This window comes from Priestia sp. FW507-14D1A, assembly GCF_058781295.1.
Genome location: NZ_JBYSWQ010000002.1, coordinates 287,082 through 344,752 on the forward strand (window position 1 = coordinate 287,082; position 57,671 = coordinate 344,752).

General features: G+C 38.4%; 56 protein-coding genes and 2 riboswitches (2 of these 58 cut by a window edge). Of the genes, 21 read left to right on the plus strand and 35 right to left on the minus strand.

Annotated elements, in window-relative coordinates; genetic code table 11:
• The 5 genes from lpdA to AC3WJG_RS09940 all read right to left on the minus strand — a co-directional run.
• Nucleotides 1-49, minus strand: partial view of a dihydrolipoyl dehydrogenase gene (lpdA, locus tag AC3WJG_RS09920; protein WP_028407942.1) — the 5' portion only. The gene continues 1,364 nt to the left of window position 1, outside the view; only the first 49 of its 1,413 coding nucleotides appear in the window; the start codon lies at nt 47-49; the stop codon falls past the left edge of the window.
• Between the two features lie 3 nt (nt 50-52).
• A complete protein-coding gene (locus AC3WJG_RS09925; RefSeq protein ID WP_028407941.1) occupies nt 53-1,354 on the minus strand; it encodes a dihydrolipoamide acetyltransferase family protein in 1,302 nt (433 codons plus the stop codon).
• A 102-nt stretch (nt 1,355-1,456) separates the two neighbouring features.
• Nucleotides 1,457-2,434, minus strand: a complete 978-nt coding sequence (locus AC3WJG_RS09930; RefSeq protein WP_013056055.1) for an alpha-ketoacid dehydrogenase subunit beta — start codon at nt 2,432-2,434, stop codon at nt 1,457-1,459.
• Between the two features lie 3 nt (nt 2,435-2,437).
• A complete protein-coding gene (pdhA, locus tag AC3WJG_RS09935) occupies nt 2,438-3,553 on the minus strand; it encodes a pyruvate dehydrogenase (acetyl-transferring) E1 component subunit alpha (protein ID WP_013056054.1) in 1,116 nt (371 codons plus the stop codon).
• Nucleotides 3,554-4,134: 581 nt separating this feature from the next.
• A complete protein-coding gene (locus AC3WJG_RS09940) occupies nt 4,135-4,800 on the minus strand; it encodes a YkyA family protein (protein WP_028407940.1) in 666 nt (221 codons plus the stop codon).
• Between the two features lie 169 nt (nt 4,801-4,969).
• On the opposite strand from AC3WJG_RS09940, the gene AC3WJG_RS09945 reads away from it, so the two are divergent.
• Nucleotides 4,970-5,080 (plus strand): YjcZ family sporulation protein, encoded by a 111-nt coding sequence (locus tag AC3WJG_RS09945; RefSeq protein WP_016763434.1) that lies wholly within the window; start codon nt 4,970-4,972, stop codon nt 5,078-5,080.
• Between the two features lie 174 nt (nt 5,081-5,254).
• Nucleotides 5,255-5,809 carry a peptide deformylase gene (gene def, locus AC3WJG_RS09950; protein ID WP_337133420.1) on the plus strand — a complete coding sequence of 185 codons (555 nt, stop codon included), beginning with the start codon at nt 5,255-5,257 and terminating at the stop codon, nt 5,807-5,809.
• 28 nt (nt 5,810-5,837) lie between these two features.
• Here def and AC3WJG_RS09955 read toward each other — a convergent pair whose 3' ends face one another.
• Complete coding sequence (locus AC3WJG_RS09955) at nt 5,838-6,620, minus strand: Cof-type HAD-IIB family hydrolase (protein WP_221840273.1); 783 nt, start codon at nt 6,618-6,620, stop codon at nt 5,838-5,840.
• 551 nt (nt 6,621-7,171) lie between these two features.
• Between AC3WJG_RS09955 and AC3WJG_RS09960 the strand changes: the two genes are divergently transcribed.
• Nucleotides 7,172-7,381, plus strand: coding sequence for a DNA-dependent RNA polymerase subunit epsilon (locus tag AC3WJG_RS09960; RefSeq protein ID WP_013056049.1), 210 nt, complete (start codon nt 7,172-7,174; stop codon nt 7,379-7,381).
• A 5-nt stretch (nt 7,382-7,386) separates the two neighbouring features.
• Nucleotides 7,387-9,054 (plus strand): ribonuclease J1, encoded by a 1,668-nt coding sequence (rnjA, locus tag AC3WJG_RS09965; RefSeq protein WP_013056048.1) that lies wholly within the window; start codon nt 7,387-7,389, stop codon nt 9,052-9,054.
• Between the two features lie 42 nt (nt 9,055-9,096).
• Here rnjA and AC3WJG_RS09970 read toward each other — a convergent pair whose 3' ends face one another.
• The 6 genes from AC3WJG_RS09970 to AC3WJG_RS09995 form a co-directional block, all read right to left on the minus strand.
• Nucleotides 9,097-9,759, minus strand: a complete 663-nt coding sequence (locus tag AC3WJG_RS09970; RefSeq protein ID WP_013056047.1) for a potassium channel family protein — start codon at nt 9,757-9,759, stop codon at nt 9,097-9,099.
• 152 nt (nt 9,760-9,911) lie between these two features.
• Nucleotides 9,912-11,717 carry an ABC transporter ATP-binding protein gene (locus AC3WJG_RS09975; protein WP_098332287.1) on the minus strand — a complete coding sequence of 602 codons (1,806 nt, stop codon included), beginning with the start codon at nt 11,715-11,717 and terminating at the stop codon, nt 9,912-9,914.
• Nucleotides 11,718-11,732: 15 nt separating this feature from the next.
• The gene (locus tag AC3WJG_RS09980; protein ID WP_102813912.1) at nt 11,733-13,469 is read right to left on the minus strand and encodes an ABC transporter ATP-binding protein; all 1,737 of its coding nucleotides are present in this window, start codon (nt 13,467-13,469) and stop codon (nt 11,733-11,735) included.
• A 380-nt stretch (nt 13,470-13,849) separates the two neighbouring features.
• On the minus strand, nt 13,850-14,746 hold the full coding sequence (gene gnd / locus AC3WJG_RS09985) for a phosphogluconate dehydrogenase (NAD(+)-dependent, decarboxylating) (protein ID WP_014461004.1): 897 nt from the start codon (nt 14,744-14,746) through the stop codon (nt 13,850-13,852).
• Nucleotides 14,747-14,933: 187 nt separating this feature from the next.
• The gene (locus tag AC3WJG_RS09990) at nt 14,934-15,380 is read right to left on the minus strand and encodes a redoxin domain-containing protein (RefSeq protein ID WP_013056043.1); all 447 of its coding nucleotides are present in this window, start codon (nt 15,378-15,380) and stop codon (nt 14,934-14,936) included.
• Nucleotides 15,381-15,482: 102 nt separating this feature from the next.
• Nucleotides 15,483-16,031 (minus strand): peroxiredoxin, encoded by a 549-nt coding sequence (locus AC3WJG_RS09995; protein ID WP_014461006.1) that lies wholly within the window; start codon nt 16,029-16,031, stop codon nt 15,483-15,485.
• A 356-nt stretch (nt 16,032-16,387) separates the two neighbouring features.
• Between AC3WJG_RS09995 and AC3WJG_RS10000 the strand changes: the two genes are divergently transcribed.
• Complete coding sequence (locus tag AC3WJG_RS10000) at nt 16,388-17,251, plus strand: mechanosensitive ion channel family protein (RefSeq protein WP_013082282.1); 864 nt, start codon at nt 16,388-16,390, stop codon at nt 17,249-17,251.
• A 35-nt stretch (nt 17,252-17,286) separates the two neighbouring features.
• On the opposite strand, the gene AC3WJG_RS10005 is transcribed toward AC3WJG_RS10000, so the two are convergent.
• The 6 genes from AC3WJG_RS10005 to AC3WJG_RS10030 all read right to left on the minus strand — a co-directional run bounded on the left by AC3WJG_RS10005 (nt 17,287) and on the right by AC3WJG_RS10030 (nt 21,762).
• Nucleotides 17,287-17,532, minus strand: coding sequence for a YkuS family protein (locus AC3WJG_RS10005; RefSeq protein WP_013056040.1), 246 nt, complete (start codon nt 17,530-17,532; stop codon nt 17,287-17,289).
• Nucleotides 17,533-17,588: 56 nt separating this feature from the next.
• A complete protein-coding gene (locus AC3WJG_RS10010) occupies nt 17,589-18,716 on the minus strand; it encodes an N-acetyldiaminopimelate deacetylase (RefSeq protein ID WP_028407934.1) in 1,128 nt (375 codons plus the stop codon).
• Between the two features lie 144 nt (nt 18,717-18,860).
• Nucleotides 18,861-19,580, minus strand: a complete 720-nt coding sequence (gene dapD, locus AC3WJG_RS10015; protein ID WP_013082280.1) for a 2,3,4,5-tetrahydropyridine-2,6-dicarboxylate N-acetyltransferase — start codon at nt 19,578-19,580, stop codon at nt 18,861-18,863.
• 129 nt (nt 19,581-19,709) lie between these two features.
• Nucleotides 19,710-20,588, minus strand: a complete 879-nt coding sequence (ccpC, locus tag AC3WJG_RS10020) for a transcriptional regulator CcpC (RefSeq protein WP_013056037.1) — start codon at nt 20,586-20,588, stop codon at nt 19,710-19,712.
• 99 nt (nt 20,589-20,687) lie between these two features.
• Nucleotides 20,688-21,143 carry a cyclic-di-AMP-binding protein CbpB gene (cbpB, locus tag AC3WJG_RS10025; RefSeq protein WP_013056036.1) on the minus strand — a complete coding sequence of 152 codons (456 nt, stop codon included), beginning with the start codon at nt 21,141-21,143 and terminating at the stop codon, nt 20,688-20,690.
• Nucleotides 21,144-21,525: 382 nt separating this feature from the next.
• Nucleotides 21,526-21,762: a YkuJ family protein gene (locus AC3WJG_RS10030; RefSeq protein ID WP_013056035.1), complete on the minus strand. Its 237-nt coding sequence runs from the start codon at nt 21,760-21,762 to the stop codon at nt 21,526-21,528.
• A 280-nt stretch (nt 21,763-22,042) separates the two neighbouring features.
• Here AC3WJG_RS10030 and AC3WJG_RS10035 point away from each other — a divergent pair, with 280 nt between their 5' ends.
• Nucleotides 22,043-22,279, plus strand: coding sequence for a glutaredoxin domain-containing protein (locus tag AC3WJG_RS10035; protein ID WP_013056034.1), 237 nt, complete (start codon nt 22,043-22,045; stop codon nt 22,277-22,279).
• A gap of 48 nt (nt 22,280-22,327) precedes the next feature.
• On the opposite strand, the gene AC3WJG_RS10040 is transcribed toward AC3WJG_RS10035, so the two are convergent.
• The 3 genes from AC3WJG_RS10040 to fadH form a co-directional block, all read right to left on the minus strand.
• Nucleotides 22,328-22,795, minus strand: a complete 468-nt coding sequence (locus AC3WJG_RS10040; RefSeq protein ID WP_492588191.1) for a DUF3993 domain-containing protein — start codon at nt 22,793-22,795, stop codon at nt 22,328-22,330.
• A 156-nt stretch (nt 22,796-22,951) separates the two neighbouring features.
• On the minus strand, nt 22,952-24,163 hold the full coding sequence (locus tag AC3WJG_RS10045; protein WP_337133421.1) for an EAL domain-containing protein: 1,212 nt from the start codon (nt 24,161-24,163) through the stop codon (nt 22,952-22,954).
• Nucleotides 24,164-24,268: 105 nt separating this feature from the next.
• On the minus strand, nt 24,269-25,033 hold the full coding sequence (gene fadH, locus AC3WJG_RS10050) for a 2,4-dienoyl-CoA reductase (RefSeq protein WP_098332285.1): 765 nt from the start codon (nt 25,031-25,033) through the stop codon (nt 24,269-24,271).
• Between the two features lie 171 nt (nt 25,034-25,204).
• Between fadH and AC3WJG_RS10055 the strand changes: the two genes are divergently transcribed.
• Nucleotides 25,205-26,071, plus strand: a complete 867-nt coding sequence (locus tag AC3WJG_RS10055) for a metallophosphoesterase (RefSeq protein WP_013082275.1) — start codon at nt 25,205-25,207, stop codon at nt 26,069-26,071.
• A 145-nt stretch (nt 26,072-26,216) separates the two neighbouring features.
• Nucleotides 26,217-26,510 (plus strand): hypothetical protein, encoded by a 294-nt coding sequence (locus tag AC3WJG_RS10060; protein WP_013082274.1) that lies wholly within the window; start codon nt 26,217-26,219, stop codon nt 26,508-26,510.
• A 39-nt stretch (nt 26,511-26,549) separates the two neighbouring features.
• Here AC3WJG_RS10060 and AC3WJG_RS10065 read toward each other — a convergent pair whose 3' ends face one another.
• Together AC3WJG_RS10065 and AC3WJG_RS10070 are read right to left on the minus strand one after the other, a co-directional pair.
• Entirely contained in the window at nt 26,550-28,673 is a 2,124-nt protein-coding gene (locus AC3WJG_RS10065; protein ID WP_098248371.1) for an RNA degradosome polyphosphate kinase, read from the minus strand.
• A 73-nt stretch (nt 28,674-28,746) separates the two neighbouring features.
• The gene (locus AC3WJG_RS10070; RefSeq protein ID WP_337133422.1) at nt 28,747-30,273 is read right to left on the minus strand and encodes a Ppx/GppA phosphatase family protein; all 1,527 of its coding nucleotides are present in this window, start codon (nt 30,271-30,273) and stop codon (nt 28,747-28,749) included.
• Between the two features lie 109 nt (nt 30,274-30,382).
• On the opposite strand from AC3WJG_RS10070, the gene AC3WJG_RS10075 reads away from it, so the two are divergent.
• Nucleotides 30,383-30,895, plus strand: coding sequence for a L,D-transpeptidase family protein (locus AC3WJG_RS10075; RefSeq protein WP_050689400.1), 513 nt, complete (start codon nt 30,383-30,385; stop codon nt 30,893-30,895).
• Between the two features lie 255 nt (nt 30,896-31,150).
• A complete protein-coding gene (locus AC3WJG_RS10080) occupies nt 31,151-31,618 on the plus strand; it encodes a YkyB family protein (protein ID WP_013056025.1) in 468 nt (155 codons plus the stop codon).
• A gap of 50 nt (nt 31,619-31,668) precedes the next feature.
• Here AC3WJG_RS10080 and AC3WJG_RS10085 read toward each other — a convergent pair whose 3' ends face one another.
• Nucleotides 31,669-32,574 carry a chemotaxis protein gene (locus tag AC3WJG_RS10085; RefSeq protein ID WP_098248373.1) on the minus strand — a complete coding sequence of 302 codons (906 nt, stop codon included), beginning with the start codon at nt 32,572-32,574 and terminating at the stop codon, nt 31,669-31,671.
• Between the two features lie 296 nt (nt 32,575-32,870).
• Here AC3WJG_RS10085 and AC3WJG_RS10090 point away from each other — a divergent pair, with 296 nt between their 5' ends.
• From AC3WJG_RS10090 to AC3WJG_RS10110, 5 genes are all read left to right on the plus strand, one after another.
• The gene (locus AC3WJG_RS10090) at nt 32,871-33,470 is read left to right on the plus strand and encodes a TetR/AcrR family transcriptional regulator (RefSeq protein ID WP_013082269.1); all 600 of its coding nucleotides are present in this window, start codon (nt 32,871-32,873) and stop codon (nt 33,468-33,470) included.
• A 113-nt stretch (nt 33,471-33,583) separates the two neighbouring features.
• Nucleotides 33,584-33,778: a hypothetical protein gene (locus AC3WJG_RS10095; RefSeq protein ID WP_013056022.1), complete on the plus strand. Its 195-nt coding sequence runs from the start codon at nt 33,584-33,586 to the stop codon at nt 33,776-33,778.
• Between the two features lie 203 nt (nt 33,779-33,981).
• The gene (locus tag AC3WJG_RS10100; protein WP_028407926.1) at nt 33,982-34,203 is read left to right on the plus strand and encodes an IDEAL domain-containing protein; all 222 of its coding nucleotides are present in this window, start codon (nt 33,982-33,984) and stop codon (nt 34,201-34,203) included.
• A gap of 96 nt (nt 34,204-34,299) precedes the next feature.
• A complete protein-coding gene (locus AC3WJG_RS10105) occupies nt 34,300-35,463 on the plus strand; it encodes an aminotransferase A (protein WP_028407925.1) in 1,164 nt (387 codons plus the stop codon).
• Between the two features lie 152 nt (nt 35,464-35,615).
• Nucleotides 35,616-36,227, plus strand: coding sequence for a nitroreductase family protein (locus AC3WJG_RS10110; protein WP_025749407.1), 612 nt, complete (start codon nt 35,616-35,618; stop codon nt 36,225-36,227).
• A 36-nt stretch (nt 36,228-36,263) separates the two neighbouring features.
• Here AC3WJG_RS10110 and AC3WJG_RS10115 read toward each other — a convergent pair whose 3' ends face one another.
• The gene (locus AC3WJG_RS10115) at nt 36,264-37,049 is read right to left on the minus strand and encodes an SDR family oxidoreductase (protein ID WP_028407924.1); all 786 of its coding nucleotides are present in this window, start codon (nt 37,047-37,049) and stop codon (nt 36,264-36,266) included.
• Between the two features lie 144 nt (nt 37,050-37,193).
• On the opposite strand from AC3WJG_RS10115, the gene AC3WJG_RS10120 reads away from it, so the two are divergent.
• Entirely contained in the window at nt 37,194-37,889 is a 696-nt protein-coding gene (locus tag AC3WJG_RS10120; protein WP_028407923.1) for a GNAT family N-acetyltransferase, read from the plus strand.
• 169 nt (nt 37,890-38,058) lie between these two features.
• Here the strand turns inward: AC3WJG_RS10120 and AC3WJG_RS10125 are convergent, their stop codons facing one another.
• On the minus strand, nt 38,059-38,835 hold the full coding sequence (locus AC3WJG_RS10125; RefSeq protein WP_034275587.1) for a hypothetical protein: 777 nt from the start codon (nt 38,833-38,835) through the stop codon (nt 38,059-38,061).
• A gap of 241 nt (nt 38,836-39,076) precedes the next feature.
• On the opposite strand from AC3WJG_RS10125, the gene AC3WJG_RS10130 reads away from it, so the two are divergent.
• The 3 genes from AC3WJG_RS10130 (at nt 39,077) to AC3WJG_RS10140 (ending at nt 41,501) form a co-directional block, all read left to right on the plus strand.
• Nucleotides 39,077-39,952, plus strand: a complete 876-nt coding sequence (locus AC3WJG_RS10130; protein WP_028407921.1) for a LysR family transcriptional regulator — start codon at nt 39,077-39,079, stop codon at nt 39,950-39,952.
• Between the two features lie 497 nt (nt 39,953-40,449).
• Nucleotides 40,450-40,818, plus strand: coding sequence for a CidA/LrgA family holin-like protein (locus AC3WJG_RS10135; RefSeq protein ID WP_013082263.1), 369 nt, complete (start codon nt 40,450-40,452; stop codon nt 40,816-40,818).
• Nucleotides 40,815-41,501 carry an LrgB family protein gene (locus AC3WJG_RS10140; protein ID WP_013056013.1) on the plus strand — a complete coding sequence of 229 codons (687 nt, stop codon included), beginning with the start codon at nt 40,815-40,817 and terminating at the stop codon, nt 41,499-41,501. The genes AC3WJG_RS10135 and AC3WJG_RS10140 overlap by 4 nt, the downstream gene beginning before the upstream one ends.
• Before the next feature lie 41 nt (nt 41,502-41,542).
• On the opposite strand, the gene ptsP is transcribed toward AC3WJG_RS10140, so the two are convergent.
• From ptsP to AC3WJG_RS10185, 9 genes are all read right to left on the minus strand, one after another.
• Entirely contained in the window at nt 41,543-43,264 is a 1,722-nt protein-coding gene (gene ptsP, locus AC3WJG_RS10145) for a phosphoenolpyruvate--protein phosphotransferase (protein WP_102813905.1), read from the minus strand.
• Nucleotides 43,264-43,530 carry a phosphocarrier protein HPr gene (locus AC3WJG_RS10150; protein ID WP_013056011.1) on the minus strand — a complete coding sequence of 89 codons (267 nt, stop codon included), beginning with the start codon at nt 43,528-43,530 and terminating at the stop codon, nt 43,264-43,266. Before AC3WJG_RS10150 ends, ptsP begins: the two co-directional genes overlap by 1 nt.
• An 18-nt stretch (nt 43,531-43,548) precedes the next feature.
• Nucleotides 43,549-45,603 carry a glucose-specific PTS transporter subunit IIBC gene (gene ptsG, locus AC3WJG_RS10155; protein ID WP_028407920.1) on the minus strand — a complete coding sequence of 685 codons (2,055 nt, stop codon included), beginning with the start codon at nt 45,601-45,603 and terminating at the stop codon, nt 43,549-43,551.
• A 269-nt stretch (nt 45,604-45,872) separates the two neighbouring features.
• The gene (gene glcT / locus AC3WJG_RS10160) at nt 45,873-46,721 is read right to left on the minus strand and encodes a glucose PTS transporter transcription antiterminator GlcT (RefSeq protein ID WP_028407919.1); all 849 of its coding nucleotides are present in this window, start codon (nt 46,719-46,721) and stop codon (nt 45,873-45,875) included.
• Nucleotides 46,722-46,852: 131 nt separating this feature from the next.
• Nucleotides 46,853-47,725 carry a hypothetical protein gene (locus AC3WJG_RS10165; RefSeq protein ID WP_102813904.1) on the minus strand — a complete coding sequence of 291 codons (873 nt, stop codon included), beginning with the start codon at nt 47,723-47,725 and terminating at the stop codon, nt 46,853-46,855.
• A gap of 442 nt (nt 47,726-48,167) precedes the next feature.
• Entirely contained in the window at nt 48,168-48,638 is a 471-nt protein-coding gene (ribH, locus tag AC3WJG_RS10170; RefSeq protein ID WP_013056007.1) for a 6,7-dimethyl-8-ribityllumazine synthase, read from the minus strand.
• A gap of 91 nt (nt 48,639-48,729) precedes the next feature.
• On the minus strand, nt 48,730-49,923 hold the full coding sequence (locus AC3WJG_RS10175; protein WP_337133423.1) for a bifunctional 3,4-dihydroxy-2-butanone-4-phosphate synthase/GTP cyclohydrolase II: 1,194 nt from the start codon (nt 49,921-49,923) through the stop codon (nt 48,730-48,732).
• Nucleotides 49,924-49,939: 16 nt separating this feature from the next.
• Nucleotides 49,940-50,599 carry a riboflavin synthase gene (ribE, locus tag AC3WJG_RS10180; protein WP_013056005.1) on the minus strand — a complete coding sequence of 220 codons (660 nt, stop codon included), beginning with the start codon at nt 50,597-50,599 and terminating at the stop codon, nt 49,940-49,942.
• Nucleotides 50,600-50,877: 278 nt separating this feature from the next.
• Nucleotides 50,878-51,028, minus strand: a riboswitch (FMN riboswitch).
• Between the two features lie 107 nt (nt 51,029-51,135).
• Complete coding sequence (locus AC3WJG_RS10185; protein ID WP_225049647.1) at nt 51,136-52,170, minus strand: YkvI family membrane protein; 1,035 nt, start codon at nt 52,168-52,170, stop codon at nt 51,136-51,138.
• Between the two features lie 344 nt (nt 52,171-52,514).
• Nucleotides 52,515-52,621: riboswitch (SAM riboswitch) on the plus strand.
• Between the two features lie 107 nt (nt 52,622-52,728).
• On the opposite strand from AC3WJG_RS10185, the gene AC3WJG_RS10190 reads away from it, so the two are divergent.
• Nucleotides 52,729-54,567, plus strand: coding sequence for a bifunctional homocysteine S-methyltransferase/methylenetetrahydrofolate reductase (locus AC3WJG_RS10190; protein ID WP_014461038.1), 1,839 nt, complete (start codon nt 52,729-52,731; stop codon nt 54,565-54,567).
• Nucleotides 54,568-57,671: the 5' portion of a methionine synthase gene (gene metH, locus AC3WJG_RS10195; protein ID WP_492588196.1), read on the plus strand. It continues 340 nt past the right edge of the window; the window shows 3,104 of its 3,444 coding nt (coding positions 1-3,104); the start codon lies at nt 54,568-54,570; the stop codon falls past the right edge of the window.

Here is a 57,671-nt window from a genome sequence, read left to right on the forward strand (position 1 = left end):
CACCAATGACAAGAGTATCAGTTTCGATTGGGAAATCTCCTACTACCATTTATTACGCCTCCATTAATAATAATTCTGGATCATTTAATAAACGCTTGATTTGGTTAAGAGCGTTTTGAGCTGTTGCGCCATCGATAATACGGTGGTCAAAGCTTAGTGATAATGCTAATACTGGAGCAATTACAATTTCACCGTCGCGTACAACTGGTTTTTCAGCGATACGTCCGATACCTAGAATTGCAACTTCTGGGTGGTTGATAACTGGAGTAAACCATTGTCCACCAGCAGAACCGATATTTGTGATTGTACAAGAAGCGCCTTTCATTTCAGCAGGAGCTAATTTACCATCACGTGCTTTTCCAGCAAGGTCGTTAATTTGATCAGAAATTTCGAACACAGATTTACGATCAGCATTTTTCACAACTGGTACTAAAAGACCTTTTTCAGTGTCAGCAGCGATACCGATGTTGTAGTAATGTTTTTGAATTACTTCATCTGTAGAGTCATCGATTGAAGTGTTAAGAGCTGGGAACTTCTTAAGTGCTGAAGTTAACGCTTTTACCACGTAAGGTAAGAATGTTAATTTAATACCTTGATCTGCTGCAACTGTTTTGAATTTTTTACGATGAGCAACAAGAGCTGTTACATCGATTTCATCCATTAATGTTACGTGTGGAGCAGTGTGTTTAGAGTTAACCATAGCTTTTGCGATTGCACGGCGGATACCGCTCATTTTCTCGCGAGTTTCTGGTAGGTCGCCTTCAGGAATAGCTTGTGCTGCTGCTGCTTTTGGTTCAGCTGAAGCAGTTTCCTCTTTAGCTGGAGCTTCAGCAGTTGCTGTAGCTGTAGAACCACCAGATAGGAAGCTATCGATGTCATCTTTAACAATACGTCCGTTTTTACCTGAACCAGGAACAGCTTTAATGTCTACACCTTTTTCACGAGCATATTTGCGCACTGAAGGCATAGCAATTACTTTACGGTTAGGATCAACATCAGCTTGTGCTGCAGGAGCTGTTGCTTCTTCAGTCACTTCTTCAGTTGAAGCTTCTTCTTTAGCTTCTTCTGCTGGTGCATCATCATGATCGTCACCTTTGAATTTTAAATCTTCGTATCCAGGAGCATCAAAAGTAACGATAACTTGTCCTACAGTAGCTACTGTACCTTCGTCAACTTTTACTTCTAATACTTTACCTTTTACAGGAGATGGGATTTCAACAACAGCTTTGTCATTTTGTACTTCTGCTAGTACATCATCCTCATCAATTTCATCTCCAGCTTTTACGAACCATTTTACAATTTCACCTTCGTGGATACCTTCACCGATATCCGGCAGTTTAAATTCAAATGCCACGTGTCTTCACCCTCCTAGTTAGTTGCGTTCAATTTGTTAGTGTTTATTTTATCTAAGACAGAAATCAGCACAAAGCTGATTTCTATCACAGTAAAATGCTAATTAAAATTCAAGTACTTTCTTAGCTGTTTCAACGATATCTTTGTGGTCTGGTAACCATACGCCCTCAGCTTGAGAGAATGGGAACACAGTATCCGGTGCTGTTACACGTAATACTGGTGCTTCTAAGCTTAAGATTGCACGATCGTTAATTTCAGCCACAACGTTAGCTGCGATACCAGCTTGTTTTTGAGCTTCTTGAACTACTACTACGCGACCAGTTTTTTCAACTGATGCAAGAATTGTATCGATATCTAAAGGTTGAACTGTACGTAAGTCCACTACTTCAGCAGAGATACCTTCTTTTTCTAGTTCTTCAGCTGCTTTTAATGATGAGTGTACCATTGCACCGTAAGCGATAAGCGTTACGTCTGTACCTTCACGTTTCACATCAGCTGTACCTAAATCAATTGTATATGATTCTTCAGGCACTTCTTGACGGAATGAACGGTAAAGCTTCATGTGCTCTAAGTATACAACCGGATCGTTATCACGAATTGATGAAATTAAAAGACCTTTTGCATCGTATGGAGTTGAAGGAATTACAACTTTTAAACCAGGTTGAGATGCTACGATACCTTCTAAGCTATCAGCGTGAAGTTCTGGTGTATGAACGCCTCCACCAAATGGTGAACGGAATGTGATTGGTGCATTCCAGCGACCGCCAGAACGGTAGCGCATACGTGCAGCTTGACCTGATACAGAATCAAGTACTTCGTATACGAAACCAAAGAATTGAATTTCAGGAACCGGACGGAAACCTTGAGTCGATAGACCTACAGCAAGACCACCGATACCAGATTCAGCTAATGGCGTATCGAATACGCGATCTTCGCCGAATTCTTGTTGAAGACCTTCAGTCGCACGGAATACTCCACCGTTTACGCCAACGTCTTCACCAAAAACTAATACGTTTTCGTCGTTTTTCATTTCTGTGCGTAACGCATCAGTAATCGCTTGAATCATTGTCATTTGCGCCATGGCTTACTTCGACTCCTTCTCTTTGTAGATTTCATATTGCTCTTGTAAGTTTGAAGGCATAGTTTCGTACATGATTTCCATTAAATCTGTAACTTTTTGTTTTGGATAATCGTCAGCCTTCTTAATAGCTTGTTTGATATCTTCTTTAGCTTGCTCGATTACTTTGTTTTCTTCTTCTTCATTCCAGATGCCTTTAGCTTCTAAGAATTTACGGAAGCGAACAAGTGGATCTTTCTTTTCCCACTCAGTGTCAAGCTCAGCTGTACGATAACGAGTTGGATCGTCACCAGCCATTGTATGTGGACCATAACGGTAAGTTAATGTTTCAATTAAAGTTGGACCTTCACCGTTTACTGCACGCTCACGAGCTTCGCTTACTGCAACGTATACTGCTAGTGCATCCATACCGTCTACCTGAACGCCTGGGATACCAACAGCCGCTGCTTTTTGAGCGATTGTACGTGCTGCAGATTGCTTTTCAACTGGTGTTGAAATTGCAAAGCGGTTGTTTTGTACAACAAAGATTGCTGGAGCTTTGAATGCACCTGCGAAGTTCATACCTTCGTAGAAGTCACCTTGTGAAGCTCCGCCGTCACCTGTATAAGTGATCGCTACTGCTTTTTTACCGCGTTTTTTAAGACCTAGTGCCACACCAGCAGTTTGCACGATTTGTGCACCGATGATGATTTGTGGAGAAAGTACGTCTACACCTTCTGGCGCTTGGTTACCGTGGAAATGACCACGAGAGAATAAGAACGCTTGATATAGTGGAAGACCATGCCAAATTAACTGAGGCACATCACGGTACCCAGGTAAAATGAAGTCTTCTTTTTCTAATGCGAAATGTGAAGCGATTTGAGAAGCTTCTTGCCCAGCAGTTGGTGCATAGAAACCTAAACGACCTTGACGGTTCAATGAAATTGAACGTTGATCAAGAATACGAGTGTATACCATGCGAGTCATTAACTCTTTTAATTTTTCGTCAGATAAATCTGGCAACGCTGATTTATTTACTACTTCGCCCTCTTCATTAAGAATTTGGAACGTTTGGTACTGCTCAGCGATTTTATCAAGTTGCTTTGATACATCAATAATAGCCTTTTTAGTTTTAGCAGCCATCTAAGTCACCTCTTCCTTTCATTTAAGCCGTATAAATTCATTTTACTAATCAAACAAACATACACGCTTTTAGAATGTCCCAAATGGACAAGTAAAAGTCATATTTTGTCGAGTAGCTTTTTGAATTCGCTAATCCTTAACATTTCTATGTATTCCCCAGCGAATTCTGTGCAAACATTTACGTAAAAGGAAAGTTTAAGCGAAACGAGCGTTTCGTTAAACTGTATTAATTATTTTGCAAAAATGATTAATACAACACTTACTACGCTACCTAGTTTACAATACACTAAAACAGTTCGTCAATGCATTTACATCAAGAAATTACGCTTTTTTAGTTTGTGAAATAAAACACATAAAAAAGACATGCTGTACTATTACACAGACACAAACTGTATTATATGTTTTATAATAACCTTCTCTTTTTTTACGTCTGCACATCTCCTATCTTGCCACAAATAAACGAATTTTTAAAACAATAACCTTTTGTAATTTTTACTTGAATCATGTCGAAACTCTTTCTTTATTTCAGAAAACCTTCCTTTTCAGCCAAAAAAAAAGACCTGTAAACTTCACAGGCCTTCTTATTTATCCTCGCTATTTTTCACCTTTAACTTTGTTTTATTATAAAAATCCTCTTTGGCTTTGTTATAGTCAGCTGTTAATGTGTTAAACGTTTCTTTTTTCTTTTCAACTTCTTTATAAGTAGCGTTGATCGAAGCGATTTGTGTTTCAAGATTCTCTAATTTCACATTGTCTTTTTCAAAGAGCGTATATAGCTGACGATCTAATTCAATGGAATGAAGATAGGCATCATGTAAGGACTGGTAGGCCTTATAACGCTTCTTCATTAACGAAGATAGTTCAAGCGCCTCTTCTTTTGCTTTGCCATCTTCTAGCTTTTGGATCTTTGGCTCTGTCGCTTCAAACTGTTTTTGCGAAGCGCTGATGCTTTTTTCTTCTTTTTGTAATTTATTTTCACGCTCATCTAATAACTGCTGCGCTTTTTGTGCTTTATTTTTTATTTTCTTTTTATCTTTAATCCCTAGCTCAATAATTTGGTCGTATATCGCATTTTCTTGCTGTTCTAAATCAGCTAACGGTTTTTGCTGATCAGCAAATTGCTTTTCTTGCGCTACCACTTTTTCTAATCCATTGTATACCTCAAGCTCAGGCGATGAGCCCTCTGCACAGCCTGCTAGTGACATAGCAGCAATGCCGATAACTATATATCTTCCGACGCATTTCATATCTGGTAAATCCTCCCTTATTCATGGGTCATTATACAATTTTTGTAGGAAATTAGCAATTTATCTACACCCTTTTACCACCTTTTAATATATTATACTAACCCAATCGTGAAAAAAAGGGAGTTTATTACTTTTTACCTTGGGATTGATAACTACGGGAGGTTACATTATGTTGGGTTATGGTGGATATGGCTGTGGCGGTTCTAATAAAGGTTTTGTGTTATTAATCGTACTGTTCATTTTATTAGTTATTATCGGCTGCAGCTGTGGCGGCTGGTAATTATACAATAAAAGCGGCTAACGGTCGCTTTTATTTTTTCTTATGCATGTTTTTCCATATGTGTGATACATATAATTAGTAGAAACATTTATGTGGTCAAGGTCGAGGTAATGACTTTTTTATACGGATTTGGTACACTTTATACCTATAAAATAGCCTAGGGAGATGTGAAAGTTGATTACAATGAACGATATTATTCAAGACGGACACCCAACGCTGCGAGAAGTAGCAAAAGAAGTACCGTTACCTGCTTCTGAAGAAGATAAAAAGATTTTACATAGCTTATTAGAATATGTAAAAAACAGCCAAGATCCTGAAATTGCTGCTAAATATGGACTGCGATCTGGTATCGGGCTTGCCGCTCCTCAAATTAATGTATCAAAACGAATGATTGGGGTACACGTTACGGATGAAAAAGGCAAGCTATACAGCTATGCATTATTTAATCCTAAGATCATTAGCCACTCAGTAGAAAAGACATACCTTACAGGCGGTGAAGGCTGCTTGTCTGTCGATCAAGATATCCCAGGATTTGTTCCTCGATATGCACGTATCACAGTAAAAGGCACAACGCTTGAAGGCGAAGAAGTGAAAATTCGTTTGAAAGGCCTTCCTGCTGTCGTATTTCAGCACGAAATTGATCATTTAGACGGAATTATGTTTTATGATTACATTAATAAAGAAAATCCATTTCAAGAACCTGAAAATGCTTTTCCATGTGAACGCTAAAAAACGCGAGCTAGAGCTCGCGTTTTTCTTACTTTAATAATCCTACTAGCTCTAATCCGTGAAGAATACCATCTTCTGCTACATCTTTTGTAACAAGATTAGCAACTTCTTTCACGACTTCTTCCGCATTCCCCATCGCTACGCCATTTCCGACAAATTCCAGCATTTCGATATCGTTTAAGCCGTCTCCGAATGCATATACATCTTTTTTGTCAAAGCCAAGCTTTCCAATCATGGTCTCAATTCCTCGTGCTTTTGATCCACCTTTTGGCAGAACATCAGTTGAAAATTCATGCCAGCGAATAAAGTCAAATTTCTTAAATTTTTCTTCATAAGGAGCTTCTTCTCCCGCTGTACAGAATAAGAGGGATTGATAAATTTCACGCCCTTTGAAATAAGTAGGGTCGTGGTGAGGGTGGGTAAATCCAATTTTCAGCGTGCTGATGCTGGATTCGATATAATCATGAAATTCAATGTTTGATTTCATATCTTCATGATCCATGTATACGACAGGGTGATCATGCTCAACAGCAAAAGCTGTTAAATCTTGAAGCTCTTCTTTATTTAACGGGTTTTTGTAAAGAACTTCTCCATTTAAAACAATGTACTGACCATTAAAGCTAATATATGTTTGAATATCCAACTCTTCACGCAGATCTTTAAACATAAAAGGAGCCCTTCCAGTTGCAATTGCCACTTCATGCCCCTGCTCTTTTAACAGCTGGACAGCTTTTTTTGTAGAAGCAGGCAGTTTTTTATCATGATCCAATAACGTTCCATCAATATCAAAAAAAATAATCTTTCGTTCCACGTTTATCACCTTATTTTTTATAATTTTTTATCTCTTTGTTAAGCCTTTCCAATTATATCAAACGAGCACTAGTTTCTCTATAAATGGACGGTCCTATTTACAACTTTTCCATATTTAACCACGAGAAACCTCTCCCTTTTCATCATATAATAAAAGTACAGAGAGAGACAGGCAGGTATCGCAAAAAAAAACAAAGGAGCTGAAAAATCATGTTAAAAGATTTTCGAAAAAGGCTGCTAAAACGCTGGAATGAATTATTGCGTAAAAAAACGATGGCATAATCGATTTTTTTAGGGCTTTCTGTTGTAAAATTTGCAGAGTGTGTGTCTGCATCGTACAATGGAATAGCCCTTATTTTTTATACGCCCGGAAAATATAGTCTTGTATCCGTTTCCTATTAATATTATTCTATAATTAATTGACTTGTTATATTTAGATGACTAAAATGTAGTGAAAGCAAGTTTCTTTAGAAAATACATGAAATACATACACATTTTATAATATAATAAAATAAGTTATTTGAATTTCGGAATTAAGGAGAGATTTTTGTTATGATTTTTAAAGTTTATTTTCAAGAAAAAATGAGTGAAGTAGCTGTACGTGAAAATACAAAAACAGTGTATGTGAACGCAGATTCTGAGCGTGACGTTCGTAAAAAGCTAAAAGCGCGTTCAATTAATATTGAGTTTGTTCAAGCAGTGACTGGAGACTATCTAGAATATGAACAACAGCATGAAGATTTTAAAGTATTGGAGATATGATGAAAATGAAATTTGTAAAAAATAATCAAACGGCAGTTTTCGCCCTGGGTGGACTAGGCGAAATCGGTAAAAATACGTATGCCGTACAGTTTCAAGATGAAATTATTCTTATTGATGCAGGAATTAAATTCCCTGAAGACGAGCTTTTAGGAATTGACTACGTTATTCCTGACTACAGTTATTTAGTAAAAAATGCAGATAAAATCCGTGGCCTTTTCGTTACACATGGTCATGAAGATCACATCGGCGGAATTCCTTACTTATTAAGAGAATTAAACATTCCTATTTATGCAGGGAAATTAGCCCTTGGGCTTCTTCGCAACAAATTAGACGAGCATGGGTTGCTTCGTACAGCTCAGCTTCATGAAATTACTGAAGATGACGTAATTAAATTCCGTAAAACATCGGTAACGTTCTTCCGTACAACTCACAGTATTCCTGATTCTTACGGAATTGTGGTAAAAACACCAAACGGACAAATCGTACATACAGGAGATTTCAAGTTTGATTTTACACCAGTGGGCGAACCGGCTAACTTAACAAAAATGGCTGAAATCGGTAAAGAAGGCGTTCTATGCTTGCTTTCAGACAGTACAAACAGTGAAATTCCTAACTTTACGATGTCTGAGCGACGCGTAGGTGACAGCATTCATGACATTTTCCGTAAAGTAGACGGCCGTATTATTTTTGCAACGTTTGCTTCAAATATTCACCGCTTACAGCAAGTAGTGGAAGCAGCCGTATTGCATAACCGTAAAGTTGCTGTATTTGGACGCAGTATGGAAGCAGCTATTGAGATTGGCCAACAGCTTGGATATATTTCATGTCCAAAAGATACGTTCATTGAGCCTTCTCAAATTAACCGAATTCCAGCTAACCGCGTGACTATTTTATGTACAGGCAGCCAAGGTGAACCGATGGCAGCGCTATCTAGAATTGCAAATGGTACTCACCGCCAAATTCAAATTATCCCTGGAGATACGGTTGTATTCTCATCTTCACCTATTCCAGGAAATACAGTAAGTGTTAGCAAAACAATTGATATGCTATTCCGTGCAGGAGCAGAGGTTATTCATGGTGCTCTAAACGATATCCATACTTCTGGACACGGTGGACAGGAAGAGCAAAAATTAATGCTTCGCCTAATGAAACCAAAATACTTTATGCCAATTCACGGTGAGTATCGCATGCAGAAAATGCACATCAAACTTGCAACAGACTGTGGAGTTCCTGAAGAAAACTGCTTCATTATGGATAATGGAGAGGTGCTAGCTCTAAGCGACAGCGAAGCTTCAGTAGCCGGCAAAATCCCTTCAGGCTCTGTATATATTGACGGAAGCGGAATTGGTGACATTGGAAATATCGTACTTCGTGACCGCCGCATTTTATCTGAAGAAGGTCTTGTTATTGTCGTTGTAAGCATCAATATGAAAGACTTCAAGATCGCTGCTGGTCCAGACATTATCTCTCGTGGTTTTGTTTATATGCGCGAATCTGGTGACTTAATTAATGATGCACAATCTCTTATTACAAAACACTTGAACAAAGTGATGGAACGTCGTACGTCACAATGGTCTGAGATTAAAAATGAAATCACAGACACATTGGCTCCATTCCTTTACGAAAAAACAAAGCGCCGTCCAATGATTTTACCAATCATTATGGAGGTTTAATAAAAGAAAAAGAGCAGATGCAATTGCATCTGCTCTTTTTTATTAAGCACTGGCAAATTTATTTTCGAAGCGGTTGATATCTGCATCTGCTCCAATAACAATCAACACGTCCCCTTCTTGAATCGTTTCGGACGCCTGAGGAGAAACGATGATATCTCGATCACGCTTAATGGCTACAATGTTAATGCCATACTTGGCACGAATGTCTAACTCAATCAGCGTATTGCCAGCCATTCTTTTACTCGCTACTAATTCGACAATACTGTGTTCTTCAGATAGCTCTAGATAATCCAGCACGCTGTTTGAAATCATGTTATTGGCAATTCTTCGTCCCATATCTCGTTCGGGATGCACGATAAAATTGGCGCCAATTTTTGATAATACTTTGGCATGATAATCATTTTGCGCTTTTACCGTTATTTTTTCAACGCCCAGCTCTTTTAAAATAAGGGTCGTCAAAATACTTGCCTGAATATTGTCACCAATAGCTACGATAACGTGATCAAAATTACGAATTCCTAAACTTTTTAGAACCCCTTCATCCATTGAATCGCCTACTACTGCATGCGAAGCAACGTTAGCATACTCATTTACCTTTTCTTCATCAATATCAATCGCCAGAACTTCCATTCCTTGATCGCTTAATGTTTTACAAATACTTCCTCCAAATCTACCTAATCCGATGACTGCAAATTCTTTTTTCATTTGAATTCCTCCATTATGTACAGGAAAAAATCTGAACTACCGTTATTTTACCACAATTCTTTTGCATCAACCTCATTTTCCCTTTAACACTTATACCTCTTTACCATTTCTCACACTCATAGAAAAACAGAAGGATTAGCTCCCTCTGTTTTTTAAGCTGTAGCATGGGTTTGAACAAGGTAATAATATACGCCTTTTTGCTGCATTAGTTCCCCGTGATTCCCTGTTTCAATAATGCTTCCGTGATCTAATACAATGATGTTATCTGCCTCTCGTATAGTAGATAACCGATGAGCAATCATGATGGCAGTTCTGTCTTTTAACAGCGTTTTAAGCGCCTGTTGAATCTTCACTTCTGTTTCCGTATCGATGCTTGCTGTCGCTTCATCTAAAATGATAATACGAGGATCAGCCAACAGCGTTCGAGCAAATGAAATCAGTTGACGCTCTCCCACGGATAAGACGTTTCCTCGTTCTTCTACTTCCGTATCATAGCCTTTTTTCAGACGCTTTATAAAATCTGCAGCTCCTACCGCTTTTGCGGCCTTAATCACTTCATCATCAGTAGCATCCGGTTTTCCAAACCGGATGTTTTCCATAATGGTTCCTGAAAAGATAAAGGTTTCTTGCAGCACAATACTAATTTGCGCCCGTAAACTTGCTAACGTAATATCTTGAATAGGCATATTATCAATTAAAATCTGCCCTTCGTTCACATCATAAAAACGGGTGATTAAATTAGCAATGGACGTTTTTCCAGATCCAGTATGCCCCACTAAAGCAACCGTCTGGCCTTCTTTTATGTCAATTGATACGTTGTTGAGAGCTTTCCGCTTCCCATCATAAGAAAATGAGACGTGCTTGAACTCGACTTTTCCCTTCATACCGTCTAAAGACGTAGCGGTTTCCAAATCTGTGACGAGAGGTTTTTCATCTAGAAATTCAAAAATACGCTCGGATGAAGCCATTCCCATTAATAATTGATTATACACTTGCCCTAAACGAGAAATCGGTTCCCAAAACATTCCAAGATAAAAAGCAAATGATACAAAAATACCAATTGTTAGCCGTTCATCTTGAATAAGTGCGGCACCGAACCAAATTAAAATAGCCGTTCCGACAGCATTTGTGAGTTCTACAAACGGTCGAAACATGGCATTTTTTCGAGTAGCTTGCCTCCAGCTCTCGTAATTTTCACTGTTTATGCGCTCGAAAAACAGCATATTTTCTTGTTCTTGAGCAAATGATTGAGTGACGCGAATGCCTTGAATACTCTCATTTAAATGTGAATTTAATACTGACTGCTTCATACGAACAACTTGCCATGACCGACGAATTCTTCTTCTCAGCTTTGTGGAAATCAAGAACATAATCGGTAAAATGACTAAAACAGCACATGTCAAAGCAGGACTGAGAGAAAATAAGATAACTACAATCCCAACTAACAATAAGAGGTCCATAAACAGGTTAACTACCCCGTTGGTAAATAAATCTTGAAGAGAGTTAATATCATTCATAATCCTTACAAGAATAGAGCCTCCTGAACGCGTATCAAAAAACCGGTGCGACAGCCCTTGAACATGCGTAAATAAATGTTTTCTTAAATCATATATAACGTGCTGCCCGAGTTGGTTCATCCATTTAATTCGAAAAACATTCGAAATATAAGAGAGGACATACAAGCTAAAGATTATGAAAACTAACTGCATGAGCAGCGTGCTATTCTTATCTTTTACAGCGTGATCAAGCGTATAGACACCTATCAAAATAGGAATAGCGAGTCTAATGACCGTCGTGATAATGACCATAAGAAACGAGAAAGGAAGCAAGTTTTTTCGGTATGGATGAAGATAACGAAACAAGCGGGCCATTTGCTTCCAGTTAAACATCTTATCAATGATTTGATCTGTTTGATAATAAAAGCGCTCTCGCACAACTTTATTTTTTTGAGCTTCCATTCTATTCCTCCCTTGTTATACGTTCATTACCGAAGTATTGCTTTCATATTGAATGTCATAAATATTTTTATAAATCCCTTGCTTTTGAATGAGCGTTTCATGGCTTCCTCTCTCTTTTATTTGACCCTCATGTAAAACCAAAATTTCATCGGCATGTCGCAAAGAAGAAAGGCGGTGTGCGATAATAAACGTAGTACGATTTTTCATCACTTCTTTTAAAGCCAATTGAATTTCTCTTTCTGTTTTCATATCAACGGCACTCGTCGCATCATCTAATACTAAGATGCTCGGGTTTAAGATAAGCGCTCGTGCAATCGCAATTCGCTGCTTTTGTCCTCCTGATAACCCCAGTCCTCTCTCTCCCAGCATCGTGTCATACCCATCAGGAAGCTCCATAATAAAGTCGTGTGCCTGCGCTCGTTTTGCAGCATCAACAATGTCTTCTCTAGAAATCCCTGGCACTCCATAGGAAATGTTGGTTCCTATGCTGCTTGAGAACAAAAACGTTTCTTGAAGTACAAAGCCAATTTCTTTCCGAAGAACAGAGAGCGGATACTCTTTAATCGGAAGATGATTAACTAAGATTTGTCCTGAAGTCGGTTCGTAAAACCTCGTAAGCAGCTGTGTTAAGCTTGTTTTTCCTGCTCCAGTTGCTCCGATTAAACCTACTACTTCTCCTTTAGAAGCAGAAAATGATATGTTCTCAAGCGACTTTTTTTCTTCGTTTGGATAGGATAAGCTAACATGTTGAAACTCGACCGTTCCATTAATAGAGAAACTCCCGGCATGCTCATGGACTTTTTCTTCTTCTTCTAAAATTTCTAGCAGCCTTTCACCTGAAGCTTTAGACTGTGAAAACATATTGATAACAAACCCTAGATTCATAATAGGCCACATTAAATAAGAGGTTAAGCTAAAGAAAGCAACAAGCTCCCCCGGACGTACGCTTCCGTTCATAACAAGCGCTCCTCCGTACGCAAGGAGACCAACAATGGATAAGTTTCCTATAAACTCCATTAAAGGGAAATAAGTTGCCCACACATTCGCGGTTTCAATGTTTCGATTTTTATAAACTCCGTTGGAGTCGTTAAATTTAGAGGTTTGAAATTTTTCTCTTGATAGTGACTTGACCGTTTGTATGCCGCTTATATTTTCCTGAACATTTGTATTAAGTTCCCCAAACGATTGGCGAATTAAGCGAAACGCTGGATGAACGCGTTTATCAAAACGATAAACAGCTACTCCCAAAAAAGGCAGCAGGCAGATTGTGACAAGAGTGAGTGAAATAGAGTAGTAGAACATAACGGAAAAGCTGGCAGTAAGTAAAATAACGAAGCGAATTAATTCTGAGAAGCCAAAAGATAGAAAAAAACGAAATCCTTCTACATCAGCTGTCAACCTAGACATCAAGTCCCCTGTTTTAGCATTGTCATAGTAAGAAAACGGTAAATACTGAAGTTTGCGGTAAAGTTTATTGCGAAGAGTATACACGGACTTAATTCCAAATAAGTCGCCGTAATATTGCTGAATATATGTAAAGATTCCTTTGACAATCATCAGCCCAATAAAAATAAATGCTACATTATCGACTAGCTGATATTGTTTTCCTAACACAATATGATCAATCGTATATTGCAGCACAATAGGGTAAATCACAGTGATGGAGGTTACCAACAACAAGCAAATAGCAGAATAAAAAAAGTACATTCGGTACGGCAAATAAAAATCTTTTAGTTTTTTAAACGTTTCCATATACCCCTTCCTTCCTTTAGCTAAAATGTGGCACACATATTTAAATATATCGGTTCCCGAAATAAATTACCATAATTTTTAGATATTTTTTCAAAAAAAGGTAAATAGTCATAAAAAAGAGGATGGGATATAACTAAATGAATTCAATCTAAAGACGAATAAATGGAATACATTAGTTGAGCTGCTTGTGATACCGCAGTTGATTTCCCTGCAAGACTTTGCTTTCCGCGGGCGCCCCACTTGCACTCCTATCAACTGCTAGAAAGATTTAAACAGACGAAACTATTCACTGTAACAAAAAAACGAACCACTAATCAAAAATGTTGATCAATGGTTCGTTTTTCACTTCGTCTAAAATACGTTTGTCCCAGCGTCTTTTTTTATTGTTTTTCTACTGCATGTCCGCCGAACTCATTGCGAAGAGCGGCAACTACTTTACCTGTAAACGTATCGTCTTCAAGTGAGCGATAGCGCATCATTAACGATAAAGCAATAACTGGCGTTGGCACTTGTAAATCTAAAGCTGATTCAACCGTCCATTTTCCTTCACCGGAAGAATGCATAACTCCTTTAATACTATCAAGTTTTGCATCTTTTGAAAATGCACGTTCCATTAATTCGATTAACCATGAGCGAATAACAGAGCCATTATTCCATACGCGGGCTACAGCTTCATAGTCATAGTCAAATTCACTTTTCTCTAACACATCAAAACCTTCAGCAATTGCTTGCATCATGCCGTACTCAATTCCGTTATGAACCATTTTCAAGAAGTGACCGCTTCCTGCTGCACCTGAATAAAGATAGCCGTTTTCTACGTTGATGTCGCGGAAAATAGGTTCGATTGTAGCAAATGCTTCTTTATCTCCCCCAATCATCATACAAGCACCGTTTCGGGCACCTTCCATTCCGCCGCTTGTTCCGACATCAAAGTAGTGAATTCCTTTTTCAGCGGAAGCTGCAGCACGTCGTACAGAATCTTTATACTTGGAATTACCGCCTTCAATAATCATATCTCCTTCTTCAAGTAGTTCTTGGAGCTCAGAAATTACTTTTTCTGTGAGCTCTCCAGCCGGAACCATGACCCAAGCAATGCGTGGTTTTTCTAATTTGCTCACTAATTCTTTAATGGAAGAAGCGCCTTCTGCTCCCTTTTCTGATACTTTCTGTACGGCTTCGTTGTTCACATCGAATGCTACTACAGAATGGTTATGATCTAGTAAATTCAATACTAAGTTTGCTCCCATTTTCCCTAAGCCAATCATACCTAATTTCATATGTAAATTACCTCCAATAGTAAGTTTCGTATCATGTTGTTAGTGTTAGTATGGTGTAAACTCACAAGAAAAAATCCACATTTTTATATTTCCTTTATCAGTTACTTCCTACACACAAAAAAGAAAAACATTCGATGCAAGTTCTACTAAGCATCGAATGCTTTTCACCTGTTACAACTGCCTGTATTTATTCGTTCTCGCCTAATACACGATTCACGCGCTTTTCAAGCATTTTCATACCGCTTCCACCAGCTTGGAAGTGGCGTAGCTGACCTGTTTTGTCAAATACATAATATGCCGGTACATATTGATTTTCAAATGCATCCGTTAATTTATGCTCACTGTCTACAAAAATTGGCTGCGTAATATCATGTTCTGCTGCTACTTCTTTAATTTTTGATAAGTCTAAATCATCTTCAGAGCGCGGCATATGAACTGCTACTACGTTTAATTGATCCTTGTATTGGTCGCGAAATTCATTTACTTGAGGCATTGCTTCTTTACATAAATGACAGCTTACTGACCAAAAATGAATAAGCGTTGGCTTTTCGCCGATTAGCTGCTCTTTTGTAACCTCTCCGTTTAACCATTCTGTAGCGCCCGTTAACTCAGGCATTGGCTGACGTAATTTCATGAATAAAAGCCTCCCTTATTTTCACTATTATTAACTATATGTTCTTTATTATCCGATGAAAAAAAGGCCTAACGTGGACGTTAGACCTTTTAAACGTTGTGCTTACGCGTTTAAAGTAGCTTGACCTGGTTTCCAGTTAGCTGGGCAAAGTCCGCCAGTTTGTAACGCTTGAAGAACACGTAAAGTTTCATCAACGTCACGGCCAATATTGTTGTGGTTTACAACTGAATATTGTAATTCGCCTTCTGGGCTGATGATGAATAAACCGCGAAGTGCTACACCTTCTTCTTCAATTAAAACGCCGTACTCACGAGAAACAACGTGATTTGTATCAGCTGCTAATGGATATTTAAGATCACCTAAACCATTATCTTTACGATCAGTGTTGATCCAAGCTAAGTGTGTATGGATTGTGTCTGTAGAAACACCGATTACTTCTGCGTCAAGATCTTCAAACTCATCATAACGGTCAGAAAGTGCAGTGATTTCTGTTGGACATACAAATGTAAAGTCCATTGGATAGAAGAATAATACTGTCCATTTGTCATTTTTAATATTTTCTTCTAAGCTAACTTTACCGAATTCTTTGTTTGATAATACAGCTTCCATTTCAAAGCGTGGAGCTTGTTTACCTACCATACGTTCTGGCATACATGATCCCTCCAAATAATTATTAAATGAGAAAATGTATAAAACATTCTCACTTATGTACTGTTATAACGGTTTTCATTATAATGGATATTGTTTTTTTAGTCAATATTAATTAAGAATGAATTTAAACAACATCTTATAATGGTAACATAGTTGTTATGCCCGCCTTTAGGGCAAATTAAACCCTGACTTCAGCAAAAAAATGCTATAAAAGGGTTGCATTTATTTACCTTCTCAGTTTAGCATGTCTAATATCGGGAATAAACAAATGTGCTCATACTCTTACAAAATCTTTTCCACAGAATAAATTCCCACTTATTAATATTGAAACAGAACATAGGAAGGATGAACAACTAATGTTTAAGATGCAAGACATCAACTGGGAACAGCTTCTTACCAATGCCGGAGTTATTGTGTTAAAACTCATTGCCATTACCATTGTATTTTTACTTGTACGAGCAATTGGTAAAAAAGTTATTGAACGTTCCTTTGAAAAAATGAGCGAGCGCGAAAATGCTACGCGCGGACGTATGCTCACACTCAAAAGTTTAACCGTTAATGTGTTTTCATATGTACTTATTTTTATTTTTGTCGTTATGCTGCTTGAAGCAGTAAATATCCATGCCACAGCTCTATTAGCTGGTGCCGGAGTTGTGGGTCTAGCAATCGGGTTCGGTGCTCAAGGACTGGTTAGCGACGTTGTAACAGGTTTCTTTTTACTTCTTGAAAAACAGCTTGATGTTGACGACTATGTAACAACCGGAAGTTTTTCAGGAATTGTCGAATCAGTAGGTCTTCGTACTACTCAAATTCGCGGATTTGATGGAACTCTACACTATGTGCCTAACCGTGAAATTACCAGCTTAAGCAATCATTCCCGAGGCAATATGCGCGCGTTGATCGATATTGGTATTTCGTATGATGATGATATTGACAAAGCTATTTCCGTACTAGAAAAAGTATGCGAGCGCGTTGCTGCAACAAATGAAAACATTGTAGAAGGACCAAATGTGATAGGAGTTCAGGGTCTAGGCGCATCGGACGTTGTGCTTCGTGTAGTTGGCAAAGCTAAAAACGGTGAACAGTGGGGGATTGAACGTCAGCTTCGCAAAGAGTTTAAAGAAGCGTTTGACGCAAACGGTATTGATATTCCGTTCCCTCACCAAGTAAATATTGATAAAAAGCAGCCTGAAGATGCCAAGCAGCCTCAGCATGCATAAAAAATAGCCGAAGGATTTATTCCTTCGGCTTTCTTTTATCCTTGTACCTTGTTGCCTACTTGCTGACAAATTTCTTCTGCCGTTAATCCGCTAGCTGTAATAACTGAGCCTTGCGTTACTGCATCAGAAATCCCCATTACGTTTGAATCCTGTCCTGTTACAACACAGCAATCGCACCCTTGTGCATCACTTTCGTTGCGTAATTGTACCACTTCATGTCCGAGCTGCTGAAGTGCAGCTTGTACATCTGTTAAACCGTATTCTACACCAATTCGTGCCATCGTTGCCCACCTCCTCATGGTATTAATTTAGCCATAAGGAAAAATGATTATACGATTTATTGATTGCCTTTATGTTCAAAATATTTTGTAATAAGTGAAATCGCAATATCTATTGCGCCTTCATGAGGCTGCAGCTTTGCATGATGAAGCCCATATTCAGACTGAACGCCAAGCCAAAACATAAATCCAGGAATATCTTTTAGCATATAGCCAAAATCTTCTCCTGTCATTGCTTCTTTGCACTCAATGACATCCACGTCCGTTTGCGCTTCGGCAAATTCCATGAACTCTCGGGTGACTTCATGGTGATTATATACTTGATGATACATACAGCCATAATCAATGGCTGTTTCGCACTGATACCCTACTTCTACTCCTTTAACAATCGCTTCAATTCGTTCTTTAACACGCGTCATTGATTCAGGAGATAGCGTGCGAATGGTTCCTTCTATGCGAGCTCGCTCCGCAATAATATTTTGAACCGTCCCGCCTTGAATTTTTCCTACTGTAATTACAGCGCTGTCTAGCGGATCAACGTTGCGAGCAACAATAGTTTGAAGCTGTGAAACGAGCTGACATGCAGCAACTACCATATCATTTGTTGTATGTGGATAAGCAGCATGGCCGCCTTTTCCTTTTAAATCAATAAATAGCTCAGACGTGTTAGCAAATAGTAACCCTTCCTTCAGCGCAATCGACCCAACCGGATATTCAGGCGCTACGTGAAGGGCGAAGATGAAATCTGGCAGCCATTCTTTCATGATGTCGCTTTGGAGCATTGGCTGTGCTCCTCCTGGACCTTCTTCTGCAGGTTGAAAGATAAACAGTACATTATCTTTGATTTCATGCTGAGCAAAGTAAGTGAGTACGCCTAATCCAATGGCCATATGCATATCATGTCCGCAGGCATGCATGAGTCCTTCATGCTGTGATTGAAAAGAATAATTCGTTTCTTCCGTGATAGGAAGACCGTCAATATCTGCTCGGTAGCCTATTGTTTTAGTTGGATTTGTACCATGTACTTTAACAAAGAGTCCTGTTTTCCACGTCTTTACTTCTAAGCGCTCTTGCGGAAGAGTATTAATATAATCAAGCAAAAAACGCTGTGTTTTCACCTCTTGAAACCCTAATTCAGGAATTTTATGTAGCTCTCTTCTTATTTTCACAAATTCATTTTCAGCCATGTGTATGTCCTCCTCACGAAATAAAGAAGAAAGCGTGGTTGCCCACGCTTCCAACTTGTCCATATGATACGTTCAAGGATTCAGTATCCCAATCGCTAAAACCGATTAATTCAGCAAAGAAAAAGCGCAAACTGATCGTTTTTCTTATTCTTCGTTTAATTGACGCAATTCTTGCTTGATTTCTGTTTTAGACTTTGTTTTTTCGTCAATTTCTTTAATAACGCGAGCCGGCGTACCTGCTACTACTGTGTAAGGAGCTACATCTTCTACCACAATTGCACCTGCAGCAACTACGGCACCTTTACCTACTGTTACACCTTCAAGAACAACAGCATTAGCACCGATTACTACATCATCTTCTACTACAACTGGTTTTGCAGAAGGTGGCTCAATAACACCAGCTAATACAGAACCTGCGCCGATGTGACAGTTTTTACCTACTGTCGCACGACCACCAAGTACTACGTTCATGTCGATCATTGTTCCTTCACCGATCACAGAGCCGATGTTAATAGATGCACCCATCATAATAACAGCGTTGTCGCCGATTTCAACTTGATCGCGAATAATAGCGCCTGGCTCAATACGAGCTTTAATTCCTTTCATATCTAATAAAGGAATCGCAGAGTTGCGGCGATCGTTTTCAATTACGTAGTCTTCAATTTTTCCTTCGTTTGCTTCAATAGCAGCTTTGATTTCTTTCCATTCACCAAATACTACACCTGTGTTTCCCGTTACGAATGTTTTAGAAGATGAACCAAAGTCAATTCCTTCTACTTCACCTTTTACGTAAACTTTTACCGGTGTTGATTTTGTGCTGTTTTGAATAAATGAGATAATCTCATTAGCATCCATCATTTTCATTATGTATTCCTCCTAAGTAAGCAATGTCTCATTTAATGTAACAAAATGCTTTCACAATGACAAGCATCATTATCGTTTTAATAAAAAGATAACGATTGCAAATAAAAAAAGCGAGCATCTAGGCTCGCTTTATACCGTTTCTCTTACATATTCACGTACAATATCAACAAATGCTCGAACTTGCTTCAGTTTAAACGCTGATTCATATCCAACTAAAGAAGTGTCTCGCGTAATTGGCTCTCCATTTGCTTTCAGAAGCGGCGTCCGGTGAATATGGCTTCCAGCTTCTTTAATAGCAATCGATGGTAAAATAGCGAAGCCAAGACCATTTAAAGCCATTTGCTTACACGTCTCAATCTGATCCACTACAATCGTACGCTTCGGTGTAGTATGAAACTCTCGATGCCACCATTCTAAAATTTCTTGATAATACGTTGAGTCACTTTTAAATTGAATAAATGGTCGATGAGTATTTACTACTTCCGCTGCCCTTTCAATTTCTGAATCAACTAGGTAAAGAGGATCTGTAAATAAATGTTCTTTGACGCCTTTCCAATCCGGATTTCCGCGTATGATTCCAATATGTACCTCATCTTCGTACAGATAGCGAAGCATTTCACTGCTCCAGCCGGTTACAAGAGAGATTTTAGCATGTGGGTAGCGATCCATATAGCGTTTTAACACCGCCGGCAGCCAGTGCTGTCCAATAATCGAAGCCACCGCTAATTTGAGTGTACCATATACTTCATTATCTAAATGATGCAAGTCCTCACGAACCCGATCTTCTTTTTCTACCACTTCTTTTGCAAATTGAACAATCTTTTCTCCAGCAGGCGTTAATGACAGTCCTTTTTGCGAACGAATGAAGATTTGTGTATCCCATGCTTTTTCAATGGTTTGCAGCCTCTGTGATAAAGCTGGTTGCGATACAAATAATCTCTCTGCAGCTTTTCTCATATTTAATTCTTGAGCTAATACAACGAGCATTCGACATTCTATTAATTGCATTCAGTTATTCCTTTCAAGCCTCTTTTTACTTTCATTTTACCTTTATCATATAAGAAAAAAACGGAGAAAGATAGGCTGAAACACGATTTCTTAAAAAAATTATTGAAATGACTCTTTCGGGAGAATGATGGACTGCCTTCTTAATGACTTCAACAAATTTCTTCGTGTTAAAATCCCTTCAAAAATACCATCTTCATTCTCTACGCACAAAAAAGGATGGTTAATCATGGCATTTATGACTTTTAATACAGATTTTTTCATGGAGACACGAGGGACATTTTGATTCATAACTTCTTCTACTTTCATGGTTTCTAATCGTTCAAATTCAATGCGCTTTAATCCTAAAATCGAATCTAAAATAAGCGTCATGCTCACGAACCCCTGCAGCTGAAACCTTGGATTTAATACGGGAATGGACGTATAGCCAGTCTTTGTTAACACAAGCAAAGCATGTTCTAAATTATTTCCCACTTGAACATGAGCAACTTTATCAGAAGTGACAAGCAAATCTCGAAGTTCAATTTGATTTAACTGATTGTGATCAATATCAATCATTTATACATTCTCCTTCCATTTCTCATAACTTCCATGCGTGTAAAGAGAAAAAGAACAAGCTACAAAATGAAAATAGCTTGCTTACGTAAATGCGAACCTTTAAGAGGGAATAGAAGCAGGCACACTCGATGTTTTCCCTTATATGTTAAGTCTAGATTCTTTTAAAACAAGTGTCAACGAAAGTTCATAATTATCTGAATTTATTATTTTGATTTTTTTACAGCATTCGACCCGTTCCTTCCCTTTATCAGAAAATCCGCTATCGCTTTGTCGATATTTCTCGGGAAAATAGGACAGAAGCCACCGCAAAAACTCCATACGCAGTAACAAAAAAATGCCGCAAAGTATAAAATCCTTTGCGGCATTCGTTTTGCTTTATCCCTTAATGAATAAGTTCAAAAATCTCAATTGCAATCATATCAACGTTATCAAATTGATAAACGGCTGGCTTTTCACCATCTTGATATACTTCAAGTTCGTATGTTTCAGTTTTTGCATGATATTTCACGCTGCAAATTCTTTTTCCCTCTACTTCGAAGAAGCGTTGTGGCGCTTCACTTCCACTTGCTTGCTCACGGAGATTCACAAGACGAGTTAAAATACCTTGTAATTGTGACATATAATCTCTCCTTTCACCTATTACATCATTACGCATTCGACTTTTCTACAATATCAATTCAAATAAATACTTTATCTAAACTAATACTTAAAAGACACCATTTCACTATATGCCACATACTAAAAAAACACAAGTACTTTACGTGATTTTTCATAAGAAAATGCCTTATTATAGCGATATATGTCGTTTTTTATTATAATAACATAGCGATATACTATGTATCATACAAAACTTCATTCTACTTTAACACCATTCATTTTAATATAGGGAGGTGCTTTCATTGAGATCTATAGAGTTGTACACACAACCAGCTTGCCCACCTTGCGAAATTGTTAAACAGTTTTTACAGCATCATCACGTTTCCTATAAAGAATTTGACGTATCTAAAGATGCTTCTGCTCGAAAACGAATGACTACTGAGTTAGAGTCTTATTCCACTCCGACCATTCGTGTTGACCAGGAAATTATCAGAGGATTTGACCTTCAAGCGCTTGAGAAGCTTCTTAACATCGGGTAACCGAAACACTCAAAATAAGCTTTTCTCGGCTATTTTGAGTGTTACTTACTATATATATATAAACTTTTGCACTTTCCATTTCCCTTGTTTTTTTACTAACGTGATCATTTCGTAATGATCTTGGTATTTTACCCTTTCATTATGCACAGCCGGAAAAAATTGATAGACATAAGCTTTGTTTTGGTCGGAATGAAGAGCTACCTTCGTTTGTTCATCGAAAGAAAAGAAAGGGATGTAGTGTGTTAAATATTCAGGGCCCTCTCCGACATATCCTTGAGCTTTTTGTAAGAGAGCCTCATTAAAAAACACAGATGCATACTCAACATCTAAAAACAATTTCAGCTCACGAACAGCGTCTTGATTAGTATGAGCAGACGCAGCTCTTAGCTGAGCCTGATAAGCGTCCTGCAAATTTATAAAGATTTCATGCCTAATCTCTCCTGATACTTCTGCATGAACAGACTTTCCTGAGTACAAGACAATCAGCAAAAAGACAAGTAAGCATATTTTCTTCAAATTAAATCAGCTCCTTAACTTCTTTTTTATTAGAATTCCGAAATTTTCTTTACCTATGCATATCTCTATAACCGACTGTCGTTCTCCTCTAAAAAAACATAAAAAAACGGCAACCACTTTTGCTGGTTGCCGGTTTAACTTCAACTTATTTATTCTCTACAAAACGTCTCTTTCGTATAAAAAAGAATATGAAATATCAAGGAATATATAGTGCATATTATCAATCGGATACGAAAAAGTTCGGATATTCTCACCTGTTTCAATATCATTATACAAATCTGATAATATGCCTTTTTTTTCATAGCTCATTCGAATAATATTCTCAAGAAAATATGGGCGCCAGCTCCAATTTTTCTTTACATATTCAGGTTCAAGAATCCAATCCTCGTTTTTCTTTACATAGTTAGAAGACTTTTGAAATCCATTTTCATCGCAGATGTAAAGGCGAAAACACACGTTGGATAGTTCTTCTGCAATAACAGGCAGCATATCGTCATACGTTTCTAACTTTCTGCACTTTATCATTACCTGCTGCATTTTATCTTGAAAGCGTTCTGTCAGCTGGTAAACAGCAAGCAGCTTTTTCTTTTCGTGAGCGATATACATTTCAAAACGTTCCTTTAGTTTATCCTTTAAGATGTTCGGATCGACAAGTTCAGCAGCCGGCTTATGTAAATAATAACCTTGAAAATACCTGCCTCCGTTTCTCCATGCATATTGCAGCTGATAGGAGGCTTCTATATCTTCGTATAGAAGCGTAGCACCCATTTTTCTTGCTAACAGAGATAAAGAATACAATACGTCTTGATACGACTGCGCCATGTCCGTTTGTCTCAGAATATGTAAATCTACTTTTAAGATATCTGGTGAAAGCAACCCAATCCTGTCTAGATTACTACTTTCTTTTCCTATATTATCAATTGCAATCTTAATACCATATGTTTGATAATACTTTAGTAAGTGTTGAAGTGATTCCAAATCTCCACTAAAATTGTGTTCTGTAATTTCGAGAACAATTCGATCAAGAGATAATCCTTTATTTTCGAAAAGTTGCAATAATTCTAGCAAGGATTCTCCATGATCGTTCATTAATAAATTAGGGTTCTGATTAATAAAAATTAAAAATTGTTCTTCCTGGGTCAACATATGCTCGAGCGCTTGCGTTAAAACAGCATAATCAACTTCTATGCGATATTCATCCGGAATCGCATCATCATGAAAGAATGGGCCGAGACTTTCAATTTCCCCTTCATTTTGAAACCTCGCCAACACTTCATAGCCAATTACTCTATGTCCATCTGCACTAAAAATTGCTTGATAATACGGAAGAGTTTTCTCTATGTTTGTTAATACATCTAACGGGTCCACTCAACTCTCCCCTCTCCTTGTTCACTTTACGTTAGTATAATACGAATAGCATAATTTTGCTAGCCCTTCTCGGTTTGCTTTGTACTTTTTAGTGCGTATCCAACCTTAAAAAGGATGCTGATTTAGCCACTGTCCCCCGTCCATTGTGATGCATTCCCCATTGATATAAGATGCTTCATCGGAGAATAAGAAACTGGCTAATCCTGCTATTTCCTCAGGAGTTCCAAGGCGTCCTAGTGGTACAGAACTTAATGTACGCGCTTTCATTTTTTCTGACTCAAATAATTTATCGGCTCCTCCTGTTCGCTCGATCGGCCCCGGCGCAATCGCATTTACCCGTATACCATATTTCTTTCCCCACTCTACCGCGAGCGTGCGCGTCATGGTTAAAACTCCTGACTTGGCACAAGCTGAATGAATAACACCTGCTCCTGCATTCCATGCATATGTAGCCACAATGTTTGTAATGGCCCCTTTTGTACCTTTATCGATCCAATATTTCCCTACTGCGGAACTGCAATAAAATGTACCATTTAATACGATATTAATTACGCTGTTCCATCCATTAATGGATAAGTCTTCAGCTGCACATATAAAATTGCCTGCAGCGTTATTAACTAAAAAATCAATTTGGCCAAATGCCTTGTCCGTTTCTTGAACCATTCGTTCTACATCTTCTGGATTGCGTACATCCATTACCACTGAAAGTACCTGTCCATCAAACGTTTTAATTTCATTTTCTGTCTCTTGTAATCGATCGGCTGACCTACCTGTGATTACCACATGAGCACCTTGTTCTGCAAATCGCTTCGCCATATGTTTTCCCATTCCGCTTGAACCGCCAGTAACAATTACGACCTTGTTCTTCAATTTATATTCCTCCCCAAAACATAAGTGTTTTACAACTATCATTTTACTATTTTTTCTGAATAAAGTGAAACTTTTATCCATTTAACTTAAAAGCAGACTTCTCGTTGTGATGATAAAAAAAACAATGCTATAATGAAAACTTGAAAACTATAAGGAATAGGTTGATTTTGCATGAAAAAGACGTATACAAGACGATCTTTTTTGAAAGGACTAGCGTCTATTTCGTTAGGGTCTTTGCTCACCACGTCTTTTGGGTATACATATGCCAAATATATTGAGCCTAGACGTCTGCAAATTGTTCGTCATACAATTACTTCTAAAAACATTCCGAAAAGCTTTAACGGAATAAAAATTTTACAATTTAGTGATATTCATCTTGGACTCTCTTATGATTTATTACAACTAGAACAGCTTATGGTGACCATAAATAATTTGAAGCCTACTATTATATTATTTACCGGAGATTTAATGGATGTACCTAATGAATACCCGCATCCAGAAAGAATTCCTCCGATTTTACAGAGGCTTCAGGCTCCTCTTGGAAAATATGCTATATATGGTAATCATGATCACGGGGGATATGGAACAAATATCTACAAACAAGCCATTGAAGACGCAGGATTTAGACTTTTAGTAAATGAAGTTGACACGGTGTCCATGCCCGATAAAAGCTACATTCATATTTGTGGACTCGATGATATTATGCTTGGGAACCCACAATATGAAGGAACGCTAGGGCAATTACAGCCGGACATTTTTTCTATTGCTATGATTCATGAACCTGACGTTGCTGTCAAAGCAGCTCCTTTTCCAGTGGATCTTCAGCTCTCCGGCCATAGTCATGGAGGCCAAATTCAAATTCCTTTTTACGGTCCTTTGATTACACCGCCCTTTGGGACGGTTTACCCTGAAGGAATGTACGAAGTTGGAGATTCTAAAATGAAGCTTTATGTGAATAGAGGCTTAGGAACCACTCGCATTCCTTTTCGTTTTTTAGCTACGCCTGAAATTACGCTTTTCACCTTGCAATCAACATAAAAACGCCCCGTAAGGGCGTTTTTATGTTGATTGTCTTTTTTTAGCTGATCATGACCGCCTAATTCTAGTCTTAAAGAAATAAACCAGGCTCAAAAGCTTCCGTTCAGCCATACACTACAAAGACAACTGACAAGGAGGTTAAATTATGTACTATCAATATCCCTATACAGGATATCGTAATATTCCAAATGGTGACGAGCGCTTTTTTGGATTTCCTTTTGTTGCTGGCTTAGCTGGTGGGCTGCTTGGCGGACTAGCTGTTGGCGGTTTTGGAGGCAGACCTGGGTGCTGTCCACCACCTTATCCTTATCCAGTTCCATTTTACGGCGGTGGATTTCCTGGAGGAGGCTACCCTGGTGCCGGCTATGGAGGCGGTGCTCCTGTTTATAACACATACTACGGACCTGGATACGGTCCTGTTGGTCCCATTCCTAGATAATAACATCACTAAAAAGCCGAGTATTCGGCTTTTTTTATGTTATTCTTGATTGTCGCAAAGAGCATATTGACAAAAGATCTCTTGACTATTAATAGAGAGCTCATGTTCTTTTTTTATGACGTAATGATAATTCCCTTCTTGATCTTGTTCTCGTGCTTTTACATTATCAGCAAGCATAACTTCAAGCCACTTCCACACTTTTTTTTTCAAATGTGTATCCAAGATAGGAAATAAAATTTCTACTCGTTTCACCATATTTCTTGTCATCATATCTGCAGATGAAAAGAAAAACTTTTCCTGTTTATTATGATGAAAATAATAGATTCGGCTATGCTCTAAAAATCGTCCGACAATGCTTCTTACTCTTATATTCTCGCTAACGCCTTGAATTTGAGGGCGCAAGCAGCACGCTCCTCTAACAATTAGTTCGATTGTCACACCCGCTATAGAAGCTTCATATAGCTTCATAATTAAAACCTTATCCGTCAACGAGTTCATTTTCCCAATAATTCTTCCGTTTCCATACCGTCTGTGATAATGGATTTCCTGATCAATGAGATGCAAAAAATCGTTTCTTATATCAAATGGTGCAACGGATAAATGATGATATACTGGTTTTTGCGTATAGCCACTTAAGTAATTAAAAAAATTGGCCGCATCTATCCCGATGTTTCGGTTGACAGTAAAAAGACTTATATCCGTATAGATCTTTGCTGTCGCATCGTTGTAATTCCCAGTACCAAGATGAACAAATCGTTTAATATGCTCTCCTTCTCTTCTCACCACGAGCGTAATTTTACCATGCGTTTTTAAATGAGTCATTCCATATATCACGTGGCACCCTGCCCGCTCTAGCTCTTTAGCCCATTGCACATTATTCTCTTCATCAAACCTCGCCTTTAATTCAACTAGTACCGTCACTTGCTTACCTTTTGCAGCCGCTCGTTTTAATGCTTTAATAACGGGAGAATCTCCGCTTACCCTGTATAACGTTTGCTTAATAGCGAGCACATTTTCATCGTCTGCTGCACCGTTGACAAAATCAAGTACCGGCTTAAACGATTCATAAGGATGGTGAAGCAAAATATCTCTTTGAACCATTTGGTCGAAAACATTTTGATCCGGGTGTAACTCTGTTGTAAGCTTGGGAATAAAGGCTTTTTCAGCCAACTCTTCATGCGTAGATTTAAGTAATCTATAAAACGAAAATAAACTGGTTAAATCCAGCTGTCCTTCGATCTCATACACATCTTCATCGTCAATTTCAAGTACTGACTTTAAATACGCTAGTACACCCTGGTCATATGGACTCTTAATCTCAAGCCGAACAGCCGCTCCCCATTTTCGCTTCTGTAACTCTTCTTCAATTTCTTTTAGTAAATCTTGAGCGTCTTCTTCGTGGATAGTCATATCTGCGTTGCGGGTAATTCGAAATCGAGAAACGGAAGAAACGCGGTATCCCTTAAACAACTTTTTAATAAAATAGGCAATTACATCCTCTAGCAATACAAATAGACGGGTAGAATCTGACGTGGCTATTTCAATATAGCGCGTTAGCATCGAAGGTACTTGAACGATAGCTAACCTTCCTTTTATCTCGGCAATTTGCTGCTCATCATTTAAATTTTCTGAAAGGACGACTGCTAAGTTCAAGCTTTTATTCATCAACATGGGAAACGGCCGGTAGGTATCAATAGCCATAGGAGTTAATACGGGAAAGATTTGCTCGTCAAAATACTGTTCAAGCTTATCTAGATTTGATTTCTCCAGCTTTTCAACCGTAATGATTTCCACCCCGTATTTCTGTAATTCGGGAAGAAGTGTGTGAATATACGTCTCATACTGCTGCTTGACTAGATCGTGGTTTTGTTTGGAGATAGAAAATAGCTGCTGTTTAGGAGTTAAGCCTGCTTTGTTTTCAGGTTTGCTAAATCCAGCTTTCACTTGATCTTTTAATCCGGCTACCCGAATCATAAAAAACTCATCCAGATTTGAACTGAAAATTCCTAGAAATTTAAAACGCTCAAGCAAAGGATTTTTCGTATCTACTGCTTCTTCCAGCACCCGCTTGTTAAAAGCCAGCCAGCTCAATTCACGATTATTGTAATAAGCTGAATCAGCCACTTGTATGGTTTGCTTATAAGTGCGATTACTTTCTAACATTAGCCTCACCTTCCAGGATAATGGATTTAATCTAGTTAGCTATACTGAATATTCTAACCGATCCAGCGTTATTCTAAAGCTTAGTAAATTCAAGAACAATATTTTTTTTCACTACTTTTTCTAGATGCTTTTTCTGTTTTTCAGCCTGATATTGTTCAGCACGAAAGGTTTTTGTACATAATAGTTTAATCGTAACTGTGTTTTCATCGCTTTTCATGTCAATATGTTGAACAACATTTCGCTTTGTTGCATGTAAACCGTCAGCTATTTTTAAAACCGAACCGAGCAGCTGGACTTTTTTTTGTTCTTCTTTTGTTAACCACTTTTTAAAAGGAGCAACATATTGCCTAAAAGAAGACTTCCCTTTATATGAAGAAACAAGTGCCAACTTTAAACGTTCTCTATGTGAAATACCATCGATTGTACGATTAGCAAGCACATAAAACGTATGCTGGCTGCTTGATTCCGCGTCAATATACTTTCCTATATCATACACTTGCGCAGCTTTTATAAGAAGCGCTAAGTCATCCTCTTTTAAATCAACCGGTCCCTGCTCCTTAAGATGCTGAAACATCATACTAGCTGTGCGCGTAAGCTGTTTGACGTAATCTTTACTTACTTCAAACTCTTCCATTATTTCTTGAAAACTTTGCTGTATGACATCGGGGTACATTGGCTGGATATTAGCATCAGACGCTTCCTTAAATAACACCCCTTCTCTTAAGCCTTTGCGGCTTAAGATGAAGCGAGTCGCGTTCACTGTTTCATATAATGATTGAAATACTTCAATCGCTGGCAAAATTGTATCCGCACGATCTTTTGACAAGCGGTCTAGCTTTTGAAGATTGTGATAAGACAATGAGCCTATAGCAGATTTCACATGCAATATATCAGCTAAATTCATTTCATATTGATGCAGACCGGCGAGAGGATAGTGGATAAAACCTTGATGCACTTGCACCATACTTCTTGCACTTCCTCCAATTGCTACAATCGGAACTTGGCGATTTAAAAGCCACGGGACAGTATGGAAATGCCGGATTACAAAATCGCGGATTTTCATTTTTTCTTCTGCAGTGGGGATATTGCCTTTGACGAACTCTAGACGCAGAGATAAGGCACCGAACGGAAAGCTGTGGCACTCCACTAACTCTCGATTGCGAAAATACGTAACTTCCGTACTTCCCCCTCCAATGTCAATTGTAATGGCTTCTTCGATCGAAGTGGAATGAATAACGGCAACAAAGCCGTAGTAGGCTTCTTCATATTCAGACAATAGTTGAATAGAAAAGTCGGTTTCTTTTTTTACAAGCGCTAGAACTTCTTTTGCATTAGCCGCTTGACGGATGGTAGCTGTGGCCACACAGGTAACGTGCGGGAGCTGCTGATGCCTGGTAATAATTCCAAACGTTTTAAGCGTATCAAGCAAGGTATATATTCCTTTAGCTGTTAACACTCCTTCTTTACTTAAATAATTTCGAAGCCGTGCAGCTACTTTCACGTTTTCAACTTGCTTAAACCCTCTGCCTTTTTTGTATTCATAAATAACAAGGCGTATCGTATTTGAACCTATATCAATCAGTCCATGCTTATAAGTCAATGTAATTTCAACACCTTTTTCAAAATAACTTTATGCTCACAAAGGTCACTTTTACTTTTTTCGATCGTATACTGTTACAACATAGTCATATATCAAAGGAGCGAAGCTAATGAGATATATAGTAAAGCGCGGTGAAACCTGGCAAAGCGTTTCAGGTGACTACCGGATTCCGGTTGAAGACCTGTGGATGGCTAATCCTTTTGTAAGCCATAGCACGCTGAAGCCTGGGCAAGTAATCATCATTCCAAACCTCCCTGATAAAGAGCTCATTCCTTACACGATCCACGTGTTTATTGCTGAAAAACAGCTTGAATTACGAAAAAATAATATCATACAAAAAGTCTATCCCATTGCAGCAGGAAAAATGCTGAGCGCAACCCCTACTGGAGACTTTGTTATCGTTAACCGGGAGCCAAACCCCGGGGGGCCTTTTGGCACAATGTGGCTAAGCTTGTCTAAAAAGTCATATGGCATTCACGGAACAAATGATCCAAGTTCTATTGGAAAAGCCGTATCCAAAGGATGCATTCGCATGTATAATGCCCAAGTAAATGAGCTAGCTCGAATTGTGCCAAATGGGACTGGTGTTTATATTCGACCTTCTCGACGAATGGCTCAGTAGTTCGGGATTTACTAATCAATGATGGTTTAACTGTGTGAGCAGCATTTCTTTAAAAATAGAAAGTATGGCGTGCTGTTCCACTTTACTTGTATAAGGAAGCGTAACAAAACAAACCCTATACATAGGAAATTTCATTAATTACCAAAATACTTCTTCGTGTAATTATTTTCAAATGGGACAAGACACGCTATAATGAACGTATCAGCTTTCACCTTATAGGTTGAACAGCTGATATGATAGAAAGGGAGTGAACGTATGTCTCAAGCAAATGGACAAGGCTCTTTGACCCCGTCTGTATCTGAGATTGCACAAGCTATTTTCACTGTAAATCGTCACGCAAAAGCTGCTCCTGATCCTAAGCAGTTATATACGTTAAAGAAAATTGCATTAGATCAACTAATTTTAGAAGGAAAAGCAAAAAAAGAAGGACTTCACTTTTCGCCAAACCCTGGTAAAAGTCAACAAAAATCAGATGTACTTGTATCAGTTGGAGACTACTTTTTCCATATGCCTCCAAAGAAAGAAGACTTCAAAGAGTTATCACACCTCGGCCATTTAAACCATCAGTATCGAAATCCCAAAACGACTATGTCATTATCTTATGCGAAGCGCTTATTATCTAAATATACGGGTCATCTCGTACAGCCGGCTAAAAGCCCTGTTTCGACTCCAAGAAAACGGCAAGCACCTGTGTTTAAACCGCTGGGTAAAAGTTATTTTTAAAAATAGTGCCTGAAGTGGAGCAATCTGCTTTCAGGCACTTTTTTGTGATCCTACAAAATATAGAGATCGATCAACTCAACAAGCTCTCCGATTTCCGGCTTACTTACTTGTCCTTCCGCTCCTACCATCTTTCCCTTGTGGCGTAAATCTTCTGTGATAAGAGAAGAGAAGATAATGACTGGAAGTATAGAAAGCTGAGGATTTTCTTTCACTTTTTTAGTTAAATGATGCCCATCCATTTGCGGCATTTCTATATCTGTAATAAGCAGCTGGACTTGATCACTGATTTCCGCTCCTTCATCGATCACCGAGCTTAGATAGTTCCATGCTTCCTCACCGTTCTCAAAAAATTCCGTGTTCTCATAACCTGCTTGTGCAAGAGTATCTTCAATCATTCGGCGCAGCAGCGGCGAGTCTTCAGCCACGACAATCTTTTTATTAGAGCGTTCCCTAGCCCCTAGCTTTTTTATTTTCGACTGATTAATACCCGCATCAGGGTTCACGTCAGAAATCAACTTTTCAAAGTCTAACAGCAGAATCATTTGACCGTTTAATTTTACCACTCCAGTAATCTGTGTTTCCAAACCTTGATACAAATCTGAAGGCTTCTCAATTTCTTTCCAAGAAATACGGTGAATTTGCGTCACTGCATGGGTATGAAAGACAATTTTTTGCTGATTGAACTCTGTAACAATTAACTTATCTTTTTCCGGTGTATTTGAAGGCTCCATTTTTAACGCTTTTGCTATGTCAACAACAGGAAGTACTTCCCCTCTTAGCTCTATAATACCTTCTATGTAAGAATGCGCATTTGGAACAGGTGTAATAGATACGGGATTAATAATCTCTCTAACTTTTACTACATTGATGCCAAACCAAACATTTCCTACCTTAAATTCGACAATTTCCAGTTCGTTTGTACCACTTTCCAACAAAATTCCTTTATCTGGATTCATATACTTACTCCTCTCATCTCACCTGCTTATCTAATAGTCCATATTTCCCATTATAGTGACCGCCTCTTATATCCGTAAAGAAAAATTTTCTTATTTTGTTATCCTTTTTCCCTAAAACATATACATAAAATATTGTTTTACGAATTAACAGAATATTATATACTATATAAAAACATGAGCGTCGGTCTCTGTCATCTCATCCTCTGCTCAGTTTTTTACTTGCTCTACTTTACTTCTCTATACTAGCTTATGAACTTGAGTCAAACGACTACTCCTATTCGAACGAGGTGTAATTTATGAACAGAGGATTACAAAAAGAAGAAACAAAAAAACGCATCCAAAAAGCAGCTATCTCTTTATTCCAACAGCAGGGATATCAAAAAACGACTGTGTCTCAAATTACCCATGAAGCGGGTGTAGCAAAGGGAACATTTTTTAATTACTTCAAAACGAAAGAAGAAGTTCTTCACTACCTTGGAATTAATTTTACAAACCGTATCTCCTATAAATTAGAACAGCTCCTTCAAACAGAAGAATCAACTGCTGCCATTGTTAAACAACTGTTTTTATTATTAGCACAATCAAACGAAGAAGCGAACCCCCACCTAATCCGTTCTTGGTTTCATATTGCTATTACCAACAGTTCCTTTCAACAATCTGAAATTCTTCAAATTGAAAAAATGCGTGCTCATTTTACAAAAGTTTTTCAAACAGGACAAGACCGAGGTGAACTTATAGTCGATATCCCTGCCGAAGAAATGGCTTCTATTGCTATACTTAACTTTTTTGGCACACTTCTCTACTGGTGTACCAACCAACCCGACTCTGCTACCCTTCAAGAAAGAATAGATAAGTCGGTTACTCTTCTATTTAGAGGGTTTCTTATTCATTCCTAAAAGCCTGTTCACAAATTTTTAACAAGAAATCAAAGATAGCTGTGGACTCTACAGACAAAACGGTTTATACTACACAAAGTGAATGAATAATCTTAAAAGAAGGTGTTCGTAATATGAAAGGCTCCGTCATTCTTTTTAATGACGATAATGAAATGACCATTATTGAAAACGTAGAAGAAGCTGTATATCAAGATATTAAAGAACAAGAAGGCTCTGATCACTGCGTTGTAACATTGGACGATCATGAAGTTGATTTTGGCTACGTTTCCCCTGTTTATTGGCGTGAAGGCCAAATACACACTGACTAATATACAAGACCTGCATATATATGCAGGTCTTTTTATGCGCTTATTTTTTTGAATCGAGAATTGAACGTGAAGCAAGGAACCTCTGATTTCCTAACACATACCTTAGCACATTCGGAGCTAAAAACAGGGTTAACAACTATATAGAAAGGGTACATTTCAAGTAATAGAAGCTGCGTTTTATTTTAAAAAAGGAGGTTTATGTTATGAGTTCTTATCGAAAAAATATGAATCACTATTCCCACTCATCTCAGTACACACCTTACCAACACTATTACGCGAAAGAAGCTGATCGTATTTTAACGACTATGAGTACAAATTTTAATAAACAGCATTTGAAATCTCTTATCGACGATGCGTTAGATAACAGAGACGAAGAACAATTTTATGAACTAACAACTGCTTATAATAAGCTATATAACACCTAACTTAAAACCACTATTTGCAAAATGCGCAAATAGTGGTTTTTTACCTATTTTCATTGTGATAAAATGAGTTGAAAATACGCGGAAGGATTTGAAACCATGGAGCACTTAATTAATAAACGTGTCAAAGAAATTGAACTATCAGGAATACGTACATTTTATAATATGGTCTCACAATACCAAGATGTTTTATCCCTCACAATTGGACAACCTGACTTCTTAACACCACAACATGTAAAAGAAGCGGCAAAATCTGCAATTGATGGTAACCAAACTTCTTATACTCACAATGCTGGAACAATAGAACTGCGCGAGGCAGCAGCTCAATTTGTCAAAGAGAAATATGACTTGCACTATAACCCAGCGGATGAAGTGATTGTGACCATTGGAGCTAGTCAAGCAATTGATATTGCTCTTCGCACCATTTTAGAAGAAGATTCTGAAGTTATTTTACCTGGACCTGTTTACCCAGGATACGAACCGCTTATCCGGTTAAACGGCGCTAAACCTGTACATATTGATACAACCGAAACAGGATTTCGACTAACAGCGGATTTAATTCAACAACATTTGACGTCTAAAACAAGATGCGTCATCTTACCTTATCCGTCTAATCCTACAGGCGTGACGTTGTCACAGGAAGAATTAGAAGAAATTGCCGCTCTTTTAAGCGATAAAAATATTTTTGTACTATCTGATGAAATATACAGTGAGCTCGTTTTTGATAAAAAACATCAGTCCATTGCCTCCATTTCCTCTATGAGAGAGAAAACAATTGTTATTAACGGAGTATCAAAGTCTCATTCCATGACGGGCTGGCGAATTGGCCTTTTATTTGCTCCTTCTTATTTAGCCAAACATATTTTAAAAGTTCATCAATACAACGTGAGCTGTGCTTCTTCTGTCTCTCAAGCAGCTGCACTCGAGGCACTGACAGCAGGTAAAAACGATGCGGTGGATATGAAAAAAGAATACGAACAAAGACTGAATTATGTGTATGACCGATTAGTAAACATGGGATTTGACGTAGAAAAGCCGACTGGTGCTTTTTATATCTTCCCTTCTATTCAGAACTTCCACAGCAATTCATTTGATTTTGCCCTAGAGTTAGTAAAAGAAGCAGGTGTTGCACTAGTACCCGGCAGCGCTTTTTCTTCCCACGGTGAAGGATATGTACGCCTGTCGTATGCGTATTCCATGAACACACTGCGTGAAGCCTGTGATCGAATTGAAGCTTATCTTACATCTCGTCAATCACGTTAAGCCGATGGTGAGAAGTGTATGCATTTTTTTGTGAGTGACAGCACATAAGAGCGGGTATACTAGAAGCATATAAATTGACTTCAATAGTGTATCATTATAAAATGTGCATCGATTCACTAAAGAAATACATACTTTTAACGGAGGTTTTTATTATGACAAAAGATTTTTTTGATGTGGTAAATGAACGTACATCGATTCGAGAATATGACTCTTCAGCTAAATTAAGCAAAGAAGAATTAACGGAACTTTTAGAAGCAACAGTGAAGTCACCATCAGCTTGGAACTTACAGCACTGGCATTTCGTTGTTATTACAGACCAAGATGCGAAAGAACGTCTACTTCCAATTGCTTACAACCAAAAACAAATTACAGAAGCAGGCGCTGTAGTAGCTGTCTTAGGTGATTTAGAAGCCAATAAAAATGTAGATGACGTGTACAATCCACTAGTCGAAGCAGGTCACATGACAGAAGACGTAAAAAATATTTTGTCAGGACAGATTAACGGTGCTTATAAAAACGGTGCTTTTGCCCGCGATGCAGCGTTTACGAATGCTTCTCTTGCATCTATGACATTCATGCTTGCAGCAAAAGCAAAAGGATTAGACACTTGCTCAATGGGCGGATTTAACGCTCAAAAATTTGTAGAAGAATTTAAAATTGAGGATCGATACATTCCGGTTATGCTTATCTCAGTTGGAAAAGCGGCTAAAGAAGCTCACGCTAGCGATCGCTTACCATTAGATCAAGTTACAACTTGGATTTAACAAAAAACCCTGCAGCTGCAGGGTTTTTCTATGTAACTAAATAGATTTTACCATACCTCCGTCGATTAGAAACGACTGGCCTGTCATATATGAATTCGCTCCCGAAACAAAGAAAGCAACGGCTTTAGCAAACTCTTCAGGCTGACCGTAGCGTTTAAGAGGAATTTGGTTTCTCATCTCTTCTTCAATTTCTGAAACATCTACTCCCATTTTTTCAGCACGAATGGTATCTAGCTCTTTCACTCGGTCTGTTGCAATTCTTCCTGGCGCAACCGTGTTAATTAAGATACCGTCCTCTGCTAGTTCTGAAGCAAGTGTTTTGGTAAGCCCCACGATTCCTGTACGGAAGGTGTTTGACAGAATAAGTCCAGCAATTGGCTCTTTAATGGAAGAAGAAGCAATATTGACAATACGCCCTCCGCTCTTTTTCATAACGGGCACTACCTCACGAATAATACGAATATAGCTGAGGAGATTTAACTCAAATGCATGCTTCCAATCATCATCTGTTAAAGAAAGGAAGTTCCCAGCTTTAGGACCTCCTGTATTATTAATTAAAATATCAATGGTTCCAAACGTATCCACTGTATATTGAATAACATCTTGAATGTCTTGAGTTTTCGTGACATCTGCCGTTTTATGTAACACTTGTCCGCTTCCAAGATATGAAATCTCTTCCGCTACTTGGATTAGTTTCTCTTCTGAACGACTTGCAATCATAACGTTTGCGCCTTCTTCTGCGAGCCTGGCCGCAATCGCTTTACCGAGCCCTTGGCTGGCCGCAAATACAAGCGCTGTTTTTCCTTTTAATTCAACATCCATTTCTCTCACCTCGTCTAATAGTTCGAATCTTTTTAACTTTATCACGTTCTCGTCAAATTCTTCAATAAATATGAAATAATTTCTTTTTTTCGTATGGTATACTTAATTATCTGAAAATTATTTCTTAAAGGAGGCAAAAAAGCAGTGTATAAAAAGCAATGCTTTGTCTTTCATCAAAATAAGCCTGTAACATGTACGGTACGATCATATACATCAAATGACTTCGATGAGCTGATTCGGATTCAAGAAGAAAGTTTTCCCCCTCCTTTCCCTTTTGAATTATTATGGAGCAAAGCTCAGTTAAATAACCATGTTTCCCTATTTCCGGATGGAGCGCTATGCGTGGAGATAGACGGGACAATATGCGGATCTATCACAAGCGCGATTGTTTCAGTGGAAGGAAATGAGGCTCACACATGGGATGAAGTAACAGGAAGCGGATATATTCATACGCACGATCCTTCTGGTAATACGCTTTATGTAGTGGACGTATGCGTCACTCCTTCGCATCGATCGATGGGGCTTGGGAAGCTGCTTTTGCAGTCTTTATATGAAGTCGTGATTCATTACAAGTTAGAAAGGCTGCTCGGCGGGTGCCGCATCCCTGGATACGCATCAGTGTCTTCCTTGTACACGCCTGTTGAATACATGAACCTTGTATCAGCCGGAACTCTCTACGATCCGGTTATGACCTTTTTAATGCGCTGTGGCAGAACGCCTATTGGTCTCGCAGCAAACTATATTGAAGATGAAGATTCACACAACTACGCCGTACTAATGGAATGGAAAAATCCATTTTATACGGCTATTCAAAAAGAGGCTGGAACAAAGGTATTTTAGCCCAAGTGAAAAACGAACCGTTAATCAACATATTTGATTAACGGTTCGTTTTTTTGTGATGGTGAATATAGTTTTATCTGTTTCGTTCCTTCTAGCAGTCCAGCTCATCTATCTCATGTGTTCGTCTTTAAGTTGAATTCATTTAGTTATGTCTCAACCTCTTTTTAGATTATTGAACTTCTTCAATGCTCCACTCTAGCTCTTTATGAGTGAGAACTAGATGCGCCTGCAATTTACTCATCTCTTTGTGCTCAAACCGATCATTATACATTTCATTCATGTCGTCAAAGTCACCGATTGTATACAACGGAATTTTAATATCTCTACGGGATTGCACCATGTGTTCAAAATCAATAAACAAACCGTCATTCGTTAAAGTAAGAAGCGTATTTGCTAACACGAGCGGCAGTATTGGATATTCTAACTTCTTCCTTCTAAATACAAATCTTTTTTGCTTAATTGCTGACATTTTTAACGGAATGATTCGGCTTAAAATATGCTTCATATCATATACGTCTCGAAAATAGATTTTGTTATAAAATCCATCATCATGAGCTAAATAAACAAATTGATTACCGAGTTTATTATTAAATGGCGAATTGAGCGGTTTTTTTAAATGACCTAAATACAGCAGCGCTGCAATATCTTGAGGTTCTAACAAATCCAACGAAGATATATCCTCAAAATCAATCCAACAAAAGTCACCATAATTATAAACATCATCTTCTGCTAAAAGATGAATTTGTTCTTCTTCTACGTAGTCCATATGGGTTTGGTAATGGTAATCACTGTCTTCAAAACCGTGCTTTAACAATAATATATTTGCAAGCGGCGTAGGAAGGGAATGATAAAACTCTTTAAATTCAATTCCATATGTAATAAAGCATTTTTTATTTACATGGCCATTAATATAAACGATATCTCTTATTTCATCTGCTTTACTCAACCGTTCTAACCACCTTATTGATTGATTCTGTGATCGATATGTAACCGTTCTACTGATTTATATATTATACTTCTAAAATAAACAATGTGTAAATATATATTGTTGGCAATTTCTTTTGTATTCACTGCCTCTTCTACTGATCATTTTATTTGATAGGAAAGAAAGGTATAGAGCTGATTGTGAATGTGGTAGAATGTGTGTATCTTATTAATTAGCATGTATGAACACGGAGGTATACAAAATGGATGTTCGCCATTTGCATTACTTAACAGAAGTGGCTAAACATAAAAATTTCACAAGAGCTTCTGAAGCGCTGCATATTTCTCAACCTTCTCTCAGTAAAATGGTTAAATCATTAGAAGAAGAGCTGGGCACACCTTTGTTTGATCGCGCTGGCAAACAAGTTCAGCTTACCGATGCAGGAATAATCGTGTACGAGCAGGCTGAAAGCATTTTATCTTCTCTCCGAGATTTATCGGATTCCCTGTATGATTTAATGCATTTAAAAAGAGGAACCATCAAAATAGGCATTCCCCCTATTATTGGTACATTGTTTTTTCCTACTATTATTAAAGCATTTCGAGAGCAATACCCTGAGATTCATATTCAATTAGTGGAATATGGCGCTAAAAGAATGCAAAAATTTGTGGAACAAGGAGAAGTGGATGTGGGCGTAGTTTTACTTCCCGTTGATGAACACATGTTTTTTACGACTCCTTTAGCCCGAGAAACACTGCAGCTTGTTGTTCATAAATCTCATCCGTTGGCTCAGCATTCTACGATTTCATTAAAAGAGTTAAAAGACGAAACGCTTATTTCCTTTCATGAAGACTTCACCATGCATGAAATGGTCTATAACGAATGTTTAAAAAATGGATTTACACCTAATATTGCTTTTAAAAGCTCTCAGTGGGACTTCATTGGAGAGCTGGTAGCTGCTAATCTCGGCATTGCTCTTTTCCCTTATTCACTATGTGAAAAGCTTGATTTGGAGCATGTGAAAGTAATTAATCTCGAGAATGCTATTCCATGGGAAATTGCTTTAATCGTTAAAAAAGATCGATATATCTCTTATGCTACACAGGCTTTTATTGATTATATTAAAAGTACAGTTTAACAAAGCTGAGACAAAAGTAGTTTAATTAAAAATCCGAATGAGTTTCATTCTTGATAGAAAATCAAACTCGTTCGGATTTTTTTCATGGCGGTGTGACAAGTCATTCATACTAAATCATTTATCCCATTGGTTCGTCTTTAGATTGAATTGATTTAAGCATGTCTCCATCTCTTTTTTTTATTGCCTTTTATTAAATAATTAGACCTTATATTTCACAAACTCTTTTTTGAAAAGGTTACCAACGCATTTGTAAAGAGATTTCTTTCAACTATAACTAAAAAGAATAGTTATCATAGTTATTATATATTTCATATTATAGTCGTTTTTTTGTAAGATAAGTGTGTAGCATTCATTTACTCAAGTTGTATCCCCATTTGCAAAATCCAAATAGTTTCTCTTTTCCCATGATGGAGTCGTCTTTTCAGCATAGACGACTCCATTATTGTCTCAACAAACTAGGAATGAATGAATAAAAACATAAATAAAGGAGGCTAATCATGAAACTGATTATGGTGATTTTACAGATTTTATTACTAACGGCTCTGTTTTTAATAGGAGAAAGTATTTCACAGTGGTTTGACCTCCCAGTGCCAGGTAGTATCATCGGATTTTTCTTACTGTTTTTCTTACTGTACTTTAAAGTAATTAAATTAAGCTGGGTTGAACAAGGTGGAACACTGTTAGTGGGAGAACTATTACTATTTTTCATACCAGCCGTCGTTGGACTCATCAATTATGGAGATGTATTGATGCATTTTGGAATCCAGATTGTGATTATTATCACAATCAGTACGATTATTGTGATGTCTATAACGGGAATCATTGCAGAACATATTTCAAGAAGAAAGGAAGGTTCGCTAAAATGACATTACTCACATGGATTGCTCTTCCGCTTACACTGCTCGTTTATGTCGGCACAAAAGTGCTCTATAAAAAATATAAGTCTATGCTAGTTTCCCCTATTTTACTAGCCCCCATTCTTTTAATTGGCATCTTATTAGTAACGAATGGCTCTTATGATCATTATAAGCAAGGTGCCAGTGCTATTAGCTTTATGCTTGGACCAGCAACCGTTGCTTTTGCTGTTCCTATGTTTAAGTATTTTGATTTACTCAAAAAACATCGTGTTGAAATCAGCTTAAGCGTAGGGCTCGGCACGTTTGCTGCTATGATATCTTCCATGCTGTTAGCATTAGTGTTTCATTTACAATCAACGCTGGTTCATAGCTTGATTCCAAGATCGGTTACGATTCCTATTGCCGTTAATGTATCTCAGACGCTAGGAGGAGATCCAAATATCACCATTATGTTTGTGATTATAACCGGTGTAGTAGGATGTATGGTCGCTCCAAAACTGATTAAGCTCCTCGCACTGCACTCTTCTCTAGCAAGAGGTCTTCTTTTAGGAGTAGCTTCTCATGGGACAGGTACAGCAAGAGCTTTTGAATTTGGAAAAATTGAAGGTACTTTTTCTAGCCTTGGCATGATCGTAGCAGCACTTCTTACAATGCTGTTTGCGAATATGCTTCTGCCTACTATTTTCGCTTAAAAGATAAAAAAGGTGTGATCATATATGATCACACCTTTTTATTATCCAATATGAAAAGTTGATTTTACGAACTCAATAACTTCTTCCGTAGAAGACATTGATAGAATTGTATCTAAATGAGGTTCGATATCAGCTTTTGATAATTGACGGATTTGAGAACGAGCTTTCAGAATAGATGTTGCACTCATTGAGAATTCATCTAAGCCTAAACCTAAAAGAATTGGGATTGCAATCTCATCTCCTGCCATCTCTCCGCACATGCCTACCCACTTACCTTCTTTGTGAGCCGCTTTGATTACCATATTCACCAAGCGAAGAATCGCTGGGTTATACGGTTGATATAAATAAGACACGCGCTCATTCATGCGGTCAGCTGCAAGCGTGTATTGAATTAAATCGTTTGTTCCGATAGAGAAGAAATCTACTTCTTTAGCAAATAAATCTGCGATTACCGCTGAGGAAGGAATCTCTACCATCATCCCTACTTCGATGTCTTCCGAAACTTGTACGCCTTCTTGTTGAAGTTTAGCTTTTTCTTCTAAAAGAATAGCTTTTGCTTGACGGAACTCATCAACAGTAGCAATCATAGGAAACATAATTTTCAGATTACCGTATACGCTTGCACGTAGAAGCGCACGAAGCTGTGTACGGAACATGTCTTGCATCTCTAGACATAAGCGAATAGCACGGAATCCTAAGAATGGGTTCATTTCTTTTGGTAGATTTAAATAAGGAAGCTCTTTGTCTCCACCAATATCAAGAGTACGAACAACCACTGGTTTACCTTCCATACGTTCAAGAACTGTTTTATAAGAAGTAAACTGCTCTTCTTCCGTCGGAAGATCCTCGCGGCCCATATATAAGAATTCTGTACGATAAAGGCCAACGCCTTCGCCGCCGTTTTCTAATACGCCTTTTACATCTTCTGGTGTACCAATGTTAGCTGCAAGTTCAACGTGATGATCATCAGCTGAAACCGTTTTTTCATTTACAAGCTTAGCCCACTCAGCTTTTTGTTCTGCATACTCAGCGGCTTTTTTCTCGTAAGCTTTTACTGTTTCTTCGCTTGGATCAACGATAACTTCGCCATCTAAACCATCAACAATTACTAATACGCCGTTTTGAATGTCTTCCATAACTGTTTTTGTACCTACAACAGCTGGAATCTCCATTGAACGCGCCATAATTGCTGAGTGAGAAGTACGTCCGCCAATATCTGTTGTAAATCCTTTTACGAACTTACGATTTAACTGTGCTGTATCAGACGGCGTTAAATCTTCTGCGATAATGACAACTTCTTCTGAGATTAAGCTTGGATTTGAAACGTTTACACCTAAAAGATGAGCTAATACACGTTTTGTTACGTCACGGACATCAGCAGCACGTTCTTTCATATATTCATTGTCCATTGACTCAAACATATTAATAAACATTGCCGCTACTTCATCAAGTGCATGTTCAGCGTTTACATTTTCATTTGTAATTTTATCTTTAATTGGATTAATAAGTTCAGGATCGCTTAGAACTAATAAGTGAGCTTCAAAGATTTCTGCTTTGTCATCTCCAAGTTCTTTACGAGCGTGCTCTCTAATAATTTCAAGTTCTGATTTTGACTTTTCTAGCGCAGCTTCTAGACGTGCTACTTCTGCTTCAACTTCAGTTACTGATTTTTTTTCAACGGTTAATTCTGGATTTTCTAGACGAAATGCTTTAGCAATAGCAATGCCGCTAGAAGCGGCAATGCCTTGAATTTCCTTTGTCATTATTCGCCTAATCCTTCTTTGCTCATTGTATCTTCAAGAGCAGCAAGTGCATCTGCTTCGTCAGAACCTTCTGCAGAGATAGTGATTGTAGCGCCTTTTTGAATACCTAAAGACATAACGCCCATGATTGATTTTAAGTTTACAGTTTTACCGTTGAATTCTAAGTTGATATCAGAATCAAATTTGCTTGCTGCTTGTACTAAAGTTGTTGCTGGACGTGCGTGAATTCCTGAGTCTGCTGTTACTGTAAATGTTTTTTGTGCCATGTTAAATCAATCTCCTTTTTACTTTGAAATGTTAATAATATTTGCTTCTTGTTGAGAAACTTGGCCCTGCTTTAAGATATCAATTTTTTCATCAGCTTGTAAATTCGTGAAAATGATCGGCGTAATCGTCGATGGCGCATTTTCTTTTACAAAGTCTAAATCAATTTTCAATAGAGGCTGTCCTTTTTTCACTTCATCGCCTTGGGCAACTAAAGCTTCAAAACCTTCGCCTTTTAAATTAACTGTATCAATACCAACGTGAATTAAAATTTCACGTCCAGTCGTTGATTCAATACCTAAAGCATGTTTCGTCGGGAATAAGTTTACTATTTTTCCGTCCACTGGTGCAACTACTGTGCCTGTTTTCGGAATAATCGCAAAACCGTCACCCATTAGTTTTTGTGAAAATACCTGATCTGGTACTTCCGATAAAGGTACCAATTCTCCCTCAATCGGTGAAACAATATCATTACCATTATCGCTTCCTACTTCAGATGTTGCAACAGGTTTTTCAATTGTTTTTGTCTCTTCTTTTGTGACAACCGGTGTTTTGCCATTCATAATGTCTTGAATTTGACCTTTTAACGTGTCAGATTTCGGACCGAAAATAGCTTGAATATTGTTACCAACTTCAAGAACACCAGCTGCTCCAAGTTTTTTCAAGCGGCTTTTATCAACATTACCTACATCATCTACGGATACACGCAGACGCGTAATACAAGCATCTAAATGTGTAATGTTTTCTTTACCGCCAAGTGCAGCTAAAACATTTGTTGGAAGCTCTGCTGCTTCTACTTTTACATCTTCTTCTCCTTCTTCTTTATCTTCACGACCCGGTGTTTTTAAGTTAAATTTACGGATTGCAAAGCGGAAACCGAAGTAGTAAATAACTGCTAGAACTAAACCTACTGGAATAACTAGCCACCATGCTGTACGGTTTTGCATAACTCCAAATAGAACGTAATCGATAACTCCACCTGAGAATGTCATACCGATTTTAACATTTAATAATTGCATAACCATAAATGATAAACCAGCAAATACTGCGTGAATTGCAAATAGTACTGGTGCTACGAATAAGAATGAGAACTCAAGCGGCTCTGTAATACCCGTTAAGAAAGATGTTAAAGCAGCTGAACCCATGATACCAGCTACATATTTTTTGTTTTCAGGACGAGCTTCGTGATAAATCGCAAGAGCTGCTGCTGGCAATCCGAACATCATGAACGGGAATTTACCAACTTGGAATGTTCCTGCTGTTAAAGGCACGCCATCTGCTAATTGAGCAAAGAAAATCTTTTGGTCACCGTGAATATGTTGACCTGCTTTATTAACGTAATCACCAAACTCAAACCAGAACGGAGAGTAGAAGATGTGATGAAGTCCAAATGGAATTAATGAACGTTCAATCAATCCAAATACAAACGCTGATAAAGTTGGGTTTGCATCAATCATGTTAGTAGAGAAAGCATTTAATCCGCTTTGAATTGGCGGCCAAATGAAAATCATAATAACACCTAAAACAATTGAAAATACCCCAGTAATGATTGGTACAAATCGTTTTCCTGCAAAGAACCCTAAATAAGATGGTAATTCAATATTGAAATAACGATTATACATGGATGAAGCTAAAATACCTACTATGATACCCCCGAATACACCTGTAGCTAACGTAGGAATTCCTAAGATGCTAGTGTAAGCTGGATTGGCACCCATTTTGTCAGGATCTAGTTGTCCTGTAGCAACTAAGATTGTGCTCATCGTTTTGTTCATAATCAAGTAGCCTACGATTGCAGCAATACCTGCTACACCGTCACCACCAGCTAAACCAACGGCAACACCAACGGCAAACAATAGCGATAAGTTGTCAAATACAATTTGACCCGCTTGCGACAAAACATTTGAAACCAATTGAACCCAGTCTGCACCAAGTGCCGGTACTGCATCCAACAATGTAGGGTTTTGAAGCGCTGTCCCTACTCCAAGTAAAATCCCTGCTGCCGGTAAAATCGCAACCGGTAACATAAGCGCTTTTCCGACTTTTTGTAATACTCCAAAAAGCTTTTTAAACATGGCGCTTACCTCCTTTTATATATTTAGTGTGCAACAAGCTATTTATTTGATACGTGAATCATTAACGCGCTTTCATAAAACGCTTTCTTTAACTAGAAAACTTATTACATCTCCTGGTGTCCTGAGGCGAAACCTTCAATGATTGCGCTTTCTTATAACAAAAAAGGCATGAGGAAAAAGAAACGATAAATGGATACACTCATCCAATTACACATCGCTTCATTTCTCACTCATGCCTGATCGTATCAGTAACACGTATTGAAATGATTTTATAAATCCGTTTTTGTTATAAGTCGCTGCAGATGCATCGTTAAGTAAACGGCTTCTGCTTCATACACAGGTAAATGTAACGCTTGCTGCATTACTTTTATCACTTTCCAAGACACATTGTAACACAGGGGATATTCTTCTTTCAATAGCAAAGCAATTTTTTTTGGCTCTTCTATTTTTTCTCCTGTTTTTACTCGATCAATCGCAAAATGCAAATGACGAATCAATCTCATATAGTGCACGGATTCTTTGTCTACCCGCAGATGAAGCGATTCTTCAATCACATTAATAATCGTTTGAATAAGCTGCGAGTCTTGATTCACTTCCAGGAGGTTTTTTTCAGTCAGCGCACTGTGGATATGAAGCGCAATAAAACCAATCTCTCCTACTGGAAGCTGCACGCCTATTTTGCGACTAATAATTTCTACCACTTCAGATGCGATCGTATATTCCTCTGGATATAAAGCTTTTGTTTCAAGTAAAAATGGATTTTTAAGCCCCATTCCCTGCTGAAAACGTTTTATCGCAAACGCGATATGATCCGTTAATGAAATGTGTATGTGCTCATTCAAAGGAATGTTAACACGCTTTTGAATGTGCGTTACAATATCATTCATCATTTCAATCACGTCTTCATCCACTTGCGTTAAAAGCTGCTTGTATTGTTCTTGTTCTTCTTCACTCTTTAACAAAAACATTTTCTCCACGGCTTTTGCATCGATTTCATCGCCTTTTTTCTTATTAAACCCTATTCCTTTCCCAATTAGCACAACTTCATCATAGGTAAGGTGTTTAGCAATTAATACATTATTATTAAGTACCTTTTCTACAAAAAAGGACTCTTTCACGAATCCTTCACTCCCCTGTTTCGGCTTTCTATTATTTGCTTTCCTATCTTACAAATAATACGCATAACCGTCAATTCATTTTTCTTTGTTTCAAATATTATTGAACTAAACTATTTGAGTTACGTATTATCTTAGTAGTTCTTCGCTGGAAACGCAACGTCTTTTTTGCTTGTCCCATAACAATTTTTCATAATAAAGTTTTGAAGCATAACGCTCAGAATGAATGCACCCGCTTGTAGAAGCGTAAAAAGAACAAGTGAAGTGGTAATAGATACCAGCAAAACCCCATAGTGAATCAGTAAAATATCTACTATACGCAGCCCCGCTATAATCATTGCAGCTCCAACAAAAAATTCTTTGGCTACACTCCAAACGAGGAGAACCGTAACAACACAAACGTAAATCATCGTTGCATTTACGGAATCATGAGTAGCCGACGCAAACCATCCTGTATAAAACCAATCATTATGAAAATATGCTAACAGCATAAACATAATAGTAGAAGTAATGGCGAGCATCCCGAGAAAAAATGTAGCGTAATGCACAAATGTCATATACCGTTCTGTTAGCCATACATACCAAATCTTTGAAATGCTAAAGCCTATAGTCATTAAAGCGCCTGTATAGACTGTTTTCCACCAGTGATGTGTATAAATATCCCAGTGTAAAAATAATTCTTCAATCCCCATAAACATAGCTGAAATAATTAAAATATAGCGAAATTTCAATTGATAAGCAGCTACCACCATAGCCATGATTGGAAAAGCAAACGCTTGAGAAGTTAAGGACCCGAACAAATTATCAAAATATTCATTGGTCATAAAATCGGGATCGTAATCGTAACTTTCAAACAACACAAATACAACATATTCTAGTATATAAGCCATTCCAATGATAAAAAAAAGCAAAACGACTAGCTTTTTATCTTTTTTACGTATGAATACTGTAAGCAAAACGGCTGTGCTGATAATAATCAATGCAAAAAAAGCAGTATAATGAGGCATAGACGTCTCCCTTTTACGACCTAATTATTACTTAGAGTAAGACGTTTTAGCCAAATTATACATAGCTAGCTTCTATTTAAAAGAGCTTGAGACATAACTACATCAATCCAATCTAAAGACGAACAAACGGGATACATAAGATAGTATGGATCGCTTTTTACACTGCAGTTGATTTCTGAGCAAGACTTCGCCTTCCACAGGCGGCCGCGAAGCCTCCTCGCCTCCTCCGCTTCTGCAGGGTCACACTTCTTCCGCTTTTCCCGCAGAAGTCTTCGCCTGACCCTTTAATCTACAGCTAGAAGCCACTACATACACGAAACCTGCGTTCACCCTACCAATGAAAAAATCCGAACGATTCATCGTTCGGATCTTTCTTTAACTAACATACTTTTGTTTCAGCCTCTTTTAACTCTTCAGCTTATAAAAACTGAAATCGTATCTATTATCCTTCAATCATTTTTGAAAGGTTAGCCATTTCGATAGCTGATGCTGCAGCTTCCCATCCTTTATTTCCTGCTTTTGTTCCTGCACGTTCAATTGCTTGCTCAATTGTTTCAGTCGTTAATACACCAAAGATAATTGGCACGCCTGTTTGTAAGCTTTGAGATGCAACGCCTTTTGCTACTTCATTACATACAAAATCAAAGTGTGGAGTAGCTCCTCGAATAACGGTTCCTAGCGTAATCACTGCATCATATTTTTTAGATTCAGCTAATTTTTTGGCGATTAATGGAATTTCATAAGCGCCCGGCACCCAAGCCACGTCTACGTCTTCATCAGCTACGCCGTGACGTTTGAGCGCATCTTCTGCTCCACTAAGTAAACGGCCTGTAATAAATTCATTAAAACGCCCTACCACGATTCCAATTTTTAATCCTGTGCCTACTAAATTTCCTTCATATAAATGATTCATCTTTTGTTCCTCCTGCTAGTATTAATATATAGTTATTTACATTTCTTTTCATGAATTAGCTTCACTTGTTATAACGAAAAAAAGTGTAAAATTATAAATGTAATAAATGACCTAATTTTTTAGCTTTTGTATCTAAGTATTTTTTATTGGCATCCACTGCCGGCATTTGAAGAGGTACTCGCTCGACCACTTCAAGGTCGTAGCCTTTTAGCCCGGTAATTTTACGAGGGTTATTCGTTAAAAGCTTCATTTGTTTGACTCCAAGGTCTTTTAAGATTTGAGCACCGATTCCATACTCTCGTAAATCTGCAGCAAACCCGAGTTTTTCATTCGCTTCTACCGTATCGTATCCTTCTTCCTGCAGCTTATATGCTCTTAGCTTATTTAATAAGCCAATCCCTCTGCCCTCTTGACGCATATACAGCAGAATGCCGCGTCCTTCTTCTTCAATTTGCGTAAGAGCTGCGTGAAGCTGAGGACCGCAGTCGCAGCGTTCAGAACCAAACACATCTCCAGTCAAACACTCAGAGTGAACGCGAACGAGAACGGGGCTATTATGATCAATATCACCTTTGATAAGAGCCACATGTTCTTTATTATCAAGTTTATTTGTATATCCTACAGCTTTAAACTCACCAAATGCCGTAGGTAAGCTCACTTCTACTTCACGGCTAATAAGCTGGTCATGTTTGCGGCGGTAGGCAATCAAATCTTTTATTGTAATCATTTTTAAATCAAATTGCTCCGAAATTTTTGTTAAATCCGGTACGCGTGCCATTGTTCCATCTTCATTCATAATTTCACAAATAACACCCGCAGGCTTTCCTCCTGCTAATACTGCTAAATCAACAGCAGCCTCTGTATGACCTGCACGCTGGAGAACGCCCCCGTCTTTTGCAATCAATGGGAAAATATGTCCTGGGCGTTGAAAATCACTTGCTACCGTCGCTTCATTCACAAGAGCCATAACGGTAGCAGAGCGTTCGTATGCACTGATACCTGTTGTACTTGAAATATGATCAATACTTACTGTAAATGCTGTTCCATGTACATCCGTATTGTTCGCTACCATCGGGTGAAGATTCAATTTATGTGCAATTTCTTCATTAACAGGTGTACAAATTAATCCTCTTCCATGAGTAGCCATAAAGTTAATAACCTCAGGCGTCGTTTTTTCGGCTAATGCAATAAAATCTCCTTCATTTTCTCGATCTTCATCATCGCATACAATAACCACTTTTCCCTTTTTTAACTCTTCAATGGCTTCTTCTACTTTATGAAACATCTCTTTCACCTCACTGTTAATTTGTAAAACCATGCTGCTGCAATAAATCCTTCATGTTACCTGAACGATTCGAGGCGCCAGGAGTTGACTTATTTGTCATCATCTGATGCATATATTTAGCTAACATATCGCATTCAATATTCACTTTGTCTCCTCGCTGTTTGTCTCCTACGACTGTGTGAAGCACCGTATGGGGAATAAGAGAAATAGTAAATGATTGGTTGCTGACATCAAAAATAGTAAGACTTGTTCCGTCTACGGAAACAGATCCTTTTAACATCATAAATTCACGAAGTTCAGGATCGACTTGAATTTCATAATAAAAGGCATTTCCTTTGCGTGTTTTGCTTACAATGGTTCCAATTCCATCAACGTGTCCGCTAACGAAATGCCCTCCAAACCGGCCATTTGCAGCCATCGCCCGCTCTAAGTTAACACGTGATCCAACGGTTAGAAGCTGAAGGGTACTTGCTTTAATCGTCTCCGGCATGACATCGACCGTAAATTCATTTTGAGAGTAAGCCGTTACGGTTAAACACACGCCGTTAACTGAAATACTGTCCCCTAAGTTCACATCTTCTAACACGGTCTTCGCATCAATCGTAAGAACAATTGCTTCTGTGGCCTTTTGAATACGTTTTATTTTTCCAATTTCTTCAATGATACCCGTGAACATTTTCTTCACCTGCCTTGGCACTATTCCAACTTCTTATACAGTTTTGAAATAGCAGCTGCTTTTTTTTCATATTTATCTTTCCCCCAACCACTGAAAATAAAAAAGCCCCTTGAACAAATGTCCAAAGGGTCGGCTGAGCTGAATCAGTTTTATCTATGCAAAATTCCGCTAATTGTATACGAAATAAACAGTTATATTTTGTGTATAAAAACAAGGGTAGCTTTAAAAAAGGCAAGCGTGTCCCTTATTAATTCAACACAAAAAAACAACTGTGCTTCCTGATCCTTCTCCCATCCAGACTTTTACTGTCGGCTCTAGATTTTAACTAGATCCACCGCTAACATACATCGTATGAAAACGGGTCACGGGCTTAAAAGCATACGCTTTATCACCGCCGGTTGGGACTTACACCCGACCCCGAAGGATAATATATTCGACTGCTAGAGTCTTATTTGTTTTACATTATAGCAAAGTAAAATCGACTTGTCACATCATTTAACTTCGTTTTTTCACATCTATTCTTTAAAATCCAGCTTTTAGCTTATTTTTTCTTTTTTAATACATAGCATCCATACAAAAGCTAGTCCAATATAGCCAAATATCGGATACAAAAACTCAAGAAGCTGGGCATATCCGAATTGCCCAATAATAAAGCAAGCCAAGATAATAAATGCAAAAGCTTGTTTGTCATTCAGGGGAAGAAATGACTGAATCTGCTTAGCGATTCCAAATACATTTCCAATCAATGTAGTAAAAATCTCGCCTAACACAACTACCGTAAATAAAACATTCACCCACGCTGAGATATTTTTAACAACGGCACTCATCGGAATATCAAGTTGAAATGAATAAGGCAAATTGGAAAGGGCAAGATGAGTAGAAACAAGCATAAACGTAAGTACACATCCTCCTATTACGGCCCCTTTTTTAATCACGCTCCTATCTTTCACGGAGCTTCCTAATGGAACTAAAACAGCCTGAGCCAAAGCTAGATTTAGGGAAATATATAAAAAGGGACTAACCGCCCACTTCCACTGCGTGACGAGCGTTAAATCCGGCTTCGTTTGAATCAGTGAGAAATAGCTGATATTTGGCACAAAGATGATAAAAGCAAATGAAAGCATCATCGGCACAACAAGAGAATTAACCATTAAAATACCGTTAATTCCTTTGGCGATAAATATATAAGTTAAAACAATTGTAAAAATCATCCCAACAGGAGGCCATAGCCCGAACTGTTCTTTTCCTATTGCTCCCGTACTCGCTAGCATGACTGAAGTTACTCCAAATAAAATGACAATCATTACACCGTTTACCGCTTTTCCAAGCACATCACCAAATAAATATGTATTAAGCTGCTGATAAGAAGAAGCCCCAATTGCGTGCGAAAGCAGCATCATTTTCGAACCTAGCCAAATAAAAAACAAGCCGCTGACCAAAATCCCGACCATTCCAAGTTCCCCGTACTGTGTAAAAAATTGAACGATTTCCTTGCCTGTTGCAAAACCGGCTCCTACAACAGTGCCTACATACGTAGCAGCAACCTGCAGCGTGAGTTTCCACCTTTTCATACCCATCACCCTTCTACCCTTCATAGTTCACTATATGTAGAAACGGTAAAAAAAAGACGAGCCGTTTTACGTGTAAATCTACGCATATCCCAGCGCTTGTGCCTTTTCGTTTATTTTTTATTTTTCATTTTCTTTTTGTATTTTTCACAAAAAACTCCTTAACCCCTAACATAACAGTCATTTTCAAACAAAATATACGGATATTTTCCCTTTAGCTTTTAAATTTTCCTCAATATTTGCTGGAAATTCACAATTTACTGTTGTATAATTTCTAAAAATCAGATAAATTATTAAATAAGTATTCTTTCTATTTAAAAAAATATGTTTCAATTATATACAATTGATTCTTATCATGAGAGGTGGAGGGACTGGCCCTTTGAAACCTCAGCAACCAGTCGTTAGAGACATGGTGCTAAATCCAGCAAGCAATTTATTGCTTGGAAGATAAGAAGGCGAAAAAAGTCTTCTTCTTAAGAAGACTTTTTCTATTTTATCGGCATATTGCATAAAACGAATCACTCGTGAAATAGAAGCGGAACAATTTAAGGAGGTTTTGACATGGGGTTACTTGAAGATTTAAAGTCTAAAATTTTAATTGGGGATGGTGCCACTGGTACCCTCCTTTACTCACACGGTATTGACAGCTGTTTTGAAGAACTAAACATCACCAAACCAGAAGAGGTTTCTCGTATTCACAGAGCCTATGTAGAAGCTGGTGCAAACGTTATTCAAACAAATACGTACGCTGCTAATTATCAAAAACTTGCCCGTTATGGATTAGAAGATTCAGTCAAAGACATCAATGTTGCTGGTGTAAAATTAGCGAAACAAGCTGCAAAAGATCAGGCTTACGTGGTTGGTACACTCGGCGGAATTCGTTCTTTCCAAAAAAACGCTATTAGTTTAGAAGAAGTTAAGCGAAGCATTCGTGAACAAATGTTTTGGCTTTTAAATGAAGGCGTGGATGGCCTTTTGTTTGAAACATACTATGATTTCGAAGAATTAAAAACCGTTCTTACACTGGCAAGAAAAGAAACGGATAAGCCTATTATTACCCACGTTTCCCTGCATGATATTGGCGTACTGCAAGATGGGCGTCCTTTAGCAGATGCATTAAAAGAATTAGAAGACTTAGGAGCAGATGTTGTCGGGCTAAACTGCCGTTTAGGTCCTTATCATATGATTCAGTCTCTTGAAGAAGTACCGCTTCCTGATCGTGCTTTCTTATCTGCTTACCCTAATGCCAGCCTTCCGGCGTATGTGGAAGGAAAGCTGGAGTATGAAACGAATGAAGACTACTTTGTAGAAAGCGCACGTTTATTCCGCGAACAAGGGGTTCGCTTAATTGGAGGATGCTGCGGTACAACACCAGCTCACGTACGCGCAATGTCATCTGCCTTAAAAGACCTGCCTCCGATTACAAGCAAAGTCGTTAAAATGAGACCAGCCGTTACGGTTCAAGAGCGTGAGCAGCAGGATAAACCTCATATGCATGAAATTGTGAAGAAGCGCCGCTCGGTTATCGTCGAGCTAGATCCGCCTAAACAGCTGGGTCCGACGAAATTTTTAGAAGGTGCAAAAGCACTGGATAAAGTCGGCGTAGATGCTATTACATTAGCTGATAATTCTCTTGCCTCACCTCGCATCAGCAACTTGGCAATGGCAACACTGATGCAGCAAGAAACAAAAGCACGACCGCTTATTCATATTACCTGTCGCGATCGAAATTTAATTGGACTTCAATCTCATTTAATGGGACTTCATACGCTAGGAATGAATCAAGTGCTTGCAATTACCGGTGATCCGTCAAAAGTTGGCGATTTCCCTGGCGCCACTTCTGTCTACGATTTATCTTCATTTGACTTGATTAGTTTAATCGCTCAGTTTAATGAAGGACTATCTTATTCTGGCAAACCGCTTGGTCAAAAAACCAATTTTTCCATCGCGGCTGCCTTTAACCCAAACGTGCGTCACTTAGACCGAGCCGTTCAGCGTTTGGAAAAGAAAATCGATTGCGGGGCTCACTATTTCATTACTCAGCCTCTCTATTCAACTAAGCAAATTGAAGAGGTATATGAAGCAACCAAACATTTAACAACACCGGTATACATCGGGATCATGCCGTTAACAAGCGCGAGAAACGCTCGATTTATTCACCATGAAGTACCTGGAATTAAATTATCAGAAGATATTCTAGAACGCATGGACGCAACGGGAAATGACCGGATTCGCGGTGAAGTAGAAGGCCTTGCGATTGCAAAAAACTTAATTGATACAGCATATGAGCTATTTGACGGTATTTACTTAATTACGCCGTTTATGCGCTATGAAATGACTGAAATTCTAACACGCTATATTCATGACAAGCAACTTGTTACATCAGAAAGGAAGATATAAATGAGCTCACTTATCGAACAACAACTAAAGAAGCGAATACTCGTCATCGATGGAGCAATGGGAACGATGATTCAAGATGCTGATTTAACCGCTGAAGATTTCGGCGGCGAAGAATATGAAGGCTGCAACGAATATTTGACTCGAACAGCGCCTCATGTCATTCAGCGCATTCATGAAGAGTACTTTGCAGCAGGTGCTGACATCATTGAAACCAATACGTTTGGCTCAACATCTACCGTACTTGATGAATACGATTTAGGTCACTTGGCGTATGAATTGAATATCGAAGCTGTGAAGCTTGCTTGTGCAGCCCGCGATAAATATTCAACTCCCGAATGGCCTAGGTTCGTAGCTGGAGCTATCGGTCCTACCACTAAAACTCTCTCTGTTACCGGAGGTATTACATTCCCTGAGTTAGTAGAATCGTACGAAGAGCAAGCTCGAGGTTTGTTAGACGGCGGCGTTGACTTGCTTTTAGTCGAAACCTGTCAAGACATGCTGAACGTAAAAGCCGCATTTCTAGGCATTACAGCGGCGTTTGAAAAACTCAAAACCGAAGTTCCTATTATGATTTCAGGAACAATTGAGCCGATGGGAACAACTCTCGCTGGTCAAGATATCGAATCTTTTTACTTATCACTGGAACACATGAAGCCTCTTTCAGTCGGACTTAACTGCGCGACAGGCCCTGAATTTATGACGGATCATATTCGCTCTCTTTCAGACCTAGCCACTTCAGCAGTTAGCTGTTATCCAAACGCTGGACTTCCGGATGAAGAAGGCAATTATCATGAATCTCCTGAGCTGCTTGCTCAAAAAATTAAAGGGTTTGCTGATAAAGGCTGGCTGAACTTTGTAGGCGGATGCTGCGGTACAACGCCTGCTCATATTAAAGCACTGGCTGAAGCGGTAAAAGAGGTTGCTCCTCGTTCGCTTGATCGCTCCGAGCATAACCATGCTGTAACCGGTATTGAACCACTTGTATATGACGATTCTATGCGCCCTCTTTTTGTGGGAGAACGTACGAATGTAATCGGTTCTCGCAAGTTCAAGCGTCTGATTGCGGAAGGAAAAATTGAAGAAGCATCTGAAATTGCGCGTGCTCAAGTTAAAAATGGTGCTCACGTTATTGATATTTGCTTAGCAGATCCGGACCGTGAAGAAATGGAAGACATGGAGGAGTTTATTCAAGAAGTTGTAAAAAAAGTGAAGGTTCCTCTTGTAATCGATTCAACCGACGAGAAAGTTATTGAAAAAGCTTTAACGTACTCGCAAGGTAAGGTCATTATTAACTCCATTAACTTAGAAGATGGTGAAGAGCGTTTTGATGCAATCTTACCGCTAGTAAAAAAATTCGGTGCAGCTCTGGTTGTCGGTACAATCGATGAAACAGGCATGGCCGTTACTGCAGAACGAAAAGTAGAGATTGCCAAACGCTCACATGATTTACTTGTTGAAAAACATGGCTTTAATCCAAAAGATATTATTTTTGACCCTCTTGTGTTTCCTGTAGGGACTGGTGATGAACAATATATTGGTTCTGCTGAAGAAACAGTTAAGGGAATTAAAATGATTAAAGAAGCCCTGCCTGATTGCCTGACCATTCTTGGCGTAAGTAACGTGTCATTCGGTCTTCCTCCAGTCGGACGTGAAGTACTAAATGCGGTTTACCTTTATCACTGTACGCAGGCTGGACTGGATTATGCCATTGTTAATACAGAAAAATTAGAACGCTATGCTTCTATTCCAGAAGCTGAAATTGAGCTTGCTAATGCGTTATTATTTAACACAACTGATGAAACGTTAAGCACGTTTACCGACTTTTATCGTGATAAAAAGAAAGAAGCAAAAGTAGAAATTTCTACGCTAACACTCGAAGAACGATTGGCAATGTATATTGTTGAAGGGACAAAAGAAGGATTGCTTCCTGATTTAGAACAAGCTTTAGCTCAATATGATGATCCGTTAGATATTATTAACGGACCGCTTATGAAGGGGATGGCGGAAGTTGGACGTTTGTTTAATGACAACCAGCTGATTGTAGCAGAAGTGCTTCAAAGTGCGGAAGTTATGAAAGCATCCGTTGCCTTTTTAGAACCTCATATGGAGGCAACTGAAAATGATTCTGGAAAAGGCAAAGTGATTCTTGCAACGGTTAAAGGCGACGTGCACGATATCGGTAAAAACTTAGTAGACATCATTTTAAGCAACAATGGTTTTAAAGTAATTGATTTAGGGATTAAAGTAACGCCACAGCAGCTGATTGAAGCAGTAAAAGAAGAAAAGCCAGACATCATTGGCCTGTCAGGTCTTCTAGTAAAGTCAGCTCAGCAAATGGTTTTAACTGCCCAAGATTTAACACAATCAAGCATTGATGTTCCAATTATGGTAGGAGGCGCTGCCCTTTCCCGTAAATTTACTGACTTTAAAATTGCCCCGGAATATGAAGGTGCGGTCCTCTACGCCAAAGATGCGATGGACGGATTAGCGTTAGCAAATAAGCTGCAGAACAAAGAAGAAGTTATTCAGCTTTTAGCAGATTTAAAAACGCGGCAAGAAAAGAAAGTAACAGTTCGAGAACGCCAGCCTCAAACCGCTCAAGCAGCTACCGCTGTTTTAGAAAGATCCGCCATTTCAACGGACGCTCCTGTTTTTGCACCGGCTGATTTAAAGCGGCACGTTGTCAAACACTACGATTTGGCACAGGTTCTTCCGTATATTAACTGGCAGATGCTTTTAGGCCATCACTTAGGACTAAAAGGAAAAGTGAATAAGCTGCTTGCTGAAAAAGACGAGCGTGCTGTTCAATTAAAAGAAACCGTTGATGACCTGCTCGAACTGGCACTAAAAGAAAACTTAATTAAGCCAGCGGTTATTTATCAGTTCTTCCCTGCTCAAGCAGACGGAAATGATTTAATTATTTATGATCCTACTGATGAGAAAACAGAAATTGAACGCTTTACCTTCCCTCGGCAAGCAAAAGGACAGTTCCTGTGCTTATCTGATTTTGCAAAGCCTAAAGAAAAAGAGATGGACTATGTATGTTTCTTCTCTGTAACAGCAGGAACAGGCATTCGCGAACGCGCGGCGAAATTCAAAGAAAA

Excerpts from the sequence above, each read along its gene's own strand:
- AC3WJG_RS10010 (WP_028407934.1), bottom strand. The coding sequence starts at position 18,716 with ATGGCTGAAAATGAATTTGTGAAAATAAGAAGAGAGCTACATAAAATT.
- AC3WJG_RS09970 (WP_013056047.1), bottom strand. The coding sequence starts at position 9,759 with ATGAAAAAAGAATTTGCAGTCATCGGATTAGGTAGATTTGGAGGAAGT.
- AC3WJG_RS10165 (WP_102813904.1), bottom strand. The coding sequence starts at position 47,725 with ATGCCTCATTATACTGCTTTTTTTGCATTGATTATTATCAGCACAGCC.
- AC3WJG_RS10190 (WP_014461038.1), top strand. The coding sequence starts at position 52,729 with ATGGGGTTACTTGAAGATTTAAAGTCTAAAATTTTAATTGGGGATGGT.
- AC3WJG_RS09980 (WP_102813912.1), bottom strand. The coding sequence starts at position 13,469 with ATGGAAACGTTTAAAAAACTAAAAGATTTTTATTTGCCGTACCGAATG.
- ribH (WP_013056007.1), bottom strand. The coding sequence starts at position 48,638 with ATGAATCATTTATATGAAGGAAATTTAGTAGGCACAGGATTAAAAATT.
- AC3WJG_RS10110 (WP_025749407.1), top strand. The coding sequence starts at position 35,616 with ATGACAAAAGATTTTTTTGATGTGGTAAATGAACGTACATCGATTCGA.
- AC3WJG_RS10185 (WP_225049647.1), bottom strand. The coding sequence starts at position 52,170 with ATGAAAAGGTGGAAACTCACGCTGCAGGTTGCTGCTACGTATGTAGGC.
- AC3WJG_RS10055 (WP_013082275.1), top strand. The coding sequence starts at position 25,205 with ATGAAAAAGACGTATACAAGACGATCTTTTTTGAAAGGACTAGCGTCT.
- dapD (WP_013082280.1), bottom strand. The coding sequence starts at position 19,580 with ATGAAAATGATGGATGCTAATGAGATTATCTCATTTATTCAAAACAGC.
- AC3WJG_RS10100 (WP_028407926.1), top strand. The coding sequence starts at position 33,982 with ATGAGTTCTTATCGAAAAAATATGAATCACTATTCCCACTCATCTCAG.
- gnd (WP_014461004.1), bottom strand. The coding sequence starts at position 14,746 with ATGAAATTAGGTATGATTGGCTTAGGGAAAATGGGAGCAAACTTAGTA.
- AC3WJG_RS10135 (WP_013082263.1), top strand. The coding sequence starts at position 40,450 with ATGAAACTGATTATGGTGATTTTACAGATTTTATTACTAACGGCTCTG.
- AC3WJG_RS09940 (WP_028407940.1), bottom strand. The coding sequence starts at position 4,800 with ATGAAATGCGTCGGAAGATATATAGTTATCGGCATTGCTGCTATGTCA.
- AC3WJG_RS10140 (WP_013056013.1), top strand. The coding sequence starts at position 40,815 with ATGACATTACTCACATGGATTGCTCTTCCGCTTACACTGCTCGTTTAT.
- rnjA (WP_013056048.1), top strand. The coding sequence starts at position 7,387 with ATGAAATTTGTAAAAAATAATCAAACGGCAGTTTTCGCCCTGGGTGGA.
- AC3WJG_RS10090 (WP_013082269.1), top strand. The coding sequence starts at position 32,871 with ATGAACAGAGGATTACAAAAAGAAGAAACAAAAAAACGCATCCAAAAA.
- AC3WJG_RS09990 (WP_013056043.1), bottom strand. The coding sequence starts at position 15,380 with ATGAAATTACGTCAGCCAATGCCTGAGTTAACGGGCGCTACAGAATGG.
- AC3WJG_RS10130 (WP_028407921.1), top strand. The coding sequence starts at position 39,077 with ATGGATGTTCGCCATTTGCATTACTTAACAGAAGTGGCTAAACATAAA.
- AC3WJG_RS09975 (WP_098332287.1), bottom strand. The coding sequence starts at position 11,717 with ATGGAAGCTCAAAAAAATAAAGTTGTGCGAGAGCGCTTTTATTATCAA.
- AC3WJG_RS10005 (WP_013056040.1), bottom strand. The coding sequence starts at position 17,532 with ATGGCACGAATTGGTGTAGAATACGGTTTAACAGATGTACAAGCTGCA.
- AC3WJG_RS10095 (WP_013056022.1), top strand. The coding sequence starts at position 33,584 with ATGAAAGGCTCCGTCATTCTTTTTAATGACGATAATGAAATGACCATT.
- ccpC (WP_013056037.1), bottom strand. The coding sequence starts at position 20,588 with ATGCAATTAATAGAATGTCGAATGCTCGTTGTATTAGCTCAAGAATTA.
- ptsG (WP_028407920.1), bottom strand. The coding sequence starts at position 45,603 with ATGTTTAAAAAGCTTTTTGGAGTATTACAAAAAGTCGGAAAAGCGCTT.
- AC3WJG_RS10150 (WP_013056011.1), bottom strand. The coding sequence starts at position 43,530 with ATGGCACAAAAAACATTTACAGTAACAGCAGACTCAGGAATTCACGCA.
- pdhA (WP_013056054.1), bottom strand. The coding sequence starts at position 3,553 with ATGGCTGCTAAAACTAAAAAGGCTATTATTGATGTATCAAAGCAACTT.
- ribE (WP_013056005.1), bottom strand. The coding sequence starts at position 50,599 with ATGTTCACGGGTATCATTGAAGAAATTGGAAAAATAAAACGTATTCAA.
- cbpB (WP_013056036.1), bottom strand. The coding sequence starts at position 21,143 with ATGATTGATATTGATCACAATCAGTTAAATCAAATTGAACTTCGAGAT.
- AC3WJG_RS09930 (WP_013056055.1), bottom strand. The coding sequence starts at position 2,434 with ATGGCGCAAATGACAATGATTCAAGCGATTACTGATGCGTTACGCACA.
- AC3WJG_RS10000 (WP_013082282.1), top strand. The coding sequence starts at position 16,388 with ATGTTTAAGATGCAAGACATCAACTGGGAACAGCTTCTTACCAATGCC.
- AC3WJG_RS10030 (WP_013056035.1), bottom strand. The coding sequence starts at position 21,762 with ATGTCACAATTACAAGGTATTTTAACTCGTCTTGTGAATCTCCGTGAG.
- AC3WJG_RS10075 (WP_050689400.1), top strand. The coding sequence starts at position 30,383 with ATGAGATATATAGTAAAGCGCGGTGAAACCTGGCAAAGCGTTTCAGGT.
- AC3WJG_RS09945 (WP_016763434.1), top strand. The coding sequence starts at position 4,970 with ATGTTGGGTTATGGTGGATATGGCTGTGGCGGTTCTAATAAAGGTTTT.
- AC3WJG_RS09995 (WP_014461006.1), bottom strand. The coding sequence starts at position 16,031 with ATGCCAGAACGTATGGTAGGTAAACAAGCTCCACGCTTTGAAATGGAA.
- AC3WJG_RS10085 (WP_098248373.1), bottom strand. The coding sequence starts at position 32,574 with ATGAATCCAGATAAAGGAATTTTGTTGGAAAGTGGTACAAACGAACTG.
- AC3WJG_RS10115 (WP_028407924.1), bottom strand. The coding sequence starts at position 37,049 with ATGGATGTTGAATTAAAAGGAAAAACAGCGCTTGTATTTGCGGCCAGC.
- AC3WJG_RS10175 (WP_337133423.1), bottom strand. The coding sequence starts at position 49,923 with ATGTTTCATAAAGTAGAAGAAGCCATTGAAGAGTTAAAAAAGGGAAAA.
- ptsP (WP_102813905.1), bottom strand. The coding sequence starts at position 43,264 with ATGACAAAGGAAATTCAAGGCATTGCCGCTTCTAGCGGCATTGCTATT.
- AC3WJG_RS09960 (WP_013056049.1), top strand. The coding sequence starts at position 7,172 with ATGATTTTTAAAGTTTATTTTCAAGAAAAAATGAGTGAAGTAGCTGTA.
- AC3WJG_RS10080 (WP_013056025.1), top strand. The coding sequence starts at position 31,151 with ATGTCTCAAGCAAATGGACAAGGCTCTTTGACCCCGTCTGTATCTGAG.
- AC3WJG_RS10060 (WP_013082274.1), top strand. The coding sequence starts at position 26,217 with ATGTACTATCAATATCCCTATACAGGATATCGTAATATTCCAAATGGT.
- AC3WJG_RS10065 (WP_098248371.1), bottom strand. The coding sequence starts at position 28,673 with ATGTTAGAAAGTAATCGCACTTATAAGCAAACCATACAAGTGGCTGAT.
- AC3WJG_RS10105 (WP_028407925.1), top strand. The coding sequence starts at position 34,300 with ATGGAGCACTTAATTAATAAACGTGTCAAAGAAATTGAACTATCAGGA.